Annotated in this window: 46 protein-coding genes and 2 tRNA genes (1 of these 48 running past the window's edge); 32 read left to right on the top strand and 16 right to left on the bottom strand. The window is 72.3% G+C overall.

Going from position 1 to position 57,671, the window contains the following annotated elements:
* A protein-coding gene (moeZ, locus tag ACFYOY_RS02695; RefSeq protein WP_093464510.1) for an adenylyltransferase/sulfurtransferase MoeZ crosses the window boundary here: on the top strand, positions 1-495 show its 3' portion. The gene continues 684 nt to the left of window position 1, outside the view; the window shows 495 of its 1,179 coding nt (coding positions 685-1,179); the start codon falls outside the window, past its left edge; its stop codon occupies positions 493-495.
* Positions 496-574: 79 nt separating this feature from the next.
* Here the strand turns inward: moeZ and ACFYOY_RS02690 are convergent, their stop codons facing one another.
* The 3 genes from ACFYOY_RS02690 to ACFYOY_RS02680 all read right to left on the bottom strand — a co-directional run bounded on the left by ACFYOY_RS02690 (position 575) and on the right by ACFYOY_RS02680 (position 6,683).
* Entirely contained in the window at positions 575-2,179 is a 1,605-nt protein-coding gene (locus ACFYOY_RS02690) for an alpha/beta hydrolase (RefSeq protein WP_351879817.1), read from the bottom strand.
* Between the two features lie 91 nt (positions 2,180-2,270).
* Positions 2,271-3,779, bottom strand: coding sequence for an alpha/beta hydrolase (locus ACFYOY_RS02685; protein WP_351879820.1), 1,509 nt, complete (start codon positions 3,777-3,779; stop codon positions 2,271-2,273).
* 141 nt (positions 3,780-3,920) lie between these two features.
* On the bottom strand, positions 3,921-6,683 hold the full coding sequence (locus tag ACFYOY_RS02680) for a lysylphosphatidylglycerol synthase transmembrane domain-containing protein (protein ID WP_351879823.1): 2,763 nt from the start codon (positions 6,681-6,683) through the stop codon (positions 3,921-3,923).
* Between the two features lie 200 nt (positions 6,684-6,883).
* Here ACFYOY_RS02680 and ACFYOY_RS02675 point away from each other — a divergent pair, with 200 nt between their 5' ends.
* The 5 genes from ACFYOY_RS02675 to nudC all read left to right on the top strand — a co-directional run bounded on the left by ACFYOY_RS02675 (position 6,884) and on the right by nudC (position 17,125).
* Entirely contained in the window at positions 6,884-7,273 is a 390-nt protein-coding gene (locus ACFYOY_RS02675) for an MGMT family protein (RefSeq protein ID WP_388584591.1), read from the top strand.
* A gap of 274 nt (positions 7,274-7,547) precedes the next feature.
* A complete protein-coding gene (locus tag ACFYOY_RS02670; RefSeq protein ID WP_351880969.1) occupies positions 7,548-10,766 on the top strand; it encodes an ATP-dependent DNA helicase in 3,219 nt (1,072 codons plus the stop codon).
* A 179-nt stretch (positions 10,767-10,945) separates the two neighbouring features.
* Positions 10,946-14,680 (top strand): ATP-dependent DNA helicase, encoded by a 3,735-nt coding sequence (locus tag ACFYOY_RS02665; protein WP_351879829.1) that lies wholly within the window; start codon positions 10,946-10,948, stop codon positions 14,678-14,680.
* 54 nt (positions 14,681-14,734) lie between these two features.
* Positions 14,735-16,138 (top strand): dipeptidase, encoded by a 1,404-nt coding sequence (locus tag ACFYOY_RS02660; protein WP_388584354.1) that lies wholly within the window; start codon positions 14,735-14,737, stop codon positions 16,136-16,138.
* A 51-nt stretch (positions 16,139-16,189) separates the two neighbouring features.
* Positions 16,190-17,125: an NAD(+) diphosphatase gene (gene nudC / locus ACFYOY_RS02655; protein ID WP_351879835.1), complete on the top strand. Its 936-nt coding sequence runs from the start codon at positions 16,190-16,192 to the stop codon at positions 17,123-17,125.
* A 1-nt stretch (position 17,126) separates the two neighbouring features.
* Here nudC and ACFYOY_RS02650 read toward each other — a convergent pair whose 3' ends face one another.
* The gene (locus ACFYOY_RS02650) at positions 17,127-17,369 is read right to left on the bottom strand and encodes a mycoredoxin (RefSeq protein WP_020868579.1); all 243 of its coding nucleotides are present in this window, start codon (positions 17,367-17,369) and stop codon (positions 17,127-17,129) included.
* A 147-nt stretch (positions 17,370-17,516) separates the two neighbouring features.
* On the opposite strand from ACFYOY_RS02650, the gene ACFYOY_RS02645 reads away from it, so the two are divergent.
* From ACFYOY_RS02645 to ACFYOY_RS02630, 4 genes are all read left to right on the top strand, one after another.
* Complete coding sequence (locus ACFYOY_RS02645) at positions 17,517-19,814, top strand: ATP-dependent DNA helicase UvrD2 (protein ID WP_388584350.1); 2,298 nt, start codon at positions 17,517-17,519, stop codon at positions 19,812-19,814.
* Between the two features lie 140 nt (positions 19,815-19,954).
* Positions 19,955-20,221 (top strand): hypothetical protein, encoded by a 267-nt coding sequence (locus ACFYOY_RS02640; RefSeq protein ID WP_351879841.1) that lies wholly within the window; start codon positions 19,955-19,957, stop codon positions 20,219-20,221.
* A 115-nt stretch (positions 20,222-20,336) separates the two neighbouring features.
* A complete protein-coding gene (locus tag ACFYOY_RS02635) occupies positions 20,337-20,699 on the top strand; it encodes a WhiB family transcriptional regulator (protein WP_020868576.1) in 363 nt (120 codons plus the stop codon).
* The gene (locus ACFYOY_RS02630) at positions 20,696-21,007 is read left to right on the top strand and encodes a hypothetical protein (RefSeq protein WP_351879845.1); all 312 of its coding nucleotides are present in this window, start codon (positions 20,696-20,698) and stop codon (positions 21,005-21,007) included. Before ACFYOY_RS02635 ends, ACFYOY_RS02630 begins: the two co-directional genes overlap by 4 nt.
* Before the next feature lie 183 nt (positions 21,008-21,190).
* On the opposite strand, the gene ACFYOY_RS02625 is transcribed toward ACFYOY_RS02630, so the two are convergent.
* Positions 21,191-22,699: an AarF/ABC1/UbiB kinase family protein gene (locus ACFYOY_RS02625; RefSeq protein ID WP_351879848.1), complete on the bottom strand. Its 1,509-nt coding sequence runs from the start codon at positions 22,697-22,699 to the stop codon at positions 21,191-21,193.
* Positions 22,700-22,774: 75 nt separating this feature from the next.
* Positions 22,775-23,914 (bottom strand): ThiF family adenylyltransferase, encoded by a 1,140-nt coding sequence (locus tag ACFYOY_RS02620; RefSeq protein ID WP_351879851.1) that lies wholly within the window; start codon positions 23,912-23,914, stop codon positions 22,775-22,777.
* A gap of 267 nt (positions 23,915-24,181) precedes the next feature.
* Between ACFYOY_RS02620 and ACFYOY_RS02615 the strand changes: the two genes are divergently transcribed.
* From ACFYOY_RS02615 to ACFYOY_RS02600, 4 genes are all read left to right on the top strand, one after another.
* Positions 24,182-24,808: a M48 family metallopeptidase gene (locus ACFYOY_RS02615; protein WP_351879854.1), complete on the top strand. Its 627-nt coding sequence runs from the start codon at positions 24,182-24,184 to the stop codon at positions 24,806-24,808.
* Positions 24,809-24,955: 147 nt separating this feature from the next.
* A complete protein-coding gene (locus tag ACFYOY_RS02610) occupies positions 24,956-26,689 on the top strand; it encodes a TerD family protein (RefSeq protein WP_388584344.1) in 1,734 nt (577 codons plus the stop codon).
* A gap of 11 nt (positions 26,690-26,700) precedes the next feature.
* Complete coding sequence (locus ACFYOY_RS02605; RefSeq protein WP_014054765.1) at positions 26,701-27,384, top strand: AIM24 family protein; 684 nt, start codon at positions 26,701-26,703, stop codon at positions 27,382-27,384.
* A gap of 16 nt (positions 27,385-27,400) precedes the next feature.
* Positions 27,401-28,159, top strand: a complete 759-nt coding sequence (locus ACFYOY_RS02600; protein ID WP_388584340.1) for an AIM24 family protein — start codon at positions 27,401-27,403, stop codon at positions 28,157-28,159.
* A 61-nt stretch (positions 28,160-28,220) separates the two neighbouring features.
* Here the strand turns inward: ACFYOY_RS02600 and ACFYOY_RS02595 are convergent, their stop codons facing one another.
* Both ACFYOY_RS02595 and ACFYOY_RS02590 read right to left on the bottom strand, forming a co-directional pair.
* Entirely contained in the window at positions 28,221-28,748 is a 528-nt protein-coding gene (locus tag ACFYOY_RS02595; RefSeq protein ID WP_388584337.1) for an NUDIX hydrolase, read from the bottom strand.
* Positions 28,745-30,205: a zinc-dependent metalloprotease gene (locus tag ACFYOY_RS02590; RefSeq protein WP_388584334.1), complete on the bottom strand. Its 1,461-nt coding sequence runs from the start codon at positions 30,203-30,205 to the stop codon at positions 28,745-28,747. Before ACFYOY_RS02590 ends, ACFYOY_RS02595 begins: the two co-directional genes overlap by 4 nt.
* Positions 30,206-30,397: 192 nt before the next feature.
* Here ACFYOY_RS02590 and ACFYOY_RS02585 point away from each other — a divergent pair, with 192 nt between their 5' ends.
* From ACFYOY_RS02585 to ACFYOY_RS02570, 4 genes are all read left to right on the top strand, one after another.
* Positions 30,398-31,507 (top strand): NAD-dependent epimerase/dehydratase family protein, encoded by a 1,110-nt coding sequence (locus tag ACFYOY_RS02585; RefSeq protein ID WP_351879869.1) that lies wholly within the window; start codon positions 30,398-30,400, stop codon positions 31,505-31,507.
* A 159-nt stretch (positions 31,508-31,666) separates the two neighbouring features.
* Positions 31,667-32,125, top strand: coding sequence for a molybdenum cofactor biosynthesis protein MoaE (locus ACFYOY_RS02580; RefSeq protein WP_388584330.1), 459 nt, complete (start codon positions 31,667-31,669; stop codon positions 32,123-32,125).
* 195 nt (positions 32,126-32,320) lie between these two features.
* Positions 32,321-32,503 carry a hypothetical protein gene (locus ACFYOY_RS02575; RefSeq protein WP_208518180.1) on the top strand — a complete coding sequence of 61 codons (183 nt, stop codon included), beginning with the start codon at positions 32,321-32,323 and terminating at the stop codon, positions 32,501-32,503.
* A 77-nt stretch (positions 32,504-32,580) separates the two neighbouring features.
* Entirely contained in the window at positions 32,581-33,675 is a 1,095-nt protein-coding gene (locus tag ACFYOY_RS02570) for a S16 family serine protease (protein WP_351879872.1), read from the top strand.
* Positions 33,676-33,695: 20 nt separating this feature from the next.
* Here the strand turns inward: ACFYOY_RS02570 and ACFYOY_RS02565 are convergent, their stop codons facing one another.
* The gene (locus tag ACFYOY_RS02565) at positions 33,696-34,259 is read right to left on the bottom strand and encodes a PPA1309 family protein (RefSeq protein WP_351879875.1); all 564 of its coding nucleotides are present in this window, start codon (positions 34,257-34,259) and stop codon (positions 33,696-33,698) included.
* Between the two features lie 133 nt (positions 34,260-34,392).
* On the opposite strand from ACFYOY_RS02565, the gene ACFYOY_RS02560 reads away from it, so the two are divergent.
* The 4 genes from ACFYOY_RS02560 (at position 34,393) to ACFYOY_RS02545 (ending at position 39,741) form a co-directional block, all read left to right on the top strand.
* Entirely contained in the window at positions 34,393-37,338 is a 2,946-nt protein-coding gene (locus tag ACFYOY_RS02560; protein WP_351880973.1) for a UPF0182 family protein, read from the top strand.
* 70 nt (positions 37,339-37,408) lie between these two features.
* Positions 37,409-37,482, top strand: a tRNA-Met gene (locus ACFYOY_RS02555).
* 181 nt (positions 37,483-37,663) lie between these two features.
* Complete coding sequence (locus tag ACFYOY_RS02550) at positions 37,664-39,511, top strand: tetratricopeptide repeat protein (protein ID WP_351879878.1); 1,848 nt, start codon at positions 37,664-37,666, stop codon at positions 39,509-39,511.
* A gap of 153 nt (positions 39,512-39,664) precedes the next feature.
* Positions 39,665-39,741 (top strand) — tRNA-Met (locus tag ACFYOY_RS02545).
* An 81-nt stretch (positions 39,742-39,822) separates the two neighbouring features.
* Here ACFYOY_RS02545 and ACFYOY_RS02540 read toward each other — a convergent pair.
* On the bottom strand, positions 39,823-40,236 hold the full coding sequence (locus ACFYOY_RS02540) for a Fur family transcriptional regulator (protein WP_351879881.1): 414 nt from the start codon (positions 40,234-40,236) through the stop codon (positions 39,823-39,825).
* Between the two features lie 162 nt (positions 40,237-40,398).
* Between ACFYOY_RS02540 and ACFYOY_RS02535 the strand changes: the two genes are divergently transcribed.
* Positions 40,399-41,865 (top strand): catalase, encoded by a 1,467-nt coding sequence (locus tag ACFYOY_RS02535; RefSeq protein ID WP_351879883.1) that lies wholly within the window; start codon positions 40,399-40,401, stop codon positions 41,863-41,865.
* Between the two features lie 161 nt (positions 41,866-42,026).
* On the opposite strand, the gene ACFYOY_RS02530 is transcribed toward ACFYOY_RS02535, so the two are convergent.
* Both ACFYOY_RS02530 and hisN read right to left on the bottom strand, forming a co-directional pair.
* Complete coding sequence (locus ACFYOY_RS02530) at positions 42,027-42,419, bottom strand: CBS domain-containing protein (protein WP_351880976.1); 393 nt, start codon at positions 42,417-42,419, stop codon at positions 42,027-42,029.
* Between the two features lie 231 nt (positions 42,420-42,650).
* Positions 42,651-43,445, bottom strand: a complete 795-nt coding sequence (hisN, locus tag ACFYOY_RS02525; protein WP_351879886.1) for a histidinol-phosphatase — start codon at positions 43,443-43,445, stop codon at positions 42,651-42,653.
* 170 nt (positions 43,446-43,615) lie between these two features.
* Between hisN and ACFYOY_RS02520 the strand changes: the two genes are divergently transcribed.
* Positions 43,616-44,176: a TetR/AcrR family transcriptional regulator gene (locus ACFYOY_RS02520; protein ID WP_388584324.1), complete on the top strand. Its 561-nt coding sequence runs from the start codon at positions 43,616-43,618 to the stop codon at positions 44,174-44,176.
* Positions 44,177-44,197: 21 nt separating this feature from the next.
* On the opposite strand, the gene ACFYOY_RS02515 is transcribed toward ACFYOY_RS02520, so the two are convergent.
* The 4 genes from ACFYOY_RS02515 to ACFYOY_RS02500 form a co-directional block, all read right to left on the bottom strand.
* Positions 44,198-44,521, bottom strand: coding sequence for a multidrug efflux SMR transporter (locus ACFYOY_RS02515; RefSeq protein ID WP_014054781.1), 324 nt, complete (start codon positions 44,519-44,521; stop codon positions 44,198-44,200).
* A gap of 170 nt (positions 44,522-44,691) precedes the next feature.
* Positions 44,692-45,699, bottom strand: coding sequence for a ribosome small subunit-dependent GTPase A (gene rsgA, locus ACFYOY_RS02510; protein ID WP_388584321.1), 1,008 nt, complete (start codon positions 45,697-45,699; stop codon positions 44,692-44,694).
* A gap of 12 nt (positions 45,700-45,711) precedes the next feature.
* Positions 45,712-47,088 (bottom strand): 3-phosphoshikimate 1-carboxyvinyltransferase, encoded by a 1,377-nt coding sequence (gene aroA / locus ACFYOY_RS02505; RefSeq protein WP_208518188.1) that lies wholly within the window; start codon positions 47,086-47,088, stop codon positions 45,712-45,714.
* Positions 47,089-47,226: 138 nt separating this feature from the next.
* On the bottom strand, positions 47,227-47,940 hold the full coding sequence (locus tag ACFYOY_RS02500) for a M50 family metallopeptidase (protein ID WP_351879895.1): 714 nt from the start codon (positions 47,938-47,940) through the stop codon (positions 47,227-47,229).
* Positions 47,941-47,988: 48 nt separating this feature from the next.
* Between ACFYOY_RS02500 and ACFYOY_RS02495 the strand changes: the two genes are divergently transcribed.
* The 8 genes from ACFYOY_RS02495 to def all read left to right on the top strand — a co-directional run bounded on the left by ACFYOY_RS02495 (position 47,989) and on the right by def (position 57,526).
* The gene (locus ACFYOY_RS02495; RefSeq protein WP_351879898.1) at positions 47,989-48,807 is read left to right on the top strand and encodes an SOS response-associated peptidase; all 819 of its coding nucleotides are present in this window, start codon (positions 47,989-47,991) and stop codon (positions 48,805-48,807) included.
* Complete coding sequence (locus ACFYOY_RS02490) at positions 48,807-49,475, top strand: alpha/beta family hydrolase (RefSeq protein ID WP_351879901.1); 669 nt, start codon at positions 48,807-48,809, stop codon at positions 49,473-49,475. The genes ACFYOY_RS02495 and ACFYOY_RS02490 overlap by 1 nt, the downstream gene beginning before the upstream one ends.
* Positions 49,476-49,778: 303 nt before the next feature.
* Positions 49,779-50,468: a sigma-70 family RNA polymerase sigma factor gene (locus ACFYOY_RS02485; protein WP_043235475.1), complete on the top strand. Its 690-nt coding sequence runs from the start codon at positions 49,779-49,781 to the stop codon at positions 50,466-50,468.
* Positions 50,465-50,782, top strand: a complete 318-nt coding sequence (rsrA, locus tag ACFYOY_RS02480; protein ID WP_351879904.1) for a mycothiol system anti-sigma-R factor — start codon at positions 50,465-50,467, stop codon at positions 50,780-50,782. The genes ACFYOY_RS02485 and rsrA overlap by 4 nt, the downstream gene beginning before the upstream one ends.
* Positions 50,783-51,086: 304 nt before the next feature.
* Entirely contained in the window at positions 51,087-52,547 is a 1,461-nt protein-coding gene (locus ACFYOY_RS02475) for an HD-GYP domain-containing protein (protein WP_388584316.1), read from the top strand.
* A 1,094-nt stretch (positions 52,548-53,641) separates the two neighbouring features.
* Positions 53,642-54,943, top strand: coding sequence for an HD-GYP domain-containing protein (locus ACFYOY_RS02470; RefSeq protein ID WP_388584585.1), 1,302 nt, complete (start codon positions 53,642-53,644; stop codon positions 54,941-54,943).
* A 233-nt stretch (positions 54,944-55,176) separates the two neighbouring features.
* A complete protein-coding gene (locus ACFYOY_RS02465; RefSeq protein ID WP_014054791.1) occupies positions 55,177-56,163 on the top strand; it encodes a hypothetical protein in 987 nt (328 codons plus the stop codon).
* A 733-nt stretch (positions 56,164-56,896) separates the two neighbouring features.
* Positions 56,897-57,526, top strand: a complete 630-nt coding sequence (def, locus tag ACFYOY_RS02460) for a peptide deformylase (RefSeq protein ID WP_059147799.1) — start codon at positions 56,897-56,899, stop codon at positions 57,524-57,526.
* The last annotated feature ends 145 nt before the right edge of the window (positions 57,527-57,671 follow it).

Genomic DNA, 57,671 nt, shown 5'->3' with positions numbered 1-57,671 from the left:
CTGGTCGGGCGTCTGATGATCTACGACGCCCTGGAGATGACCTACCGCCAGGTCAAGGTCCGCAAGGACCCGGACTGCGCGGTCTGCGGTCCGAACCCGACCGTCACCGAGCTGATCGACTACGAGGCGTTCTGCGGTGTGGTGTCGGAGGAGGCCCAGGAGGCGGCGGCCGGTTCGACGATCACTCCCAAGCAGCTCAAGGAGTGGATCGACGACGGCGAGAGCATCGACATCATCGATGTCCGCGAGCCGAACGAGTACGAGATCGTCTCGATCCCCGGCGCCCGGCTGATCCCGAAGAACGACTTCCTGATGGGCGGCGCCCTCCAGGACCTGCCGCAGGACAAGAAGATCGTCTTGCATTGCAAGACGGGTGTCCGGTCGGCGGAGGTCCTGGCCGTCCTGAAGTCCGCGGGCTTCTCCGACGCCGTCCATGTGGGCGGCGGCGTGATCGGCTGGGTCAACCAGATCGAGCCCGACAAGCCGGTCTACTGATCTCCTGACGCACCGGGCACCAGGGGGCCGGACCGCCGCGCCGACGGCGATCCGGCCCCCTGGCCGTTCCGTGAGCCCCTTACCGGCAGGTCGTGCCGCCCGCGGGCACCTTCCCGTCCAGCAGATAGGCATTCACGGTCTTCGTCATACAGGCGTTGCCGCTGTTGTACGCGCCATGGCCCTGCCCCCTGTACGTGACCTCGACGCCCACGCCCTCGCCCAGCTCCTCGACCATCTTCCGCGCCCCCTCGTACGGGGTGGCCGGGTCGCCGGTGTTGCCGACCACGAGGATCGGCGCCGAGCCCTTGGCGCTGACGTCCGGGGTGTCCGTGGTGCCCTCCACCGGCCAGTCGGTGCAGCCGAGCAGGCCCCAGGCCAGATACTCGCCGAAGACCGGTGACGCCTTACGGAAGCGCGGCAGCTGCGCCTTCACATCGGTCACCGTGTAACGCTGCCTGTCGTCCACGCAGTTGATGGCGGCATTGGCGGCGTTGACGTTGCTGTAGTGGCCGTCATCGTCGCGGCCGGACATCGAATCCGCCATGGCGAGCAGCAGATTGCCCTCGTCGAGCTGCATCGCCTCCTGCAGCCCGATCGTCAGGTACTTCCAGCTCTCCTTGTCGTAGAGCGCGGCGGCGATACCGCCCAGCGCCCCGTCCTGGGTGAGCTTGCGGCCGCTCTCGGTGGACAGCGGCTTCTTGTCGAGCCTCTTCAGGAAGTCGACGATCCGGTCCGTACCGGCCGCGGGGTCGCCGCCGGTCGGGCAGGCCGTGCCCTTCTTGGCGCAGTCCTTGAGGTAGTTGTCCAGTGCGAGCTGGAACCCCTTCGCCTGGCCGTAGGAGCCCTGCTCGGGATCCTCGGTGGGGTCGACCACGGCGTCCAGGACCGCGCGTCCCACCCGGCCGGGGAAGAGGTGGGCGTAGACGCCGCCGAGTTCGGTGCCGTAGGAGATGCCGAAGTACGACAGCTTGTCGTCGCCGAGCACCTGCCGCATGAGGTCCATGTCACGGGCGGCGCTCACGGTGTCCACATGGGCGAGCACCGTGCCGGAACGCTTCTGGCAGCCCTTGATGAACGCCCTGGCGTCCGCCATCGCCGTTTTGACCTCGGCGTCGTCGTCCGGAGTGCCGTCGACGGAGTCGGAGGCGTCGATCTGCTTGTCGCTCTGGCAGGTCACCCCGGCGCTCTCCCCGACCCCGCGCGGATCGAAGCTCACCAGGTCATAGCGTGAGCGCAAGGTGTCGTAGGCGGCGGCGAAACCGGGGAGCGAGGAGACACCGGAACCGCCGGGTCCGCCGAAATTGAACACCAGGGAGCCGATGCGCTTGCCCGGCCCGTTCGCCTTGGCACGGATCATGGCCAGACCGATCGTCTCGCCCTTGGGCTTCGCGTAGTCCAGCGGCGCCTTGAGCGTGGCGCATTCCCACTCGCCTCCCGGCTTCTCGCCGGTGCCCTGGATCGCGGTCGGGGCAGGGCAGGACGACCAGTTGAGCTTCTGACCGGTGAGCGAGCCCGGCAGCCCGGAGCCCGAGGGCGCGGCCGGGGCCGGCGTCGAGGGCTTGGCCGACGCCTTGCCCTGCTCGCTTCCCCCGTCTCCGTCGCAGCCCGCGACGGCGATGAGGGCGACCATGGCGGTCATGGAGACCAGCGCCCTGGTCCGTATGGTGCGTGGGGAACTCGGCATATCCGGAGATCCTATGAGGAGGCGGGGGCGGAATCGTCCGTACTTCTTCTCAATGCCGTCACGGTTCGCGCGGCGGGCCCGGGCGCGGACCCTAGCCGCAGACCTTGCCCTTCTCCGGCACCTTGCCCTGCAGCAGATAGGCGTTGACGGTCTTTCGGACGCAGGCGTTGCCGCCGTCGTACGCCCCATGGCCCTCGCCCTTATAGGTGAGCTCGACCCCGACCCCGGGCCCCAGCTCCTTCGCCATCCGCCCCGCACCCTCGTACGGGGTGGCCGGGTCACCGGTGTTGCCGACGACCAGGATCGGGGCGGCCCCCTTGGCGCTGACGTCGGGTGTGGTCCAGGCGCCGCGGACCGGCCAGTCGGTGCACTGCGTCAGGCCCCACGCCATCATGTCGCCGAAGACGGGGGAGACCTTACGGAAGGCGGGAAGCTTCCGCTCGATGTCCGGGACCGTGTAGCGCTGCTTGAAGTCGGCGCAGGTGACGGCGGTCAGCGCGGACTGCAGGGTGCTGTAGCGGCCGTCCGGGCCGCGTCCGTTCAAGGCGTCGCCCAGGGCCAGCAGGATTCTGCCGTCGCCCTGTTGGGCGCCCTCGATCCCCTGGGTGAGGTACTGCCAGTAGTCCCGGGAGTAGAGGGACTGCGCGATGCCGCCGTCGGCCAGGGACTCGGTCAGCTTCCGGCCGCCGTAGCCGCGCACCGGGCGACGGTCGAGCCGCTTCAGCAGCGTGCGGATCCGGGGCTGGGTGGGGCAGCTGTAGACGCTGCTCTTGGTGCATGCCTTCAGATAGTCGCTGAGGGCGCGCTGAAACCCCTTGGCCTGGGCGAGCGCGCCCTGCTCGGGTGTCTGCATGGGGTCCACGACTCCGTCGAAGAGGGCGCGCCCCACCTGCTTCGGATACAGATGGGCGTAGACGCCGCCGAGTTCGGTGCCGTAGGAGACGCCGAAGTAGTGCATCTTCTTGTCGCCGAGGACGCGCCGCATGAGGTCCATGTCACGGGCGGCGTTGGTGGTGCCGACGTAGGGCAGGATCGTGCCGGAGTTCTTCTCGCAGGCGGCGGCGTAGGTCTTGACCCGGCGGATCTGGCTCTTCACCTCGGCCTTGTTGTCCGGGGTCGAGTCGGCGGCGTAGTAGGCGTCGAGCTGTTTGTCCCCCAAGCAGCGCACCCCGCTGCTGCGGCCGACTCCGCGCGGATCGAAGCTGACCAGGTCGTAGCGGGTGCGCAGTTGCTTGTAGCTGTTGGCGAGGGCCGGGAGGGTGGCCACGCCCGAACCGCCGGGGCCGCCGAAGTTGAAGATGAGCGAGCCGATCCGGTGGCGCCGGTCGGTGGCCTTGGCGCGGATCATGGCGATGCCGATGGTCCGGCCGTGCGGCTTGCGGTAGTCCAGCGGTGCGTGGAGCGTCGCGCACTCCCACTGCCCGCCCGGGGCCTTGGTGGCGGCCGCGTCCTGGTTGGGGGAGGGGGCGGGGCAGCTGGACCAGTCCAGCTTCTGATGGGCCGAGGTGTCCGGCCGTCCGCCCCCGCCACCGCATCCGGCGGCCAGGACGGCCAGCAGCAGGGCGGTGGACAGCGCACCGAGGCGCAGGGGTCGGGACACGGCGGCTCTCCCGGGGGTGGCGGCGTATCGCCATCCTGCGGGCGGCGGGCGCCCCCCGCGCGCACAGCGGGGGCGTACGGGTGAGAAGGGTGCCGGGCGGCCGGTGCCCGCGGGAGGGCTCCGGCGGGGCGTCCAGGGCCCCTACAGCGCCTCTTTGCGGGTGAGGTGGGTGAAGGCCACCCAGCCGGGCAGCACCGGCAGCCAGAAGACCATCAGCCGGAAGAGCAGGACCGCGGGCGCGGCGGTCTCGTACGGCAGCCCGGCGAAGGTCAGACCCGCGATCAGGGCGGCCTCGACCGCGCCTACACCGCCGGGGGTGGGCGCCGCCGACCCCAGGGCGTTGCCCGCGAGGAAGACGACGGCGATGCTCGCATAGCTCAGCTCACCGCCGAACGCCCGGATCGCGGAGTCGAGGCACATCACGTTGGCGGCGGTCAGCAGCAGGGTGCCGCCGATGCCGGTGAGCAGCTTCTTGGGCCGCTGCAGCACGTCCAGCATGCGCGGGACGACGCCCGCGAACAGCGACCGCACCCGGGTGGACACGAACTTCCGCAGGACGGGAATCGCGGTCACCACAAGGACCAGCACGGCGGCCGTCAGCAGCCCGGCGATCACTGTCCGGGACGGCGAGAGCGCCGGGGTGCGCTCGGTGCCGGTGATGTAGCCGAAGGTCAGCAGCAGCACGATATGGCTGGCGAGCCCGAACAGCTGGGAGGCGCCCACACTGGCCACCGCGAGCCCCGGCCGCACCCCCGCGCGCTGCAGGAAGCGGGTGTTGAGGGCGACGCCGCCGACCGCCGCGGGCGCCACCAGCTTCACGAACGAGGCGGCGACCTGCGCCAGCACCGTCCGCGGCAGCGGCACCTTCTCCGGGACGAAGCCGAGCAGGCTCAGCGCCGCGGCCAGATAAGTGAGCGCGGAGAAGACGAGCGCGAAGAGGACCCAGATCCAGTTGGCCTCGCCGACCAGGGCGCCCAGCTTGAGATGGGTGAACTGGGACAGCAGGAAGTACGCGGCGAAGGCCCCCGCGCAGAAGCTGACCAGGGTGCGCGGCTTGATGCGCTCCAGCCGCTCGGGCTCTATCGGCGCCTGCGGCCTCACCAGCAGCACCTGCTGCCGGATCTGGGAGAGCAGATCCTCCTCGCGGGCGTCCTCCATCGCCTCTTCTATGGCGCGCTTCTCCGCCTGCTTCTCGGCCTTGCTGGTCCTGCGGTCGCTGATGGGCGCCTCCGGGGCCCCGGCCTCCTGGGCCGTCTCCTCGGCCTCCCGCGCCTCCTTGGCCTCCTTGGCGGCGTGTGACGCCTCCAGGACGGCATCCCGCTGGCGCTGGGCGCGCTCGCGCGCGAGCTGCCGAAGGGTCGCGCGCGAGCCCCGGCCGAGCGCCAGGGGCTGCAGCAGCGGCAGGCTGTCGGCGACCGCGTCCGGGCCGAGGACCGCCACCGCGGCGGCCACGGAGCGCTCGGCGCCCACGCGCAGGCCCAGGGTGGTCAGCAGCTGTGCGACGTCCATCCGCAGCACCACGTCACCGGCCGCGATCTCACCGCCGCGCAGATCGGTAAGGATGACCGTGCCGTTGCGGTCGACCAGCAGGGCGTCGCTGTCCAGCCGCCGGTGGGCGATGCGCCGTGACTGGAGCGCCTGGACCTGGTGCCACGCTCCGGCCAGCAGCTCGTCGGTGATCGCCTCGTCCGGCAGGGCGTGCAGCGGACGCCCGCCGACATGCTCGTAGACCAGCATCACGGCGTCCGGGCCCAGCTCGGAGGTGGCGATCAGCTTGGCCGCGTTGGCGCCGGCCGCGATGGCCGCGTAGGCGAGCAGCGCCTCCTGTTCCAGGGCCTGGCGCAGCGACTGGAGGCTGCGGGGCGGGGTGATCGTGCGCAGGGTCAGCCGCTGCCAGACGCCGTAGAAGAAGCCCTGGGCCTGCTGCTCCCGGTCGACCACGGTGACGTCCAGGGGCGGGCCGTCCTCCAGGGTGACCAGATAGCGGCGGCTCCGGTCGCCGTGGCCGCCGTGCTCGTCCTCGGGCTCCTCGGCGCGCATGGCGCTGACCGGGTTGAAGCCGACGCGGCGCAGACCGGCGAGCAGGTTCTGGCCCGTGGGGCGCACATTGGGGGAGCCGACCGCGTAGAGCGTGCCGTAGGCCACCGCCCAGCCGATGAGCACCGTAAGGATGATCGAGAACGGTGTGGTGTAGCCGCCCACGAGCACCGCGAAGGCGTCGAGCAGCAGGACGCACCACATGGCCACCCGCCAGCGCGGGCGCCGGGCCATGCCGACGGCCGTCATATAGGCGATGACAGGGGCGAGATAGCCGTGCACGGGGTCGCTGAACGCGCCGCCGGGGGCGGGCTGGGTGAGCGCTTCGCGGATCGAGCCGGGGGCGGCTCTGGCGACCCACAGGTCCGTGGCGAGGGACACCCCGTGGGCCAGCACCGCGGCCAGCACACCGTCGGCGATCCGCAGCCCGTCCCGTTTGATCAGCCGCTCGAAGGCGAAGGCCACCGGCAGGACGAGGACGGCCACCCCGGCCGTGAGCCCCGCGAAGTCGATCAGAAGCGGGGGCGCCTGGTTGGCGCCGTGCCCGATGTCCTTCTCCAGACCCGCGGTGGTGCCGTGGGCGAAGGCCGCGATGGCCAGTACGACGGCCATGCCGAGGACCCCGAGCAGCAGCCGCAGCAGATCGGCGGGGCGGTGGACACGGGCGGGCAGCAGCGGCTCGTCCCCGGAGACCCGGTCCACATGGCCCTCCGGTCCGTCCGGGCCGCAGTCATCCCCCGCCTCCGGGGGCTCCTGCCGGCCGCCGGACGGCGCCTTGGAGTGCGGCAATGACTCCGGGGTGCGGGCCTCCTCCTCCGGAGGCTGCGCACCCTGCTGCTTCGCCGTCTCTTCTTGATCTCGTATCACCAGTCACCGCCCGGAAGATGGTGGCATGCCCGGGCTGCGGAGGGGGGCATCAGGGTGCATTTCGGGGACGTGAACCCCGAATGGTACGCCCTGCTCAGGATTCCCGCACAATGCGTGATCGAACCGCAATCCGCCCCGGAGCGGGCCCCTCGCCACCGCTCGCGGGGCGCTCGGCGCGGCTGTCGCAGGGGTGCGGCAGGATGGGGCGGATGAGCCGAGAGAGTAGGGAGCCGGGAGACGGGGACGGCGCTGACGAGCTGCCCGAGTACGCCGAGCGGGTGCTGGACGTGGCCGAGTCGATTCCCTCCGGCCGGGTGATGACCTACGGGGACGTCGCGGAATGGCTGGAGGAGGGCGGGCCGCGCCAGGTGGGGCGGGTGATGGCGCTCTACGGGGGCGCCGTGCCGTGGTGGCGGGTGGTGCGCGCGGACGGTGTGCTGCTGCCCGGCCATGAGCTGCGCGCCCTTGACCACTACCGCGAGGAGGGCACCCCGCTGCGCGAGGCGGCGCGCTCGGCCGAGGGCCACGTGCCGCGGATCGACATGGCCAGGGCTCGGTGGGACGGGGGCGGGCAGGACCACGGCCGGTAGTGGGGCCGCATGCGGTGGCGTTCCGGGCCTGTGGCGGCCGTACCGGTGTGTCGTGCGCGCGATGCCGGATCGATGTGCGGCGGGCCCGCGGTCGTCGTACCGGCGGTATCCACAGCCATCCGGGTGAGGTCCCGCCGTGCATGAGAGGCTGTCCCGCACCCAGCCAACCCACCAGGACCGGCGATCCAACGTGAGCTCCTCCCCCTCGTCCCTTCCGCGGCAGCGGCAGGCGCGGCAGCCCTCCTCACGGCAGTCGGCCTCGGGCGTCTACCGCCTGCTCCGTCATCGGCCGGAGCCCGGAACCCTTCCTGCCCTGGACGCACGGCAGCGCGCTGTGGTTGAGCATCGGGGCGGTCCTTTGCTGGTGCTCGCCGGGCCCGGCACGGGCAAGACGACGACGCTCGTGGAGGCGGTGGCGCGCCGGGTGCGCGAGGGCGCGGACCCCGAGCGGCTCCTGGTGCTCACGTTCAGCCGTAAGGCCGCCGTCGAACTGCGCGACCGCATGGCCGCGCGCCTGGGCGGCGCGAGCGCCCCGCGGGCGACGACCTTCCACTCCTACTGCTACGCCCTGGTCCGCGCCCACCAGGACGTCGATCTCTTCGTCGATCCGCTGCGGCTGCTCTCCGGACCGGAGCAGGACGTCGTCGTCAGGGAGCTGCTCGCCGGGCAGGCCGAGCTGGCGCGCGAGGGCCGGGCCTTCGTCCGCTGGCCCGACGACCTGCGCGCCTGCCTGACCACGCGGGGCTTCGCCGACGAGGTGCGCGCGGTGCTCGCCCGCAGCCGCGAGCTGGGCCTGGGCCCACGGGCGCTGGGGGAGTTCGCCGAGCGCACCGGGCGCCCCGACTGGTCCGCCGCGGCCGGTTTCCTCGCCGAGTACCTCGACGTCCTGGACGCACAGGGGGTGCTGGACTACGCGGAGCTGGTACACCGCGCGGTGCTGCTCGCCGGGCGGCCGGAGGTCGCGGCCGAGCTGGCGGGGCGGTACGACGCCGTGTTCGTCGACGAGTACCAGGACACCGACGTGGCCCAGGGCCGGCTGCTGGGGGCGCTCGCGGGCGGCGGCAGGACCCTGCTCGCCTTCGGCGACCCCGATCAGTCGATCTACGCCTTCCGCGGCGCCGACGTGGGCGGCATCCTCCGCTTCCGCGAGGACTTCCCGCGGGCGGACGGCCGGCCCGCCGACATGGAGGTCCTCACCGTCTCCCGCCGTTCGGGGGCCGCCCTGCTCGCGGCCACCCGGCGGATCACCGGCCGGATGCCGCTCACCCGGCTGCCCGCGCGAGCCGTAAGGGCGCATCGGGAGCTCGCGGCCGCCCGTGACGGCGGCCGAGTCGAGGCGTACACGTACCCCACCGCGGGCGCCGAGCTCGACAACGTCGCCGACATCCTGCGCCGCGCCCATCTGGAGGACGGGGTGCCATGGCGCGAGATGGCCGTCCTGGTGCGCGCCGGGGGGCGCTCGATCCCCGGTATGCGCCGGGCGCTCACCTCGGCCGGAGTCCCCGTCGAGGTGGACGGCGATGACATCCCGCTGCGCCATGAGCCCGCCGTGGCTCCCCTGCTGACCGCGCTGCGCGCCGCCGCCACGGCCGCGCTGCCGGACAGCGGCGGGCTGTCCGCGGTCCTCGGCGTCGAGACCGCCCTGACCCTGCTCACCTCGCCCCTCGGCGGTATGGACGCCGCCGATCTGCGCCGCCTGGGCCGTGCGCTGCGCGAGGAGGAGCGGTCCGCCGGACGCGCGGTGCCGCGCCCCTCCGACGTCCTGCTCGCCGAGGCGCTCGCCGAGCCGGAGCGGCTGGCCGTCCACGACCCGGCGTACGCACGCGGCGCCCAGCGGCTCGGGCTGCTGCTGCGCACCGCCCGGGAGGCGCTGGCCCGGGGCGGCACCGCCGAACAGGCGCTGTGGCAGCTGTGGGACGGCACCTCCTGGCCCGGCCGTCTGGAGCGGGCCGCGCAGCGCGGCGGCACCGCCGGGCGGAACGCGGACCGCGACCTCGACGCGGTGTGCGCGCTGTTCGAGACCGCCGCCCGCGCCGAGGAACGCACCGGCGGCCGTGGCGCCCTCAACTTCCTGGAGGAGATCGACGCCCAGGACATCGCCGCCGACACCCTCTCCCGACGGATGGTCCGACCCGACGCCGTACGGCTGATGACCGCCCACCGCTCCAAGGGGCTCGAATGGGCCCTGGTGGTCGTCGCGGGCGTGCAGGAGGGGCTGTGGCCCGATCTGCGGCGGCGCGGCTCGCTCCTGGAGGCCGACCGGATCGGCCGGGACGGGCTGGCCGAGCCGCTGCCGCCGGGCGCGCTGCTGGCCGAGGAGCGGCGGCTGTTCTACGTGGCGGCGACCCGCGCGAAGGAGCGGCTCGTGGTCACCGCCGTCAAGGCCGCCTCCGAGGACGGGGACCAGCCCTCCCGTTTCCTCGCCGAACTGGGCGTCGCGCCCACCGACGTCACCCAGCGGCCGCGCCGCCCGCTGTCCGTCGCCGCGCTCGTCGCCGAGCTGCGCGCCACCACCGTCGACCCGGACGCCTCGGAGGCGCTGCGCGACGCCGCCGCGCGTCGGCTGGCGCGGCTCGCGGCGCTGCGCGACGAGGAAGGCAGGCCGCTGGTCCCGGCCGCTCACCCGCACCGCTGGTGGGGGCTGCACGAGCCGACGCACAGCGAGGTCCCGCTGCGCGACCGGGACCGGCCGGTGGCGCTGTCCGGCAGCGCGCTCGACCAGCTCGTCAACACCTGCTCGCTACAGTGGTTCCTGGGGCGCGAGGTGAAGGCCGACGCGCCCTCGACGGCCGCCCAGGGCTTCGGCAACGTCGTGCACGTCCTGGCCGACGAGGTCGCCTCCGGCCGCACCCCGGCCGATCTCTCGGTCCTCATGGAGCGCCTGGACTCCGTATGGGACGCGCTCGCCTTCGACGCCCCCTGGAAGTCACGACAGGAGAAGGAACAGGCACGAGCGGCCCTGGAGCGTTTTCTGCACTGGCATGTGATGGAGCGCGGTGGCCGCACCCCGGTCGCCACCGAGCACTCCTTCGACGTCACTCTCGAAGCCGACGTCTATAAGGTGCGCATCCGCGGCAGCATGGACCGCGTCGAGACGGATGGCGAGGGGCGCGCCTACGTCGTCGACTTCAAGACCGGCAAGCAGGCCGTGACCCGTGGCGATGTCGAGCACCACCCCCAGCTGGCGGCCTATCAGCTGGCGGTGCGCGAGGGCGCCGTCGACGACCTCTTCGAGGGCGGGCGCCCCGAGCCGGGCGGCGCGGAGCTCGTCCAGCTGCGGCAGGGCGCCGCCAAGAAGGACGGCGGTGACGACGTCCCCAAGGTCCAGGCCCAGGAGCCGCCGGACGGGGAGTGGGTGGGGCAGTTGCTCGCCACCGCGGCCGGGCGCGTCCTCGACGAGCGGTTCACCCCGACCACGGGCGACCACTGCGAGCGCTGCGCCTTCCGCGGCGCGTGCAGCGCGCGGGCGGAGGGGCGCCATGTGGTCGACTGACGGTTTCGCGTATCGCGCTGGGGCCGCGCGGTACGGGGCTGGGGCTGTGGGGCACCGGGCTGACGTCTTTGAGTACCTGGCCGAGGCCCCGTGGCGCCCGGCCTGGACCCCGGGGCGGCCGCCCACCGGGGCGGCGAGGGCGGCGGGGCATGTCGGTGGGCACCGATAGCCTCACTGGAGTGTCAGCCCGCATCACCGATCCCGAGGAGCTCAAGGAACTTCTCGGGATCCCGTTCACCCCTGAGCAGGTGGCGTGCATCATCGCACCGCCCGCCCCGCAGGTGATCGTCGCCGGGGCGGGCTCCGGCAAGACCACGGTGATGGCCGCCCGCGTCGTCTGGCTGGTCGGCACCGGACAGGTCGCGCCCGACCGGGTGCTCGGCCTCACCTTCACCAACAAGGCCGCCGGAGAGCTGGCCGAGCGGGTCCGTAAGGCCCTCGTCACGGCGGGCATCGTGGACCAGGACCCGGATCCGGGCGCCACCGAGGAGGCCGCGGGCGAGCCCGTCATCTCCACGTACCACGCCTTCGCCGGACAGCTGCTCAAGGACCACGGGCTGCGCGTCGGCCTGGAGCCGAGCGCCCGGCTGCTCGCCGACGCCACCCGTTTCCAGCTCGCCGCGCGGGTGTTGCGCTCGGCCCCCGGCCCGTATCCGGCACTCACCCGCCCCTTCTCCGACCTGGTCACCGATCTGCTCGCGCTCGACGCCGAGCTCGCCGAGCACCTCGTCCCCGCCGGGCGGCTGCGCGCGTACGACACCGAGCTGCTGCGGACCCTGGAGGGGACGCGGCTCACCAACGAGGCGCTGCGCAAGGTGCCCGAGGCCGCCCGCGCCCGCCAGGAGCTGCTGGGCCTGGTGGAGGCGTACCGCGAGGAGAAGCGGCGCCGCGATCTGCTCGACTTCGGCGACCAGATCGCCCATTCGGCCACCCTGGCCCTCGACCACCCGGAGGTCGGCCGGATCCTGCGCGAGCAGTTCGCGGTCGTCCTGCTCGACGAGTACCAGGACACCTCGGTCGCCCAGCGGCTGCTGCTGTCCGGTCTCTTCGGCGGCGGCACCGGACACCCCGTCACCGCCGTCGGCGACCCCTGTCAGGCCATCTACGGCTGGCGCGGTGCCTCCGTGGCCAACCTGGACGACTTCCCCGAGCACTTCCCACACGCCGATGGCAGCCCGGCGCGGCGCTTCGCGCTCAGCGAGAACCGGCGCAGCGGGGGCCGCCTCCTGGACCTCGCCAATGGGCTGGCCGCCCCGCTGCGCGCGATGCACGAGGGCGTCGAGGCGCTGCGCCCCGCGCCCGGCGCCGAGCGGGACGGAGCGGTGCGCTGTGCGCTGCTGCCCACCCACGCCGAGGAGCTGGCCTGGCTCGCCGACTCCATCGCCCACTTGGTGCGCACCGGCACCCCACCCGGTGAGATCGCGGTCCTGTGCCGTACGGCGGGTGACTTCGCGCAGATCCAGGGCGCCCTGGTGGAGCGAGACGTTCCGGTCGAGGTGGTGGGCCTGTCGGGGCTGCTGCATCTGCCGGAGGTCGCCGATCTGGTGGCCGTCTGCGAGGTCCTCCAGGACCCGGGGGCCAACGCGGCGCTGGTCCGTCTGCTCACCGGGCCGCGCTGGCGGATCGGCCCCCGCGACCTCGCGCTGCTCGGCCGTCGCGCTCGCGCGCTGGTCTCCCACGGCGGGCCGGACGGTGCACAGGACGATCCGGACCTACGGCTCGCCGAGGCCGTCGAGGGCACCGACCCCTCCGAGGTGATCTCCCTCGCCGACGCGCTCGACACCTTCCTGGAGGCGGGCGGCGGCCCGGACGACGGGTTGCCCTTCTCGGCCGAGGCACGGATCCGGTTCGCCCGGCTCGCCGCAGAACTCCGCGAACTGCGCCGCACGCTGGCCGATCCGCTGATGGACGTGCTCCACCGGGTCCTGGCCACCACCGGCCTCGAGGTCGAGCTCTCCGCCTCACCGCACGCCCTGGCCGCGCGCCGCCGGGAGACGCTCGGCAACTTCCTGGACGTCGCGGCCGCCTTCGCGGGCCGGGAGGGCGGCGCGGCCGTGGAGGGCGGGGCCACGCTGCAGGGCTTCCTTGGCTTTCTGCGCACCGCCGCGCAGTACGAGAAGGGGCTCGACAACGCGCTCCCGGGCGGCGAGGACACGGTCAAGGTGCTCACCGCCCACAAGTCCAAGGGGCTGGAGTGGGACGTGGTGGCGGTGCCGGGGCTGGTCGCCAAGCAGTTCCCGAGCGAACAGTCCCGCGAGTCCTGGACGGCGAACGCGAAGGTCCTGCCGCATGAGCTGCGCGGGGACGCGCGGACCCTCCCGGACGTCACCGCCTGGGACAGCAAGGGGATCGCGGCCTTCAAGGACGCCATGAAGGGGCATCAGCGGACCGAGGAGCTCCGGCTGGGCTATGTGACCTTCACCCGGCCGCGGTCGCTGCTGCTGGGCTCCGGCCACTGGTGGGGCCCCACCCAGAAGCGGCCGCGCGGCCCGTCGGCCTTCCTGGACGCGCTGCGCGAGCACTGCGAGGGCGGGTACGGCGAGGTCGAGGCATGGGCCGAGCCGCCGGAGGAGGGTGCGGAGAACCCGGCCCTGCGGGAGTCGGCGGCCGACCGGGCCTGGCCGCTTCCGCTGGACCCGGCCGCGCTGCGCCACCGGCGCCGCGCGGCCGATGTGGTGCTCGCCCATCTGGCGCGCATCGAGATGGCGGGGGAGCGGCCGACCGCGCATGACGAGGACGGGCACCCCTCGGCTGACGGGGACCCGTTCCCGGAGCCCCCGGACGACCTGCAGCCACCGGAGGAGCCTGAGCCCCTGGAGGACCCGGAGTGGCCCGAGCCTCCACCGGAGGAGTCTGAGCCCCTGGAGGACCCGGAGTGGCCCGAGCCTCCGGAGGACCCTTACGAGGACGCGGACACGCACGCGGACGAGGGCCCGTACGGCGAGGCGGCCGGCGAGCCGTACGCGCCATACGAGGACGAGCCGTACGGCGATGGGCCACACGCCGATCCTTACGGCGCACCGGAACCCGGTGTGCCGGATATCACGCGAGAACCGGCCGAGGACGGGCTGGCGCCCGAGGAGGCCCGGCTGGCCGGTTCCTGGGACCGCGATCTGGACGCGCTCGCCGGGGAGCTGCGCCGCGCCCGCGAGACCGTGCACGAGGTGCCCCTGCCGGGGACGCTCACCGCTTCCCAGCTGCTGCGCCTCGCCGCCGACCCGGACGGCTTCGCACGGGAGCTGGCCCGTCCGATGCCCCGGCCGCCGCGCCCCGCCGCGCGGCGCGGCACCCGCTTCCACGCCTGGGTCGAAGCGCGCTTCGAGGAGCTGTCGCTGCCCTTCCTCGGCCCCGACGAGCTGCCGGGCGGCGAGGAAGACGAGGCGGAGATCGCCGACGAGCGGGATCTGACCGCGCTCAAGGAGGCGTTCGCGCGCACGCCGTATGCCCGTCGCACCCCTTACGGCGTGGAGGTACCGGTCCAGCTGACCCTGGCGGGCCGCGTCATCCGCGGCCGGATCGACGCGGTGTACCGCGCGTCCGGAACGGGCCCCGACGGCGGCCCGCGCTACGAGATCGTCGACTGGAAGACCGGCCGCTCACAGGACGCCGACCCGCTCCAGCTGGCCATCTACCGCCTCGCCTGGGCCGAGCAGCACGGACTGCCCCTGTCGGCGGTCACGGCGGCGTTCGTGTACGTGCGCAGCGGTGCGGTCGTGCGCCCCGCCGGGCTGCCCGGCCGGGCCGGGCTCGAGCGCGTCCTGCTCGGGGAGCCGGGCGGCGGGACCGGCGGCGGGCCGCTCGGCGAGCCGGAGGAGGGGGACGTGAATGTGGCCGGGGACGGGGCCGCGGACGAGGGCGCGACCGGGAATGACCGTATTGACGCCGAAACCGTCACCGAGAGCGAGCGCTCATGAGCGCCCCGGAGGCCCCCGCCCGCGTCCCGCCGCGGGCCGGATAGGCTCACATCCATGAGCAACACCCCGGACACGGACAACGCCGTTCGCGCCTATGTGGACAGCCACCGCGCCGCCTTTCTCGCCGAACTCTCCGAGTGGCTGCGCATCCCGTCCGTATCCGCCGACCCGGCCCGCGCCGACGACGTCCGGCGCAGCGCCCAGTGGCTGAGGGACCACCTGGCCGCGACGGGCTTCCCGGTGGCTGAGATATGGGACACACCGGGCGCCCCGGCTGTATTCGCCGAGTGGCCGTCCGGCGATCCCGACGCCCTTACGGTGCTCGTCTACGGTCACCACGACGTCCAGCCCGCCGACCGCGAGGACGGCTGGCGCACCGACCCCTTCGAGCCCGTCATCGAGGACGGCAGGCTCTACGCCCGCGGCGCCGCCGACGACAAGGGGCAGGTCCTCTTCCACACCCTGGGGATACGGGCGCATCTCTCCGTGACCGGCCGCAGCGCGCCCGCGGTGAACCTCAAGCTGCTGATCGAGGGCGAGGAGGAGTCCGGCTCCCCGCACTTCCCCGAGCTGGTCCGCGCGCACGCCGACCGGCTGGCCTGCGACACCGTGATCGTCTCCGACACCGGAATGTGGTCCGAGGACACCCCGACCGTCTGCACCGGCATGCGGGGCCTCGTCGACTGCCAGATCGATCTCCATGGCCCCGGCCAGGACATCCACTCCGGCTCCTTCGGCGGCGCGGTCCCCAACCCGGCCACCGAGGCCGCCCGTCTGGCCGCCGCGCTGCACGACGCCGACCGTAAGGTGGCCATCCCCGGCTTCTACGACGGTGTCGTGGAGCTGACCGACCGCGAGCGTGAGCTCTTCGCCGAGCTGCCCTTCGACGAGGCGGGCTGGCTGCGGACCGCGCATTCGCGGGCCACGCTCGGCGAGGCGGGGTACTCCACCCTGGAGCGGATCTGGGCCCGTCCGACCGCCGAGGTCAACGGCATCGGCGGGGGCTACCAGGGGCCGGGCGGAAAGACCATCGTGCCCTCGGCCGCCCAGCTGAAGCTGTCCTTCCGGCTGGTGGCAGGCCAGGACGTGGAGAAGGTCCAGTCGGCCGTACGGGACTGGGTCGCCGCCCAGCTCCCGGCCGGTATCCGCCATGACATCACCTATTGGGGCGCCACCCGCCCCTGTCTGACCCCGCTGGACCACCCCGCGCTCCAGTCGGTCGTCCGGGCCATGGGGCGCGCCTTCGGCCAGAAGGTCCGCTTCACCCGAGAGGGCGGATCGGGCCCCGCCGCCGATCTCCAGGACCTCCTCGGCGCCCCGGTGCTCTTCCTGGGCATCTCGGTGCCGTCCGACGGCTGGCACGCGCCCAACGAGAAGGTCGAGCTCGGCCTGCTCATGAAGGGCGCCGAGACGGCGGCCCATCTTTGGGGCGATCTCGCCGAGAATGGACGGGATTAGCTCGCTTATGTACGTAAATCACCCATTTCGCTGGGGGAGTTGGAAGCAACCGTGACCACCTGGACCGACCACGCCACCGACCGGCCGATCACGCTCAGTGCCCCGAGCGGCATCGACCGCTCCGCGCATCACCGCCTGGACGAGGCGTGGCTGGCGGCGGCGTGGAGCCACCCGACGACGCGTGTCTTCGTGGTCTCCGGCGGCCAGGCCCTGGTCGACGACACCCCGGACGGCCGCACCGAGCTCGTCATGACCCCGTCCTTCGAGGCCCCGCCCACCGAGAACCACCGCTACTTCCTGGGCACCGACGAGGAGGGCGTGCGCTACTTCGCGCTGCAGAAGGATTCCCTGCCGGGGCGGATGGACCAGTCGGCACGCCCCGCCGGGCTGCGCGAGGCGGGCGCGCTGCTGTCCGAGCGCGACGCGGGGCTGCTGGTGCACGCGGTCGCGCTGGAGAACTGGCAGCGGCTGCACCGCTTCTGCTCACGCTGCGGTGAGCGCACGATGATCGCGGCGGCGGGCCATATCCGCCGCTGCCCCGCGTGCGGGGCCGAGCACTACCCGCGGACCGACCCCGCCGTGATCATGCTGGTGCGGGACGAGCAGGACCGTGCGCTGCTGGGGCGCCAGGTGCACTGGCCGGAGGGGCGCTTCTCGACGCTGGCGGGCTTCGTGGAGCCGGGCGAGTCGATCGAGCAGGCCGTGGTCCGCGAGGTGGCGGAGGAGGCGGGTGTCACGGTCGGCGAGGTCGCGTACGTTGCCAGCCAGCCGTGGCCGTTCCCGTCCAGCCTGATGCTCGGCTTCATGGCGCAGGCCACGTCCTCCCTGATCGAGGTGGACGGGGAGGAGATCCACGAGGCGCGCTGGTTCTCCCGGGACGACCTGCGGGCCGCGATCGAGTCCGGGGAGGTCCTGCCTCCGTCCGGCATCTCGATCGCGGCCCGGCTGATCGAGCTCTGGTACGGCGAGCCGCTGCCGCGGGGCTGACTCAGACGCCGACCTTGGCCTTGACCTGCGCCAGGGACGGGTTGGTCAGGGTCGACCCATCGGGGAAGAGAACGGTCGGCACCGTCTGGTTGCCACCGTTCGCCTTCTCGACGAAGGCCGCGGACTCCGGGTCCTGCTCGATGTTGATCTCGGTGTAGGCGATGCCCTCGCGGTCCATCTGCCCCTTCAGACGGCGGCAGTAGCCGCACCAGGTGGTGCTGTACATCGTCACAGTGCCGGACATCGGTCTTCGCTCTCCTCGGGGTCGTGGTGGGTGGGCAGAAGGTGAACGCTCACCTTCCGCCGGTCATTCCCGGTATTCATATGACCGGAAGGCGATGGCTGTGGACAACCGGCACGGGGGTCCCAGGGGACCTGGCAGCATGGCGGGGTGACTGCAGCAACGTCCTCCACTCTGTTCCCGCAGGGCTCCACACCGGGTGCCTACGCGGCCACGCCGCGTGATGCCGACGCGGTGCTCGACGGGCTCGACCCCGAGCAGCGCGAGGTGGCGACGTCCCTGCACGGCGCGGTGTGCGTGCTGGCCGGGGCCGGCACCGGTAAGACCCGTGCCATCACCCACCGGATCGCCTATGGGGTGCGCGCGGGCATGCTCCAGCCCGCCAGCGTGCTGGCCGTCACCTTCACCAACCGGGCGGCGGGGGAGATGCGCGGCCGGCTGCGGCAGCTCGGCGCGGGCGGGGTGCAGGCGCGCACCTTCCACTCGGCGGCCCTGCGCCAGCTGCAGTACTTCTGGCCCAAGGCGGTCGGCGGTGAGGTGCCGCGACTGGTCGAGCGCAAGGTGCAGCTCGTGGCCGAGGCCGCCGCGCGGTGCCGGGTCCGGCTGGACCGCAATGAGCTGCGGGACGTGACCGGCGAGATCGAATGGTCGAAGGTCACCCAGACCGTGCCCGAGGACTATCCGGCCGTGGCCGCCAAATCCGGCCGGGAGGCTCCCCGCGACGCCGCCGAGATCGGCCGGATCTACGCCACCTATGAGCAGTTGAAGCGCGACCGCGGCGTCATCGACTTCGAGGATGTGCTGCTCCTCACGGTCGGTGTGCTCCAGGAGCGGCACGACATCGCCGATCAGGTGCGCCGTCAGTACCAGCACTTCGTGGTCGACGAGTACCAGGACGTCAGCCCGCTGCAGCAGCGGCTGCTGGAGCTGTGGCTGGGCGACCGGGACAGCCTGTGCGTGGTCGGCGACGCCAGCCAGACCATCTACTCCTTCACCGGCGCCACCCCCGATCATCTGCTGAACTTCCGCACCCGCCACCCCGGGGCCACCGTGGTCAAGCTGATCCGGGACTACCGCTCCACCCCCCAGGTGGTCCACCTGGCCAACGGGCTGCTCTCCCAAGCCCGCGGCCGGGCCGCCGAGCACCGGCTGGAGCTGGTCTCCCAGCGGGAGGCGGGCCCCGACCCGGTCTACGCCGCCTATGCGGACGAGCCGGCCGAGGCCGAGGGCACCGCCCGCCGGATCCGTGAGCTGATCACCCCGGTCGAGCAGGGGGGCGGGGGCGTCCCGCCGAGCCAGATCGCGGTCCTCTACCGGGTCAACGCCCAGTCGGAGCTCTATGAGCAGGCGCTGGCCGATGCCCAGGTGCCCTATCAGCTGCGCGGCGCCGAGCGGTTCTTCGAGCGGCCCGAGGTGCGCGAGGCGGGGCTGCTGCTGCGCGGCGCGGCCCGCGGAAGAAGTGCCGACCCGGCTCTGGCGGACGCCGACATCCCATCCCAGGTGCGGGCCGTGCTGGGCACCCGTGGCTGGACGCCCGAGCCCCCGGCGGGGTCGGGCGCGGTGCGCGACCGCTGGGAGTCCCTGGCCGCTTTGGTGCGGCTCGCCGAGGACTTCGCGGGCAGCCGCCCCGGGGCCACGCTCTCCGATCTGGTGGCGGAGCTCGACGAGCGGGCGGCGGCGCAGCACGCCCCGACCGTCGAGGGTGTGACCCTCGCCTCACTCCATGCCGCCAAGGGCCTCGAATGGGACGCCGTCTTCCTGGTCGGTCTCACCGAGGGGATGGTGCCGATCACCTACGCCAAGACGGACCAGCAGATCGAGGAGGAGCGCCGGCTGCTCTATGTGGGGGTCACCCGTGCCCGTCACCATCTGGCGCTGTCCTGGGCGCTCTCGCGGGCTCCGGGCGGCCGGGCCTCCCGCCGCCCCACCCGCTTTCTCAACGGGCTGCGGCCCGGCTCCCAGGCCGTGGGCGCCCGCACCCTCGGCGGGGCCGGCGGGATCGAGCGCGGGGCGGGGGCCCCGGGCGGCGGGGGCGGAGCGGTGCGCAGGCGGCGTGGTCCGGTCCACTGCCGGGTGTGCGGCCGGGCGCTGACCGACGCGGGCGAGATGAAGCTGATGCGCTGCGAGGGCTGCCCGTCCGAGCTGGACGAGGCGCTCTATGAGCGGTTGCGCGACTGGCGGGCGGAGCAGGCGGGCTTGCTGGGGCAGCCGGCCTATTGCGTGTTCACCGACAAGACACTGCTCGCGATCGCCGAGGCCGTTCCGGAAACCGAATCGGAGCTCGCCCGCATCGCCGGTGTCGGACGACGCAAGCTCGACCGGTTCGGAGTCGACGTTCTCGCGCTGTGCGCGGGGCGGGAACTGCCCTCGGCAGTCGGCGGCGAGGGCGACGACGGTGCCGGGGGAAGCCATTCGGGTGACCCTTGGCAAAACTCGACGGAAAAATAGTTTGCGCGCGCCGAGGCCATACCCATAGCCTTCCGAGCACGGAGACAACGGCCCTTCCAGGAGCCAAGGATTCCGTGTTGTACTGAACACCCGGACTGGTTTCGATCGGTCCCTGAGACGCCGAGAGGAGGCGAAGACCAGTGATCAGCTTCATCAACACCATCAAAAAGGCCGATCGATCGGTCGTCGCCACCTGCCTGCTCGGCTCCGCGCTTCCTGGCACCGGTATGCCCGGCGTCAATGAGGCGCGCCTCAGTGAGCGACCGATCCCGGCACCTGCGGTAGCGGCAGTGGCACAGGCAATGGCCTATGCCTTTGCGGCCAATGGTGCCGAATCCCGGACGACGCAGCAGCACCAGAAGACGTGGGCCTTCCGCAGGCTCGAACCCTGGAGTTATCCAGCCTGATCCAGGATCAGGTCGGCACCTTCCAGGGCCGCGGAACCCACACCGGGATCCGCGGCCCTTTTGATTTGCCAGAGCCCGGCCACCAGCCGGACCGAAGAGACGAGGACCACACACCGTGCAACTCAACGCACACGCCCCGTCCGCATCGACCGACCTGAACCGACCGCCTGACTCCTCGGAGGACTCCTTGACCCCGCTCACCGCCCTCACCGAACTCGATGAGGCCATCGAGAACCTGGGTGTAGCTGTTCCGTGCCGTTCGTACGACCCGGAGGTCTTCTTCGCCGAGTCCCCGGCCGACGTCGAGTACGCGAAGTCGCTGTGCCAGACCTGCCCGCTGCGTGAGGCCTGCCTCGCCGGTGCCAAGGACCGCCGTGAGCCCTGGGGCGTCTGGGGCGGCGAGCTCTTCGTCCAGGGCGTGGTGGTGGCCCGCAAGCGGCCGCGTGGCCGCCCGCGCAAGAACCCGGTTGCGGCATGAGCACCACCGGCACCATCGATCGCCCAGCGACGCACGACCCCATGAAGCAGGTCCCGACGATGACCCCACCGGTCTCCGACACCCCAGCACCCGAAACCTCCAGCGCGCCCGAGTCGCGCCAGAACAGGAACCGAGAGATGCAACTCATCCAAGAAGCCCTGGCGCGTGCGCATATGCACGACCGGCTGCAGGAGGCCGAGTCCGAACGGCCCGCCGCTCGGCTCGCCGCCGCCCGCCGGATGCAGCGCCGCGCGGAGCGTGCCTCGCTCCGCGCCCGCCGCGCCCTGGCCATCGCGGTCATGCAGTGACCAGCAGGTGCGCCACCGGCCAGAGCCGGGGCTGACATCACCACACGCTGACGGGTCATACCTCGACCCGTCGCGTGGCCAAAGGGCCGGTCCGATCGGACCGGCCCTTTGGCCACCCCGAAGCGCCCGCGCTTCGGGGCGACGCCACCCGGCGGCAGAAGCGCGACCGGGCGGCGCGCGTGCTCAGGCCGAGGTCTCCGCGGCCTCGGACTTCTCCTGGGCGCCTTGTGCGGCGCCTTCTTCCGCTTTGGCGGCTTCTCCGGTTCCGGCGCGTTCTTCGGCCTCGGCGGCTTCTCCGGTTCCGGCGGCTTCTTCGGCTTCGGCGCCTTCATCGGCGCCGTCCTCGGATTCCGGGTCCTCGGCGAAGCCGGGGACCCATGCTTCGAGTTCATCCCGCAGCCGCACCGTGGCGCCCAGCTGGCACAGCACCCCGACGGTGCTCAGGGTCACCCGGTGGATCAGCAGATAGGCGGGCGGCAGATTCAGCTGATTGCCCAGCTCATAGACGGGGGAGTGACGATCGGCCACCCGCGCCGCCTGGCTGCGCAGCCACTGCCGGTCGAAAACGAACGCGTCGACCTGGGCCGGTTCGAGCATCGGCAGCAGAAAGTCCAGCAGGTCGTCCGGGTCCATCTCGATCGTCGGCTTGACGAAGCCCTCCCCGCGCATCAGCTCGTAGACCCCCATGGCATCGCCCTGGAGCGCCATGCGCAGTGCGATGCCGATGGGCTCCGGAAGCCCTTCCGGGAGCCGGTTCACCGAACCGAAGTCCAGCACCCCCAGCTTCCACCGCTCCGGCGGTCCGTCCGGGGCGTCCCCGGTCAGCAGCCGGAAGTTTCCCGGATGCGGATCGGCGTGCAGCAGCCCGGTGCGGGACGCCCCCGAGAACAGAAAGCGGGCCAGCAGCTGCCCGGCGCGGTCCCGCTCCTCCTGGGTGCCATCCGCTATCACCTCGGAGAGCGGTATCCCCTCCAGCCATTCGGTGATCAGTATCTGATCGCTCTGGTGCACCACCTCGGGCACCACGATCTCCGCGTCCTGTGCGTACTCCTCCGCGTGGGCCCGCTGGGACGCCGCCTCCAGTTCGTAGTCCAGCTCCTCGGCGACCCGCTCGCGCAACTCCGTGATCAGGGGCTTGATGTCCAGCCCCGGCACCAGCGGCCCCAGCACCCGGGCGAACCGGCTCAGTTGATTGAGGTCGGAGAGCAGCGCCTCGCCCGCGCCCGGGTACTGCACCTTGACCGCCACCACGCGCCCGTCGTGCCAGACCGCCCGATGCACCTGCCCGATCGAGGCGGCCGCCGCCGGCTTGTCCTCGAACTCCTGGAACAGCTCCGGCCAGTCCGGGCCCAGCCGCTCCTCCAGCGCCGCGTGGACCGTGCGGCTGGGCATGGGAGGGGCCGCTTCCTGGAGCTTGGTCAGGGCCGCTCGGTAGGGCCTGGCTATCTCCTCGGGCAGTGCCGACTCGAAGACCGACATGGCCTGCCCGAGCTTCATGGCCCCGCCCTTGAGCTCACCGAGGACCTTGAACATCTGCTCGGCGGTGCGCTGCTGTACCTCGCGCGCGACCATCTCCGCCGGCCGTCCCCCTATCCGCTTCCCGAGCCCCCACGTGGCGCGCCCCGCGAATCCCAAGGGCAGCGCCGCCAGTTTGGCGGTACGGGTGATCGCCTTGCGCGGCAGATCGGTCATGCGCCCCTCCAACTACAGCCGTGCCATCCCGGAGGGTGGCCCCCGGGCCCCCGTCGCCCACTCCACGGACGTGGGTCACCCGGACATTGTCGCGTGCGGTGCCTCTGCGGCCGAGGCATATACGGCATCCTCCTCCCCGGCCGCTCCGCAGCCGCATCCGGGATGTGCTACGACCGGACGCGCCTCCCAGACGAGGGAGGGAAGCGCCAACTCCCACCGGACACCCGCGCCCCCGGAAGGCCGGCCGTCGAGGAAGGCCAGCGCCTGCACCGCGGTGAGCCCCGCCACCACCATCGCCAGCGCCGCGTCACAGGCGGGGGCGGTCCGCCGCCGGCCGGACCGCCACTGCGCGAGCATCCGCGGCCAGACGGGCTCCCGCTCCGCACGGCCCGCCGCGGCACAGCCCGCGCAGGGCGTCATGCCCGGCACCACCAGCGGTCCCACCACCCCCGTGGCCTCGATGACTCCCGCGTAGAGATGGGGTGTCCCGGAGGCGAGCAGCGGCTGGGCCGGCTCGGGAGCCGGTGCGTACGCGGCGAGGCCGTCACGCGGGGCGATCACCACAAGCGCCAGACCGGGCTCCCCCGAGGGGGTCCGCTCTTCCGAGGAGGTCCGCTGCCGCGCCGGGCGGCGCGGCAGCGGACCGGGCGCGGTCTGGCGCACCACGCGGCGCGCGGCCACATCCCGGCGCTCCCCGATCTGATCGGCGGACAGCCCGCCGGGAGCCACGTCCCAGGGCTCGACGCACCCCCCGTCCACCACATCGACCCGGCCGATCCCCGAGCCGGACAGCGCGGCCGCGACCGCCGCCCCGACCCGGCCGGCGCCCCGCACCTGAACCCGCATCGCCCGCCGCGCGGCGAGCAGCCGCGCCGCCGCCCCGGGCTCGGGATGCAGCACCGACAGCGCCCCCGCGTCGGGCCGCAGCCGGTCCAGGGCCGCGGCGGGCTCACCACCGTCCCTCGGCTCGTCGAGCAGACCGGCCGCCGCCAGCCGGTCCACCAATGCGTCGGCCCGCCCCTCCGGCAGCCCGATGGCCCGGGCCTCCTGCCGCAGCAGCGGCAAACCGCGTGTGCCGTCCAGCAGCTCCAGAAAGCTGCCCGTGGCCGTGTCCACCGGTCCCATCACCACCGCATGCGCACGGGCCACCCCGAACTGGACCGTGTCCCGGCTCCGCCAGCCCCGCCGCAGCGCGGGCTTGAGCATCGGATGCATCGCCGTCCCCCCCGTTTGATGTTCTGTGACTCTTCGTGACTGTGCTTACCTATTCATCACTTTTCATGTCGAACTGCGTTGGTTCGCTTCCGTTGCACCGCCCTCAGCATGCGGGTAGGCGCCCAGAGCCCGCAGAGCGTTATCCACAGGCGGTGGAATAAGTCGTACGAACACCGGTGGTACAAGCCGTGCACACCGTGGAGTGGTTCGGTCCGCAACAAGGTGCGGGGCGGGACTTCCCCGGCGGCCACCGGGTAACGTCGGGGCGTGCCCGCCGATCCGTCCTCTCGCACCGCGGGGGAGAGCCCCCGCAGCGCCGCGAGCGCACCGCGCACCGTCCCGAGCCCGCAGAGCCGAGGCTCGGGCGCGAGCGCGGTCGAGGTCCGCAGGAGCACCCGGCGGCGCAGGACGGTCTCCGCCTATCGCGAGGGCGACCGCACCGTCGTCCTCATCCCCGCCCGGATGTCCGAGGCGGAGGAGCAGCGCTGGGTGAGCGTCATGCTGGACAAGCTGGCCGCGCAGGAGAGCAAGCGGATGCTGGGCGACACGGAGCTGGCCGCCCGCGCCGAGCTGCTCTCCGGCCAGTACCTGGGCGGGCGGGCCCGGCCCGTCACCGTCCGCTGGGTCACCAACCAGAACACCCGCTGGGGGTCGTGCACCCCCGCCGAGGGCAGCATCCGGCTCTCGCACCGGCTCCAGGGAATGCCGGAGTACGTCGTGGACTATGTACTCCTCCACGAGCTGGCCCATCTGCTGGTGCCGGGCCACGGCCGCCGCTTCTGGCAGCTCCTGGAGGCGTATCCGCGGACCGAGCGGGCGCGGGGCTATCTCGAAGGGGTGGTCGCCGCCGGGCGGTTGCCGCATCTCTCCGGGCCCGGGGACGACCAGCCGTAGGGGGCCACGCGGGTGCCGTAACGGAACCACCCCCGTGCCGTAACGGAACCACACCCGTGCTCCTTGGCGTCGCTCATAGTCGGCGGCAGCGGCTAGCCTGGCGCGCAATGCACTCACCGGTACGGCGATGGGGGACGGTCCTAACGTATGGCCAGGGAATTCCAGCGCGGCCACAAGGCCAGGATCAGTGATCTGACGGCCGGGAGGGATCTGTACGTCGGGGTGCAGATCGCCGGGCCCGGCCTGACGTTCGACATCAGTTGCTTCGGGCTCGACGCGGACGAGCGACTGTCGGACGACCGCTACTTCATCTTCTTCAACCAGCCGAAGTCCCCTGAAGAAGCGATACAGCAACTCGGGGCGCAGGCCGGTGACACGGATTCGTTCCGCGTCACGCTCGACAGCATCCCCTCCACCATCCACAAGCTCTCCTTCACCGCGACCCTCGACGGCGCCGGGCAGATGTCGCAGATCGGCCCCGGCTATATCCGGATCGTCGCGGGCGGCGAGGAGGTGGCCCGGTACTCTTTCACCGGTTCGGAGTTCAGCACCGAACGCGCGGTGATGCTGGGCGACTTCTACCTCAAGGACGTCTGGCGGTTCGCCGCCGTCGGACAGGGCTTCGACGGGGGACTGGACGCGCTGCTCAAGAACTTCGGCGGTGAGGTGGCCGAGGAGGAGCCCGCCCCCGCGCCCGCCCAGGGCGCCACGCCCGGTTTCGCGCCGCCCGGCCAGGCGGCCCCCGCCCCGGGCTTCGCGCCCCCGGCCGCGACGGCTGCCCCGGCGCCGCAGCCCGCCCCCGCCTTCGGCGCTCCCCAGGGCACGCCGCCCCAGGGCACGCCGCCCCAGGGCACGCAGCCTCAGGGGATGCCCGCCCCGGGTACGCCCCCGCAGGGAACGCCCCAGGGAACGCCCCCTCAGGGCGTTCAGCCGCCCGCCCCCGGTACCCCGCAGATGCACGGCGCCCCGACCATCGCCGCACCCATCGCGCCGCCCGGCCAGGTGCCGCCCCCCGGCCAGGTGCCGCCGCCCGCACCTCCGGGCCAGTTCCCGGGCCAGCAGGCCCCCTTCGGGCAGCCGCCGGGCCAGACCCCGCCCGCCCCCGCGGCGTACGGCCAGCCGCCCGCCCAGCCGTACCCCGGCCAGGCCGGTCAGCCGGGCCAGCCCGCTCCTTACGGTCAGCCGCAGGCCATGGGCGTCCCCCAGGGCGGCGGTGGCGCGCCCGGGCTCCAGGCCGCGCTGGCCCAGTACCGCGAGGCGCCCACCGGCCAGCGCTGGACGCCGCAGAACCCCCGGCTGATGCGGGTCGACCTCGGCGTCGGCGGGCAGCCCGTGCTCGCCCGCCAGGGCACGATGGTGCTCTACCAGGGCAAGGTCGACTTCAGCTACAAGGGCGCCGGCTTCCGCGGCCGGATCGTCGGCAATGCGACCGGCCAGGAGATGCAGCTGATGCGCTGCACCGGCCAGGGGCAGGTCTTCCTCGCCGAGAACGCCGCCGAACTCCACCCGATCGAGCTCCAGGGCGACGCCATCTGTGTCGCCGCCGAGAACGTGCTCGCCTTCGACGAGTCGCTGCACCATGAGGTGCGCCGGATCGAGGGCCACGGCATCCCCGGCGGCGCGCTGTTCACCATGCAGTTCCAGGGCACCGGCACCGTCGTGGTGAAGACCGAGGGCACACCGGTCGTCCTCCCCGTCACCCCGACCACCTTCGCCGACAGCAACGCCATCGTGGCGTGGTCCGCGGGATCCCAGGTGATCATCTCCAGCCAGGTGCGGCTGCGCCGCAGCGCCTACCCCGGCCACAGCGGGGAGACCGTGAACCTCCAGTTCCGTGGCGCGCCCGGCAACTTCATCGTCGTCCAGCCCTACGAGGTCTGAAGGAGCCCGTCATGGACCAGCAAATGATCTCGGGCTTCGCACCCGCCCCGGTCGCCGCCCGTATGGAGAACCACGGCGCCAGCATGCTCAAGGTCGCCATGCAGAGCGGCCAGGACCTCTTCGCCCGCACCGGCTCGATGGTGGCCTACGAGGGCTTCGTCCAGTACGAGCCCAACCCGCCCGCGGTACGTCAGATGGCCTCCCAGTGGCTGACCGGCGAGGGCGCCCCGCTGATGCGGTGCAGCGGTGACGGGCTGCTCTACCTCGCCGACTACGGGGCCAACGTCGTCTGCATCAACCTCAACGGGGACGCGCTGTCGGTCAACGGCACCAACCTCCTCGCCTTCGACGCGCATCTCCAGTGGGGCGTCGAACGGGTCAAGGGCATCGCCAAGTTCGCCGGGCAGGGCCTGTTCAACGTGGGCGTCTCCGGCACCGGCTGGGTCGCCCTGACCTCCCGCGGCACCCCCATCGTGGTCGACTGCGGCCGCGGTGAGGACGAGACCTATGTGGACCCGGACGCACTCGTGGCCTGGTCCTCGGGGCTCAAGGTGAAGGGCAAGCGCAGCTTCAAGGCGTCGTCCCTGATCGGCCGGGGCAGCGGCGAGGCATATCAGCTCGGCTTCTCCGGGCAGGGCTTCGTCGTCGTACAGCCCAGTGAGGACAGCACCGACCGGCTCCGGGCCCGGGGCTGAGGGGGAGGGACACCAGATGCAGAGCCCGCTTTTCGCCTTCACCGAGGCCCAGACGCAGGACCGCTACGCGCTGCAGAACCCGCAGCTGCTCCGGGTCGCCCTGAGCGGCCATGAGGACGTGCTCGCCCGTAAGGGCAGCATGGTCGCCTATCAGGGGCTCATCGAGTTCGACGGCGAGTACCAGACGCCGGGGCAGCGCATGACCCGCAGCCGCGCCGGTGAGGGCCTGGACCTGATGCGCTGCTCCGGGCAGGGCACGGTCTACCTCGCCAACCTCGCCCAGCACATCCACGTGATGGACGTGGACCACGACGGGCTGACCGTCGACAGCTCCTATGTGCTCGCGCTCGACTCCACGCTGCACTGGGAGACGATCGCGGTGGACAGCCAGTACGGGATCTCCGGCTCCGGCAAGTACAACCTCAACATCTCCGGCCGCGGCAAGGTCGCGCTGATGACCTCGGGGCAGCCGCTGCTGCTCCAGGTCACCCCCGACAAGTACGTCAACGTCGACGCGGACGCCATCGTCGCCTGGTCCAGCTCGCTGCGGGTCCAGATGCAGGCGCAGACGCACTCCTCGGGCGTCTGGCGGCGGCGCGGCAACACCGGCGAGGGCTGGGAGCTCAGCTTCCTCGGCCAGGGCTACGCCCTGGTGCAGCCCAGTGAGCTGCTCCCGCCGCAGAACGCGGTGGTGGGGGGCGGCGTGGCCGCGCAGTTCGGCATGGGCCAGCAAGGCGCCCGCGGTCAGAACCAGGGCAACATCTTCAGCAACTGACCGAGGTCACGTCGATGGAGAACGGCGGCCGCGGACTCCCGGTTCGCGGCCGACGCGCTCCTCAGAGCAGCGCGCGGGTGCGCGTCACCAGGTGCCGCACCGATCCATCGGCCACGTCCGCCACCTCCTCGTAGCCGAACCAGCGCAGATCCAGTGACTCGTCGCTGATCGCCGCCACCGCGTCCCGAGGCGCGACCGCCGCGTACTGGACGTCCAGATGCCAGGCGCAGGGGGTGTGGTGCCGGTCGAGCCGCACCGGGCCGCCCGGCAGCAGCGTCAGCCCCTCGATCCCGGACTCCTCGGTGGCCTCGCGCAGCGCCGCGCCCGCGAGCGTGGTGTCGTCCGGCTCGCAGTGGCCGCCCATCTGCAGCCACATCCGCAGCTTCCGGTGCAGGGTGAGCAGCACGCGCTCCCGGTCCGGGTCGACCACCAGCGCGCTCGCCGTGATGTGGCCGTCCCCGCACGCCTTCCACATGCCGTCCGGATACGCGGCCAGATGGTCGCCGTAATGCCGCCGCAGCCGCTCCTGGGCGGCATCGGGCGCGGGCCACTCGGTGAGCACCCGCGCCGCGTCCTGGTGCAGACTCACTTCTCGCCGTCGCCCCGGTCGTCCTCGCTGCCCTCGCTGCCCCCGCTGTCCTTACGGAGGTCGGGGCGCTCGGGGCCGTCCTTACGGTCCTCACCGCCCGCCGCCTCGCCGAGCATCTTGTCCAGCTCGGAGAAGTCCAGCTGCTCGCCGTGGACGAAGCCGTCCGGGTCGTCGAGGTCCTGCGCCGTCGGCAGCATGTCCGGATGCGCCCACAGCCCGTCACGCCCCTCCAGGCCCCGGGCGTCGGTCAGCGAGGCCCACAGCCGGGAGGCGTCCCGCAGCCGGCGCGGCCGCAGCTCCAGGCCGATCAGCGTGGCGAAGGTCTGCTCGGCGGGACCGCCGCTCGCCCGGCGCCGCCGCAGCGTCTCGCGCAGGGCGTCGGCGGACGGCAGATGCGGCTTGGCGGCGGCGTGCACCACCGCGTCCACCCAGCCCTCGACCAGCGCCAGAGCGGTCTCCAGACGCGCCAGCGCGGCCTTCTGCTCGGGGGTGTCCTCGGGCTGGAACATGCCCTGCTGCAGTGCCTCCTGCAGCTGCTCGGGGTGGGTCGGGTCGAGCTGGCCGACCGCGTCCTCCAGCTTGGCGGTGTCGACCTTGATGCCGCGGGCGTACCCCTCGACCGCGCCGAAGAGGTGCGAACGCAGCCACGGCACATGGGCGAAGAGCCGCTGGTGGGCCGCCTCGCGCAGGGCCAGATACAGCCGGACCTCTTCCTTGGGCACGCCGAGGCCGGAGCCGAGCGCCGCGATGTTGACCGGCAGCAGGGCCGCCTTGCCCGCCGGGCCCAGCGGCAGTCCGATATCGGTCGAGCCGACCACCTCACCGGCCAGCACGCCCAGCGCCTGCCCGATCTGGGTGCCGAACATGGCGCCGCCCATCGAGCGCATCATCCCGAGCAGCGGGCCGGCCATGGCCTGCATCTCCTCGGGCAGCACATCGCCCATGGCGGCGCCGACCCGCTCGGCGACCGGGTCCACCAGGTCCTTCCACACCGGCAGGGTCGCCTCGACCCATTCGGCGCGGCTCCAGGCGACGGCGCTCCCGGAGCCCGAGGGCAGCGAGGTGACGCCGTCCAGCCACAGGTCGGCCAGGCGCACGGCCTCCTGGACCGCGGCACGGTCGGCGGGGCCGACGCTCTCGTCCTTACTGCCGTCGGCGGTGCCGCGCGCCACGGTCTGGCGCGCGATGTCCTTGGCCATGTCCCAGTTCACCGGGCCGCCCTCGTAGGAGAGCATCTGCCCGAGCTGCTGGAAGGCGGCGCCCAGGTCGCCCGGATTCAGCGAACCGAACATCGCGGCGAACGGATTGTCCGCGCCGCCCGCTCCGCCGGGTCCGCCGCCGAACCCGAAGGGATTCGCGGGGCCCTGCTCGCCGCCCTGGCCGCCCTTCTTCCTGCCGTCGTCGCCGTCCTCCGGCTCCTCCGGCGGAAGGCCGAATCCGAATGGGTTGTCACTCACGGGTTTCCTCGGCTCGTTGGGCCACCGGCTCCCGGGCCGGTGGCGGATGCCCGACATCACCACCCAGCCTAGACACCTCGCCGGTTTCCGGGCTCGGTGCTTCGCTGATCGCCGCCCTGCGGCAGGATGGACGTCACCTGGTACGTATGCGTGCATGCGCTCCGTACTGAAGACAACCGCTGGAGACGCCCGGTGAGTTCCCCAGACCGAGAAGTTCGCGCTGCGCGAAACGATACGGCTCGCACCGCACGACGACCCGTCGTGGCGGTGACCGGTGCCGCCTCGGGCCCAGGTGCCCTGCTCACGCAGCGGCTCGCGGAGTCCGAAGAGGTCAAGCAGGTCCTGGCCATCGATGAACGCCGCGGTGAGGTGACCGAGGCGCAGTGGCATGTGCTGGACGTCCGCGATCCGGCCATCGCCGAGAAGCTGCGCGGCGCGGACGTGGTGGTCCACCTCGCCGTCGACCTGGACCTGGGCACCGACTCCGCCGCCCGTACCGCCTACAACGTGCGCGGCACCCAGACCGTCCTTACGGCTGCCGCGGCGGCCGGGGTGCGCCGGGTGGTGCTGTGCACCTCCGCGATGGTCTACGGGGCGCTCCCGGACAACGCCGTGCCACTCGCCGAGGACGCGGAGCTGCGGGCGACCGCCGAGGCCACCGGCGTCGGCGATCTCCTGGAGATCGAGCGGCTCGGGGAGCGCGCGCCCCGAGCGCATCCGGGGCTGAATGTGACCGTGGTGCGCCCGGCGATCCTGGTCGGCGGCACGGACACCGCGCTCACCCGCTACTTCGAGTCACCGCGCCTGCTGGTCGTCGCCGGATCCCGTCCCACCTGGCAGTTCTGCCATGTGGAGGACCTGGTCGGCGCGCTGGAGTACGCCGCCCTGGAGAAGGTCGAGGGTGAGCTTGCGGTCGGTTGCGAGGGCTGGCTGGAGCAGGAGGAGGTCGAGGAGCTGTCCGGGATCCGGCGTATGGAGCTGCCCTCGGCGGTCGCCCTGGGCGCCGCCTCGCGGCTGCACCGGCTCGGTCTGACGCCGTCCCCGGCCGGCGATCTCGCGTACACGATGCACCCGTGGGCGATCAGCGGCAGCAGGCTGCACGCGGCGGGCTGGCGGCCGCGCTGGACCAACGAGGAGGTCCTGGCGGAGCTGCTGGAGGAGGTCTCCGGCCGTCATACGGTCGCCGGCCGGCGCCTGGGCCGTAAGGACGCCACGACGCTCGGCGCCGCGGGCGCGACCGTGGCCCTGGTGGGCACCGCGGCGATCGTGCGTCGCGCTCGTAAGGCGCGCCGCCGGGCCTGAGTCGGGCCTGAGACGGGCCTGAGCCACGGCTTGGGACGGGCCCTGCCCCGGGCTTGAGACGCGCCCGGCGCGGGCCTGACCCGGACGGGCCTGTACCGGAAGACGCTTTCCGGGATCCGGTATTACGTGAAGACGGGACGGTGCGGCACGATGGACGGCATGGCACATTCGTACGATCACCCGGGCGAACTCGCGGCCGCCAATCCCATCCGGCTGCTCGCCGTCCGTGACACGCCCCTCTCCGTGGACGAGGTGTTCGGGGCGGTGGGCGATGCCGCGGCGGGCGGTACGGCGCTGTTCGTGGGCACCGTGCGCAACCACGACGGAGGCGCGGAGGTCGGCGCCCTCGGCTACTCCGCGCATCCGACCGCCGAGGCCGAGCTGCGCCGGGTGGCCGAGAAGGTCGTGGCCGACTTCCCGGTCCGCGCGCTGGCCGCCGTGCACCGGGTGGGCGATCTGGCGATCGGCGATCTGGCCGTGGTGGTGGCCGTCTCCTGCCCGCACCGCGCGGAGGCGTTCGCCGCCTGCCGCCGTCTGATCGACGACCTCAAGCGCGAGGTGCCGATCTGGAAGCACCAGTCGTTCGCGGACGGCACCGAAGAGTGGGTGGGCGCGTAGCGCCTCGTTGGGGGTGGTGGTCGGGCGACGGGAGGGCGGGTTGGGGCGTAGCGGGAATGCGGTTGGGCGCGGAAGGGTGTACTCCACTTGCGTAACCCCCACCCTGCCGTGAGCGTTGACCTGGCAGAGGATTAATCTGCTCATCTGTCAGTCGCGGTCGTGGACCGCGATTTTTCCAGGGGTCGGGAGGCTGCTGTGGGTGCGCTTCTCTGGTTGCTCATTCCGCTGTTCGCGGCGATAGCCGCGGCGATATACGCGGGCATAGCCGCCCGAGCCGTAAAACGGAAGTCCGGGGGGGACGTAGCTGAGTTGGCCGGATATGCCCGCTTCCGCGAGGCGATGGAGCGCCGGCCCTCCGATTCGGACGCCGCGGCCTGACCGCGCCCCGTCCGCGCCGCTCCTCGTACGGACGGCCCCGACGGTGGACTGACGGACGGGTCCCGTACTGTCGTTCCATGCCACGCCGCACTGCGACGATGCTCGCCTCCCTTCTGATGCTGATCGCGCTGCTCTGCGCCGGAGTGCTGATCCCGGTGCCGTACGCGGAGATGTCTCCGGGGCCGACGTACAACACCCTGGGGGAGCACAACGGGGAGTGCGTGCTGCAGATCTCGGGCCGCAAGAACTGTGAGACCACGGGTGGCCATCTGAACATGACCACGGTCCGCGTCACCGGCTCCGAGTACCGGATGAATCTCGTGGAGGCCGTCTACGGCTGGCTGGCGCACGATGACGTGGTCGTACCGCACAGCACCCTCTACCCGGACGACAAGACCCCGGACCAGGTCGACCAGCAGAACGCCGAGGAGTTCACCCAGTCCCAGGAGTCCGCCAAGGTCGCCGCGCTACGGGCGCTGAAGAAGCCGGTCACCGCGCATGTCATCGTGGGCGCCGTCCAGAAGGGCGCCCCGGCCCAGGGCAAGCTGCACGCGGGCGATGTGATCAAGTCGGTGGACGGCACGGCGGTGCGCGAGCCCGATGACGTCGCCAAGCTGGTCACCAAGCACAAGCCGGGCCAGAAAGTGGTCTTCTCGGTCGTCCCGGCCAAGGACGTGGCCGCAGCGGAGAAGCGCGGCAAGCAGCCCACCGGCGAGGAGCGCGTCGCCATCACCACCGCGAAGGCGGACCAGGGCCCCTCCCGCGCCATCGTGGGCATCCAGGCCGGGGTCGACTACACCTTCCCGTTCCGGATCGACATCAAGCTGGCGGACGTGGGCGGGCCCAGCGCGGGTCTGATGTTCGCGCTCGGGATCGTGGACCGGCTGTCGTCCGAGGATCTCACCGGCGGGAAGTACATCGCGGGCACCGGCACCATCGACGACAAGGGCACGGTCGGTCCGATCGGCGGGATCGAGATGAAGACGATCGGCGCGCGCGACGCGGGTGCCCGCTACTTCCTCACGCCCAAGGAGAACTGCGCGGCCGCCGCCAAGGACGTGCCGGGCGGGCTGCGGCTGGTCAAGGTGCACACGATCGACGACGCCCTCAAGGCGCTCGAGAAGATCCGTAAGGGGGACACCGCCGGTCTGCCGAAGTGCACGACGGGCTGAGCGGCGCCCCCTCTCTGCGGTCAGTCGGTGGCGAAGGTGGCGGTGAGCGCGTCCGCCAGGCCCGGCACCAGGCCGGCGCCGGTGAGCACCTCGGTCGGGGAGTCCTTCTCCCGCAGCCGCAGGGCCGACTCGCGCGCGCCGTCCCGCAGCACGGCGACGGTCATCCGGACCTCCTGGCGGTCCGGATGTTCGGCGACCCACTTGGCCAGCTCGGCGTCGGCCAGGCCCTTGGGCACGGAGCTCTCGGCGGACGGCGGCAGCATCTGCCGCTCGACGGTCAGGGCGCAGCCGGCCACGGCGTCGGGCCAGGCGATGGTGGCGAGGAACTCGTCCAGCGGGTCGCCGGAGGGCAGCTCGTCCTGCTCGATGGGGGTCAGGGAGGCGATCTCCTCGCCGCCCTCGTCAAGGCCGAGCTGGGAGGCGAGGCCGGGCTCCTCGGCGCGCAGCCGGGCGGTGTCGACGAGGGCGAAGAGCCGGGCGGGCTGGTCCCAGCCGAGCCCTGAGGCGTACTCGTCAATTTCGAGGACGGCTCGGGTCAGAGGATTCGAGGCCAGCGGGTCGGTGCCGGGGGTTGCGTTGGACATGGTTCATATCGTGCCCTGTTCGGACCCGGAAACGGGAACTGAGTAAAGCCTGAGTAAGTTGCATCAGGTGGGCCCTGGAGTTCAGGGTCCTCAATCGACAGCGAACTTCGAGGTGCGCACCTTGGCTTTCCAGATGCCGGACCGCGGCGGAGGCCCAACGGGGCCGCGGATGAGAGTCGGCCGACCGTCCCGGCGTGCCAGAACCCTGCTCATGACCTTGGGCGTGCTGGCCGTATTGGCCATGCTCTTTGTCATGTTTGCCGGGTTTTGGACGGATTGGCTCTGGTATCGCTCGCTTCATTACTCGTCCGTCTTCAGTACGACCCTGAAGACGAAGATCGGGTTGTTCTTCGTCTTCGGCGTGCTGATGGCCACGGCGGTGGGGATCAACATCTGGCTGGCGCACCGGCTGCGGCCGCCGCTCAGCGCGATGTCCATGGAGCAGCAGAGTCTGGACCGCTACCGGATGGGCATCGCCCCGTTCAAGAAGTGGGTGCTGCTCGCGGTCACCGCCCTGGTCGGGCTGATCGCGGGCGCCTCGGCGGCCGGCCAGTGGCGGATCTGGCTGCTGTGGGTCAATGGAGTGCCGTTCGGCCAGAAGGACCCGCAGTTCCACAAGGACGTGGCCTTCTACGCCTTCGATCTGCCCTGGTACCGCTTCCTGCTGAGCTTCGGCTTCGCGGCCACGGTGCTCTCGCTCATCGCCGCCGCCCTGGTGCACTACCTCTACGGGGGTCTGCGGGTCACCAGCCCCGGCGCCCGCGCGACCGCCGCGGCCACCGGCCATCTGTCGGTGCTGCTGGGTGTCTTCGTCGCGCTCAAGGCGGTGGCGTACTGGCTGGATCGCTACGGCCTCGCGGTGAAGTCCAGCGACTTCAAGGCGACGGGCAACTGGACGGGTCTGCGCTATGTGGACGCCAACGCCTATCTGCCCGCCAAGACGATCCTGTTCTGCATCGCGGCCATCTGCGCGGTGCTCTTCTTCGCGACGCTGTGGCGCCGCACCTGGCAGCTGCCGGTCATCGGCTTCGGGCTGATGGTGCTGTCGGCGATCCTCATCGGCGGGCTCTACCCGGCGATCGTGCAGAAGTTCCAGGTCCAGCCGAACGAGCAGGCCAAGGAGGCGCCGTACATCCAGAAGAACATCGAGGCCACGCGCCAGGCGTACGGCATCGATGACTCCAAGGTGGCGGACTACTCCGGCAAGAACGACAGCGAGGGCAGCGAGAAGCTCCGTAAGGACGCCAATACGACGGCCAGTTACCGGCTGATCGACCCCAGCGTCATCTCGCCGACCTTCCAGCAGCTCCAGCAGGAGCGGAAGTACTACCAGTTCCCCTCGACCCTCGACGTCGACCGCTACAAGGGCGCCGACGGCAAGGACCAGGACACCGTCGTCGGTGTGCGCGAGCTGAACCTCAACGGCATCCCCAAGCGGAACTGGATCAACGACCACTTCACCTACACCCACGGCTACGGCATGGTGGCGGCGAAGGGCACCACGACCGATCCCAACGCGGACCCGGCCGGCTCGCCGGACTTCACCGAGTCCGGGCTGCCCACCAAGAGCTCCAGCGGCGGCGGGGTCGGCACCTACAAGCAGCAGGTCTACTACGGCGAGAAGACCGATCAGTACTCGATAGTCGGTGGCCCCCAGAAGGAGCTCGACTACGAGAAGAACGGTGAGAAGACCACCAGCTACAAGGGCAAGAGCGGGGTCAGCCTTTCCAACCCGGTCAACCGCGCCGCCTACGCGGTGGCGTTCGGCGAGCCCCAGATCCTCTACTCGGGCGCGATCGGCGACGGTTCGCGGATCCTGTACAACCGCACCCCAAAGGAGCGCGTCGAGAAGGTCGCCCCCTGGCTGACCATCGACGGTGACGCCTATCCGGCGGTGGTGGGCGGCCGGATCAAGTGGGTCGTCGACGCCTACACCACGACCAACGGCTATCCGTACGCCTCGCGGACGACCCTGGGCGACAGCACGGCCGACTCGCTGAGCGACGGAGACCGGTCGGTGGTCGCGCAGCAGAACAAGGTCAACTACATCCGCAACTCGGTCAAGGCGACCGTGGACGCCTACGACGGCACGGTCAAGCTCTACGAGTGGGACACCAAGGACCCGGTCCTGAAGACCTGGGAGAAGGCGTTCCCGGGCACGGTCGAGCCCAAGGAGAAGATCAGCAAGGATCTGATGGAGCATCTGCGGTATCCGCAGGACCTCTTCAAGGTCCAGCGCGAGCTGCTGACCCGCTACCACGTCACCGACCCGACGCAGTTCTACAGCGGCAGTGACGCCTGGCAGGTCCCCGAGGACCCGACCCACAAGGACGGGAACGCGGTACCGCCGTACTACCTGAGCATGAAGATGCCCGACCAGAAGGGGCAGACGTTCTCGCTGACGACGACCTTCACCCCCAACGGGCGTCCCAACCTGGGCGCGTTCATGTCGATCGACGCGGATGCCAACAGCAAGGACTACGGCACGATAAGACTGCTGAAGGTCACCTCCAACGTGCCAGGGCCACAGCAGGTGCAGAGCGAGCTCAACGGTGATCCGGAGGTCGCCGAGTTCGTCCGGAATCTCAGAGGCACCGACTCCGACATCGAGTACGGCAATCTGCTCACCGTGCCACTGGACGACGGATTCCTGTATATCGAGCCGGTCTACGCCCGCGGTGGCAGCGCCAACTACCCGCTGCTGAAGAAGGTGGGCGTCTCCTACGGCAAGGAGACCGTCTTCAAGGACACCCTGGGTGAGGCCCTGGACGCCGTCTTCGGCGAGTCGTCCGAGGAGCAGCAGCCACCGGGCGACGGTGGGCAGGAACCGCCGTCGAGCGCCAACCCCACGGTGAAGGAAGCCCTCAAGGACGCCCAGGAGGCGTATCAGGACGGCCAGGACGCGCTCCAGAAGCAGCCGCAGGACTGGGAGGCGTACGGCAGGGCCCAGGACGATCTGAGGGACGCTCTGAACCGCGCGGCCAAGGCGGAGGAGAAGGCGGGCGACAAGCCCGGGCAGAAGCAGAACCAGCCACAGAGCCAGAGCGCCGGTGACGGTTCCGGCAAGAAGGGCGGCTGACCCTCTGACGACCTGCGAGAACGGCCGGGAAGCCGACCCCGCGCACCGTGATACGGTGGTGACACCACAGCGCGGGGTGGAGCAGCTCGGTAGCTCGCTGGGCTCATAACCCAGAGGTCGCAGGTTCAAATCCTGTCCCCGCTACTGACAGACACGGCCCGGATCCGCAAGGATCCGGGCCTTGTTGTGTGTTCTGCGAGCGTCCACTCGGGGAATGCGAATACAAGCGTTTGGGTTGTCTCTCTGTGGGCATGTCGACAAAACGCTGAAGTGACCTCCTCGGCTGCGGTATACCAGGTGTACGCCGGATGCGGGTGATGCCACGATGGGATTTATGGGGGACAGGGTCAGTCTGTTGGAGACAGGGCGTTTTGCGCACACGCACGACGATGCCGAGGAGGAGACCCGGCACCGTCGTGCCGCCGAGGCCGGTGACACCGCCGCGATGAGCGCACTGGGCGCGCTGCTGCTGCGCCGTGGTGACGTCGACGGCGCAGAACCGCATCTGCGGGGAGCCACCGCGGCGGGCGATCGCGCCGCCGCCAACAACCTCGGCGTCCTGCTGCACCAGCGCGGCTACGCCGACGAGGCGGCCGGCTGGTGGCGCATAGCCGCCGTCGCCGGATCCGCCGCCGCGGCCCACGCTCTGGGCCGGCACCACCGTGAGCGGGGCGATGAGCCCGCCGCCGAGTACTGGCTGCGCCAGTCCGCCGAATCCGGCCACACCCTGGGCGCGTACGCGCTGGGCGATCTGCTGGAGCACCGCAGCGACATCGGCGCCGAGCGCTGGTTCCGCACGGCCGCCGAGCGCGGCCACCGCGAGGCCGCGTACCGGCTCGCCCGCATCCTGGACGACCGCGGCGACGAGGGCGACGAGCCGGTGGCCGAGCGCCGCCGCGGCGCCGACGGGACCGGGCGGGAGGAGGCCGAGCAGTGGTACCGGCAGGCCGCCGCACGCGGCCACCGGCGCGCCGCCCTCCACCTCGGCACGCTGCTGGAGAAGCGCGGTGAGACCAAGGAGGCCGGCCGCTGGTACCTGATGTCCGCCAAGGACGGCGAGTCCCGCGCCGCGTGCGCGCTGGGCTTCCTGCTGCGCGACGCGGGCGACACGGACAGCGCGGCGGTCTGGTGGCACCGGGCGGCCCAGGACGGCGACGGCAACGCCGCCAACGCGCTCGGCGCGCTGCACGCCGACCGGGGCGAGACCCAGACCGCCGAGCGCTGGTACCGCGCCGCGCTCGACGCCGGGGACATCAACGGCGCCTACAACCTCGGGCTGCTCTGCGCCGAGCAGGGCCGCACCGCACAGGCCGAGCAGTGGTACCGCCGTGCCGCCTACGCGGGCCACCGCGAGGCCGCCAACGCGGTCGCCGTGATGCTGCTGCAGCGCGGCGACGCGGCGGGCGCCGAGCCGTGGTTCTCCAAGGCGGCCGAGGCGGGCAGCGTCGACGCCGCGTTCAACCTGGGGATCCTGTACGCGGGCCGGGGCGAGGGCCGGGCGGCCCGGCAGTGGTACGAGCGGGCCGCCGCCGCCGGGCACACCGAGGCGGCGCTGCAGGTCGGCCTCGCCCTGCAGCGGGACGGCGACCTCCAGGGCGCCGAGCGCCATCTGCGCTGTGCCGCGGGCGGCGGCAGCGCCGAGGGCGCCTTCCGGCTGGCCGCGCTGCTGGACCGCTCGTCGGTCGGCGGCGATCCGGCGACCGGCACCGGCTTCGGCAGCTCGTCGGGGACGCGCTTCCCGACCCCGCCGCCCGACGACGGCTCCGGGCCGCACGTCCCCGAGTACGAGGAGTGGTACGAGCGCGCCGCGCACCAGGGCCACCGGCGGGCCCAGGTGCGGGTGGGCATGTTCGCGGCCGCGCGCGGCGACGTGGTCGAGGCCGCTCGCTGGTACCGGGCGGCGGCCGAGGCGGGCAGCAGTAACGGCGCGTTCAACCTGGGGCTGCTGCTGGCCCGGGAGGGCAGCGAGCCGGAGGCCGCCCTGTGGTGGACGCGCGCCGCCGAGGCGGGGCACGGCCGGGCCGCGCTGCGGCTCGCGCTGCTCGCGGCCCGCCGCGGGGCTCTCACCGAGGGGCAGCGGTGGTGTGCGCGGGCGGTCGAGTTGGGGCCCGCGGAGGTCGCCGAGCGCGCGGCCCGGCTGCGGGACGCGCTGCAGCAGGAGCTCACGGCGTAGCGGCGCTCGCGTGGAGCAGGAGCCCGCGGTGTAGCAGGCAGCTCACGGCGTAGTCTCCGGGCCGGAACCCCGGCCTGGAGCCACCGGCGGACGTCCCGCCGGTAACCGGTTTGCTCCTGCCGTCCACCCCGGGTTAAGGTTGCAACACAACGACGCGGGGTGGAGCAGCTCGGTAGCTCGCTGGGCTCATAACCCAGAGGTCGCAGGTTCAAATCCTGTCCCCGCTACCAAAACGAAGGGCCCGGATCCTCCAGGATCCGGGCCCTTCGTCTGTCGTGACCGTCTGTCGTGGCCGTCTGTCGCGGTCGCTCTCAGGCCGCGCAGTCTGGGCAGAGACCCCGGTAGGTCACCTCGACCGCGGAGATCGCGAAGCCGTAGCGCTCCTGCGTGGGCAGGTCGGCGAGCAGATCGCCGGAGGGGTGGACATCGCGGATCGTGCCGCACTTCGCGCAGACCAGGTGCTGATGCGCGTGGTGTGCGTTCGGGTCGTAGCGCTTGGCCCTGCCGTCCGTGGTGACCTCGATCACCTCACCGAGCGAGACGAGCTCGCCGAGGGTGTTGTAGACGGTCGCGCGGGAGATCTCGGGCAGTCGCTCGGCCGCCGCCGCGTGGACTTCGTCGGCGGTGTAGTGCACATGGTCTCCGTTGAGGACCTCGGCGACGACACGTCGCTGCGCCGTCAGCCTCCAGCCGCGTCCCCTGAGCCGTTCCAGCAGGTCACTCATGCCATTCACCTATCAGTCAGATAAGGACAAGGGTAGCAGCGAGCGAGTCCTTGACCAGATCGGGTACGACTTTCCAACGCTTCTTGACTTAGACATTGTCCAATGTAGGATCGGGAACAGCCCCAGACCAAGGGACAGAATGCGAGTACGCAGGAGGCGCACGTGACGGTCCAGGACAACATCACTGGTCCGCTGACCACGGAGTCCGGGGCTCCGGTGGCGGACAACCAGAACAGCGAGACGGCGGGCGTCGGCGGTCCGGTCCTCATCCAGGACCAGCACCTGATCGAGAAGCTCGCCCACTTCAACCGCGAGCGGATCCCGGAGCGGATCGTGCACGCCCGCGGAGCCGGTGCGTACGGCACCTTCACCGTGACCGCGGACGTGACCAAGTACACCCGCGCGTCGTTCCTCTCCGAGGTCGGCAAGCAGACCGAGACGTTCCTGCGCTTCTCGACGGTCGCCGGCAACCTCGGCTCGGCGGACGCGGTGCGCGATCCGCGCGGCTTCGCGCTGAAGTTCTACACCGAGGACGGCAATTACGACCTGGTCGGGAACAACACCCCGGTGTTCTTCATCAAGGACGCCATCAAGTTCCCCGACTTCATCCACACCCAGAAGCGCGACCCGTACACCGGCTCGCAGGAGGCGGACAACGTCTGGGACTTCTGGGGGCTCTCGCCCGAGTCCACCCACCAGGTGACCTGGCTGTTCGGCGACCGCGGCATCCCCGCCTCGTACCGGCACATGAACGGCTACGGTTCGCACACCTACCAGTGGAACAACGCCGCGGGCGAGGTCTTCTGGGTGAAGTACCACTTCAAGACCGACCAGGGGATCAAGAGCCTCACCACCGCCGAGGCGGCCGAGACCAGCGGTCTGGACCCGGACAGCCACCAGCGCGATCTGCGCGAGGCCATCGAGCGCGGTGACTTCCCGACCTGGACGGTGCAGGTGCAGATCATGCCGGCGGCCGACGCGGCGAATTACCGCTTCAACCCGTTCGATCTGACCAAGGTCTGGCCGCACGAGGACTACCCGCCGATCGAGATCGGCAAGCTGGAGCTGAACCGCAACCCGCGGAACATCTTCGCCGAGGTCGAGCAGTCGATCTTCTCGCCGGCCCACTTCGTGCCGGGCATCGGCCCGTCCCCGGACAAGATGCTCCAGGGCCGCCTCTTCGCGTACGGCGACGCCCACCGCTACCGCGTCGGCATCAACGCCGACCACCTGCCGGTGAACCGTCCGCACGCGGCCGAGGCGCGCACCTACGGCCGGGACGGCTTCCTGTACGACGGCCGTCACGCGGGCGCGAAGAACTACGAGCCCAACAGCTTCGGCGGCCCGGCCGAGACCGGCCAGGCGCTGTGGCAGCCGTCCCCGGTCTCCGGCCGGACCGGCGACCACGAGGCCCCCTCACACGCCGAGGACGACGACTTCGTCCAGGCGGGCAACCTCTACCGGCTGATGTCGGACGACGAGAAGGAGCGCCTGATCGAGAATCTGGCGCAGTTCATCGCCAAGGTCTCCCGCGATGACATCGCACAGCGGGCGATCGAGAACTTCCGCAAGGCGGACGCCGACTACGGCAAGCGGCTGGAGGCCGCGGTTCAGGCCCTGCGCGGCTGACGGACGCTTGCCGTATCAACCGAAGAGGCCGGACGCCATGGGGCTCCGGCCTCTTCGTGTGCCGGGCGCGGTGTGCCGTAGGCGGGTGTGCCGGATGCGGCGCACCCGATGCGGTGGGCCGGGCGCGAAGTCCGGTTCCGGTTCCGGTGCGCCGGGGCGCCTCAGGCCGGTACGGGCTGGGGGATCGGGGTCCAGCAGCGGATGATGTCGCGCACCGACACCACCCCGACGGGGCCGCCCGCGTCGAGGACGACCAGATGGCGGAAGCCGCCCTGGGTCATCGTGCGGGCCGCCTCGTCCAGCGTCCACCCGGGGGCGGCGAAGACGACATCGGCGGTGGTGTGGTCGTGCGCGGTCTCCTGGTCGGGGTCCTGGCCCGCCCCAACTGAGTTGAGGATGTCGCGCTCGGTGAGAATCCCCAGGCCGCAGGTGTCGGGATCGAGCACGATGGCCGATCCGACCCGGCGTGCGGACATCAACCGGGCGGCCTGACGGAGCGTGTGTGCGGGGCCGATGGTGAGGACCACCGAGCTCATGGCGTCACGGACGTGCATGGGCATGGATGGAGCCACCTCCTTGGTGAACCCATTCGAGAATAGATTCACAAGTTCACAAGGTCCTGGATTCTCATGTTCACATGGCTTGGTGGATCCAACAAGGGCGCGCGGAAGCCGACCTGCCGCTGAGCGCGCCCCGCGCTCCGGTTCACACTCCGGTTCCTCCGGCGCTCATGCCAGTGGGCCCTCAGGGCTCCCCGCAGCCTTGAGGGCCCACCTTGAATTCCCTCAGGACCGCAGATAGTCCAGCATCGCCCCGTGCAGCAGCCCATTGGACGCCGCCGCGTCGCCGCTGTTCGGGCCCGGCACGCCGTCGAGCCCGGTGAAGCGGCCGCCCGCCTCCTGGACGATCACCGCGTTGGCCGCCATGTCCCACAGCGACAATTCCGGTTCGGCGCAGATGTCCACCGAGCCCTCGGCGACCATCATGTACGGCCAGAAGTCGCCGTAGCCACGGGTGCGCCAGCAGGCGCGCGTCAGATCGAGGAAGCCGTCCAGCTTGCCGCGCTCCTCCCAGCCGCTGAGCGAGGAGTACGCGAACGAGGCGTCGGAGAGGTTGTTCACCTTCGAGACCGCCAGCCGTGACGCGGAGGACAGGCTGCGCCCGGTGTACGCACCCAGCCCCTCGGCGGCCCACCAGCGGCGTCCCAGCGCCGGCGCGGAGACCACCCCGACCACCGGGCGGTCGCCGCCCTCACCGCGCTCCATGAGGGCGATCAGGGTGGCCCAGACCGGGACCCCGCGCACGTAGTTCTTGGTGCCGTCGATCGGGTCGATCACCCAGCGCCGCGGGCCGCTGCCCTCGCTGCCGAACTCCTCGCCGAGCACCGCGTCGCGTGGCCGGGCGCGCTGGAGGGAGCTGCGGATCAGCTCCTCGGCCGCCTTGTCGGCCTCGCTCACCGGCGTCATATCGGGTTTTGTCTCGACCTTAAGGTCGAGCGCCTTGAACCGCTCCATGGTGGTCGAGTCGGCGGCGTCGGCGAGGACATGGCCGAGACGCAGGTCATCGTGGTAGTCGGGCATGGCCGAACAGTATCGAGCGGAAAAGACCCGGAGCCACGCGACTCCACATGACCGGGGACGCGGGCCGTACGGGTCGGCCCGTGCGGGGCTCTTGACTTCATCTGGCGGCCCGTCAATTCTGTCGGGCACATGCCGCTGGGAGGCGGCGATGCCCGCTCTGGGAGGCGACGATGCCCGCAGCGCGTGAATCCTTACTCGACGCGGCCTTCGCCGCGCTCGAGGGCCGTCCGTGGCCGAGGGTCAAGATGGCCGAGGTCGCGGCGGCGGCCGGGGTCTCCCGGCAGACCCTCTACAACGAGTTCGGCAGCAAGGAGGGCCTCGCCCGCGCTCTGGTGCGGCGCGAGGCCGACGCGTATCTGAGCGGGGTCGAGCGGGCGCTCTCCGGGGCGTCCGGCGCGGCGGGCCCCAGGGAGCGGCTGGCCGCCGCGGCGGTGTGGACGGTCCGCTCGGCGACCGAGAATCCACTGGTGCGGGCGGTGCTCACGGGCTGCTGGAACGAGCGGCTGCCGACGCCCGTGAGGACGGCGCCGCCCGGCCCGCTGCCCGCGCCGGGCGAGCTGCTCGGCCAGGCACGGGACCGCGCGGTGCGGCTGCTGGCGGGCGACTGGCCGCCCGGTGCGGTCGAGCTGCCCCTGGCCTGCGAGGCGGTCGCCAGGCTGGCCCTGTCGTACGTGGTGACGCCCGCCCCCGCGGCGGATGTGGCCCGTATGGTGCGCACGGTGCTGGCCTGAGCCGACTCGGGCGGCCGGGCTTCAGTGGGCCGAGCCGGAGAGCTGGAGCCCTATCACGCCGATGATCACCAGGCTGATGGAGACGATCTTGAGCATGGAGACGAGATCGTCGAGGAAGATCATGCCGTAGATCGCGGTCCCGGCGGCCCCGATCCCCGTCCACACCGCGTAAGCGGGTCCCACGTCGAGCTTCTTCAGCGACAGCGTCAGGAGCCCGAAACTGCCGAGCGCGAACGCGCAGAACGCGACCGTCGGCCAGAGGCGGGTGAAGCCGTGCGAGAGCTTGAGACAGACGGCGAAGCCCGTTTCGAGAAGCCCGGCGACCACGACCAGCAGCCACGCCATAGACATGCCCTCCCGTGTCGCCGTCGGCTGCCGTCGCCCGGGACGCGCCCGGTCGCCTGACTCCTTGATGCGATTATCCATTTACCGTCCCGGGTGGACGGCAAACACGCTCCCCAAGAGGTGTCCCGCGGATCCTGAGCGCCTATGGTGGGCCGCGCCCCGGACAGGCCCTAGTCGCCCTCCCGCCGCTCCCGGGTCGCCAGCAGCCGTCGCAGGGAGTACAGCCGGGCCGGTTCGGCGTGGCCGTCGGCCACCCACTGGTCCAGCGCGCAGTCCGGCTCGTCGTGGCTGCAGGCGCGCGGGCAGCCCTCGGTGCCCGGCTCCAGGTCCGGGAAGGCGTGGATGACCCGCGCCGGGTCCACATGGTGCAGCCCGAAGGACCGTACGCCCGGGGTGTCGATGACCCACCCCTTGGTGTCCGGCAGGGGCAGCGCGAGCGCGGAGGTGGTGGTGTGGCGGCCGCGGCCGGTGACCGCGTTCACCCGGCCGGTGGCCCGCTGGTGCTCCGGGACCAGCGCGTTCACCAGCGTCGTCTTGCCCACGCCCGAATGGCCGACGAAGACCGTGATCCGGTCCGTCAGCCGTTCCCGTACCCGGTCGGCGGCGTCGCCGTCGGCCAGCTCGTCACGGCTGGTGACGACGAAGGGGATGCCGAGCGGCCCATAGGTCTTCAGCATCTCCTCGGCGGGCGCCAGATCGGACTTGGTGAGCACGAGCAGCGGCTCGAGCCCCGCGTCGAAGGCGGCCACCAGACACCGGTCGATCAGGCGCGGGCGCGGTTCCGGATCGGCCAGGGCGGTCACGATCGCGAGCTGGTCGGCGTTGGCGACCACGACCCGCTCGTACGGATCGTCGTCGTCGGCGGTCCGGCGCAGGACGGAGGTGCGCTGCTCGACCCGTACGATCCGGGCGAGCGTGTCCTTGTCGCCGGAGAGATCCCCGACGACCGCGACCCGGTCGCCGACGACGACGCCCTTACGGCCGAGCTCGCGGGCCTTCATGGCGGTGATGGTGCGGTCCTCGACCAGGACCGTGAGCCGGCCGCGGTCGATCGTCAGTACGAACCCCTCGGCGGCGTCCTCGTGCTTGGGGCGGATGTTGGTGCGCGGCCGGTTGCCCTTGCGGTTGGGGCGGACCCGAACGTCATCCTCGTCGGTGTGCTTGCCGTAGCGGCGCATGAGTCCAGGCTCTCAGGATCTCCGCGCCGAGGTCGTCGTCGCGTCGAGCATCCCGGACCACAGGCCGGGGAAGTCGGGAAGGGTCTTGGCGGTGGTGGCCACGTTCTCGACCAGTACACCGTCGACGGCGAGGCCGAGTACCGCGGCGGCGGTGGCCAGCCGGTGGTCCTCGTAGGTGTGGAAGATCCCGCCGTGCAACGGCCGCGGGCGGATCCGCAGTCCGTCCTCGGTCTCGGCGACGTCCCCGCCGAGCTCGTTGATCTCCTTGGCGAGGGCGGCGAGCCGGTCGGTCTCATGGAGCCGCAGATGCGCGATGCCGCGCAGCACCGACTCGGAGTCGGCCAGCGCCGCGACCGCCGCGATCACCGGGGTGAGTTCGCCGACCTCGTGCAGATCGGCGTCGATCCCGGTGATCCGGCCGGTCCCGGTGAAGGTCAGCCCGGCGTCGGTGAGCTCGTAGGAACCGCCCATCTCGGTGAAGATCCGGCGCAGTTCGTCCCCGGGCTGGGTGGTGCGCTCCGGCCAGTCCGGGATGGTCACCCGGCCGCCGGTGACCAGGGCGGCGGCCAGGAACGGCGCCGCGTTGGACAGATCGGGCTCGACGACCAGGTCGCGGCCGAGCAGCGCGCTCGGCGCCACCCGCCAGACGCCCCGCTCGCCGCCCGCCTCCGCGGTGTCCACCCGCGCGCCCGCCGCGCGCAGCATGTCGACGGTCATCCGGATGTGTGGCAGGGAGGGCAGCGCGGCGCCGATGTGGCGCACCTCGACGCCCTGGTTGAAGCGCGGCGCGGACAGCAGCAGGGCGCTCACGAACTGGGAGGACGACGAGGCGTCGATGCGGACCGGGCCGCCGTCCAGCGCCCCGCCGCCGTGCACGGTCATCGGCAGCGCGCCGCGGCCGTCGTCGTCGATGCGGGCGCCGAGGGCGCGCAGCGCGTCGATCACGCCGTGCAGCGGGCGCTCATGGGAGCGGGGGTCGCCGTCGAAGTGGACGGGGCCGTCGGCCAGGGCCGCGACCGGCGGCAGGAAGCGCATCACGGTGCCGGCGTTGCCGACGTCGATGGTGGCCGGGCCGTGCAGCCCCGCCGGGATGACCCGCCATGCCTCTCCGCCGCCGGAGGGGCCGCCCGAGCCGAGGGCGCCGTCGGACACCGTCTCCTCGATCCCGACGCCCATGGCGCGCAGCGCGGCGGCCATCAGGAGGGTGTCGCGGGAGCGGAGCGGGCGGCGCAGCCAGCCGGGTTCGGCGGCGAGCGCGGCCAGGATCAGACCGCGGTTGGTAACCGACTTGGATCCGGGCACGGTGACGGTCGCGTCCACCGCTCCATCGGCGGTCGGAGCGGGCCAGAGGGCGGTGTGGTCGCCCGGGGAGGTCTCAATGCCGGTCATGGGTCTCACTTTAGTGGTTCGCCCGGAGTGCCAATCTTGATCGAAAGTGGCGAAACCCAGTCGAAACACGGCGCTGCTACCGGGCGCGGAGGGCGACGCAGTATGCGCCGGGCGCGGCGCGCCGGACGCGCGTACGGGTCACAGCCCCAGCAGCCAGCGCCCGCCGGCGAGCAGCGAACACAGCGAGACCACGTGGAAGAGCAGCAGCCAGGCACCGGCCGGAATGCCCGTCAGCCGGGCCAGTTGGTCGGGGTCGGAGTCGTACGCGCCCCCGTGCCGGCGCTTGCGCTGGAGCTCGAAGGGCGGACGCACACCGCCCAGGAGGAGGAACCAGACCACGGCATACGCGAACCCCGCCTGGACGTCCGGCCCGGTCAGCCAGGAGACGAGGAAGAAGGCGGCCCCGCTGATGACGACCGTAAGGACGCCATACGCGTTGCGGATCATCACCAGCATCGCGACCAGCAGCGCCGTCGTCCCCCACAGCAGCAAGGTGATGTGGTTCGCCGCCAGCAGCCAGGCACCGCCGAGGCCCAGCAGGGAGGGGGCGGTGTAGCCGGACGCCGCCGTGAGGATCATGCCCAGGCCCGTGGGCTTGCCGCGGGAGACGGTCAGCCCCGAGGTGTCCGAGTGCAGCCGTATGCCGTCCAGCCGCCGCCCGCTGAGCAGGGCCACCAGGGCGTGGCCGCCCTCGTGGGCGATCGTGACGGCGTTACGGGCTATTCGCCAGGCGGTACGGAAGACGACGACCGCGAGCGCGACCACACCGGTGGAGACGACCAGCCAGGTGGTGGGGTCGGCCTGGGCGCCGGTCACTCGGTCCCACAGATCGGCGGCGTTCGTTGCGTCCATGTGCGGGCGGCTCCTCGCGTCGGTAGGGGTCGTGGCAGTGTGGCACCTATGTGCGGTCGATACGCAGCGAGCCGGAGGCCGGAGGATCTCGTCGGGCTCTTCGGAGTGGAGAAGTGGGAACCGGAGGAGACTCTGGCGCCGGACTGGAACGTCGCGCCCACCAAGGACGTGTACGCGGTGCTCGAACGCCCTCTCAAAGACGCCGACGAGCCGCGCCCGGTTCGCCAGCTCAGGACGCTGAAGTGGGGGCTCGTGCCCTCCTGGGCGAAGTCGCCCGAGGGCGGCGCGAAGATGATCAACGCACGGGCCGAGACCGTGCACGAGAAGCCCTCCTACCGGCGCCCGTTCGCCTCCCGGCGCTGCATCCTGCCCGCCGACGGCTACTACGAGTGGGTCACCGCGGCGCAGGAGCGGCAGCTCGAGGAGAAGGGCAAGCGCAAGCGGCCCCGCAAGCAGCCGTACTTCGTGACCCCGGTGGACGGCTCGGTGATGGCCATGGCCGGGCTGTACGAGTTCTGGCGGGACCGGACGCTGCCGGACGATCATCCGCGGTCGTGGTGGGTGACCTGCACGGTGATCACGACCGAGGCGGACAAGGAGCCCTTCGGTGGCGTGGGCCATGACGAGGGGCCGCGGTCGCTCGCCGAGATCCATCCGCGGATGCCGCTGGTGCTCACCCAGGACCGCTGGGCCTCCTGGCTGGATCCCGCCCGCACCGACCCCGACGACCTGCTGCCGCTGCTGGCGCCACCGCCCTCCGGGCTGCTGCGGGCCTACCCGGTGGCGACCGGGGTGAGTGATGTCCGTAACAACGGTCCCGAGCTGCTGAAGGAGCTCGAGGCCCCGGAGGAGGGCACGCTGTTCTGATGGCCGCCGAGAAGACGGAAACGCCCGAGGTGACGACCGAGACGGTGCCGACCCCGGCCGGGGACGCCCGGATCACCTGGCACCACGCGCCCGGCGCCCGTGCCCTGCTCGCCGCGAGCCACGGCGCCGGCGGGGGCATCGAGGCGCGCGACCTGCGCGCGCTGGCCGGGGCGCTCCCCGGGCGCGGGGTGAGCGTCGCGCTGGTCGAGCAGCCGTGGCGGGTGGCGGGCAAGAAGATCGCGCCCGCGCCCTCGACCCTGGACACCGGATGGCGCGCCCTGTGGCCCGCGCTGGAGAAGGCAGGGCTGCCGATCGTGGCGGGCGGCCGCAGCGCCGGGGCGCGGGTGGCCTGCCGGACCGGCCGGGAGCTGGGCGCGAAGGCCGTGCTGGCGCTGTCGTTCCCGCTGCACTCACCGGGCAAGCCGGAGCGCTCCCGGGCCGATGAGCTGCTGGCCACGGGGGTGCCGACGCTGATCGTCCAGGGCGGCCGGGACCCCTTCGGGCGGCCGGAGGAGTTCCCGGAGCTGCCCGCGGAGATGGAGCTCGTGACGGTGCCGTACGGCGATCACGTCTTCGGCCTGCCGAAATCGGCGGACCTCGACGAGCCGGCGGCGCTCGCCCTGATCACCGGCGCCGTCGCCGACTGGCTGCCGCGCGCCCTGGCCTGACCTGTGCGGGCCGCGGGAGCCGGGGCCGGGCGCCGGGCGCGGGAATGCGACGGACGGGTCCCGTGTTGTTAAGGGTCGTTGGTACTCACCGTGTAAGAGGCACTGATACGCGGAATACGAGGAAAGGGAGTTCCCCGCATGGGTTCGCTTGCTTGCCCGGCCCGTCCGCACGGCGCTGACCTCGACTGGTCGCAGCTGCAGGCGGCACAGGCTGTGAAGATCGGAGCGGCGGGCGCACCGGATCGTCGTCTATTCTCCGATTCGAGCGGGTCCACATCCGGACCCGACGCGAAGCTGGAGGAGGTGGGTCAGGTCACTGGGACCGACGCAGGGACCGACGGCGTTACCGAGGGAGAGCCGGTCGAGCGGTCGCAGGAGACGTCCTCGGAGCGCAACGCGCGCTTTGAGCGGGACGCCCTTGCCTTCCTGGACCAGATGTACTCGGCCGCGCTGCGGATGACGCGGAACCCGGCCGACGCCGAGGACCTGGTGCAGGAGATGTACGCCAAGGCGTACGGGTCCTTCCACCAGTTCCGCGAGGGCACCAACCTCAAGGCGTGGCTGTACCGCATCCTGACCAACACCTTCATCAACTCGTACCGCAAGAAGCAGCGGGAGCCCCAGCGCAGCGCGGCCGAGGAGATCGAGGACTGGCAGCTCGCGCGCGCCGAGTCGCATATGTCGACCGGTCTTCGTTCTGCCGAGTCGCAGGCCCTCGACCACCTGCCCGACTCCGATGTCAAGGCGGCCCTTCAGGCCATCCCCGAGGAGTTCCGCATCGCGGTCTATCTCGCGGACGTCGAGGGCTTTGCCTACAAGGAGATCGCGGACATCATGGGTACACCCATCGGTACGGTGATGTCCCGACTGCACCGTGGGCGCCGCCAGCTGCGCGATCTGCTGGAGGACTACGCCCGTGGGCGCGGGCTGGTCCCCGCGGGCGCGGCCGCCGGGGCGGACGAGTCGCACGATCGGAAAGGCGCGGACTCATGAGCTGCGGAGAGCCGCATGAGACGGACTGCTCCGAGGTTCTCGATCACCTCTACGAGTTCCTCGATCACGAGATGCCGGACGGCGACTGCGCCAAGTTCGAGGTGCATTTCGACGAGTGCTCTCCGTGCCTGGAGAAGTACGGCCTCGAGAAGGCCGTGAAGAAGCTCGTGGCGCGGTGCTGCGGCCAGGACGACGTGCCCAGCGACCTCCGCTCGAAGGTCATGGGGCGGATCGAGCTGATCCGCTCCGGGCAGATGGTGCCCGAGCGTGAGGTCACCGCGGAGACGAACGCTCCTACCACCGCCCAGGAGTGACCCCCGGCCTCGTGCGCCGGTGGATCGTCGCTCGATGACCGTTCGTCGATCGGGTGCGTTGAACGACTGCCCGTCGACCGTCCTTCGATTGACCGTCCGCTGATCTTCTATCGGCCGGGTGATCCTCAACGAGCCGGGCGGGTTCCCGGCCCCACCTTCGGTGATCAGATCATCACTCGAAGGGGTGTAATCGGACAGTCCCTCCGATCTCATCCGCCCCAGTCCGGCCTAAGCTCCCCAACCACCTGACCCGCCTCGTCCATGAGGGGCGGCGCCAACGGACGTGGATGGGGAGGAGGACACCGTGCGGGCACTTCCCCACGGGGCGCGCGCCTATGTCCTGTGCGCCGTGCTCGCCGGGGGGCTCTGCGCCGCCCCGGCCGTACGGCCCGGAGCGGCCGTCCCCTGGGCCACGGCCGCCCTGCTCGCCGTGGTGCACGCGGTGGGCTCCAGGGTCCGCGCCCGCTGGCCCGAATGGTGCAGCCCCGTCCTTCTGGCCGGGGCTTTTCTGCTGCCGCCCGCCGCCGCGGCGCTGGTCGCCGTGCCCGGTGCGCTGCTCGCCCGCGTCGAGCGGCCCCCGGCCGGGGCGCGGCGGGCCTGGCGCGCCGCACGGCTCTCGCTGGCCGTCTGGGCCGCCTCGTGCGCCTTCGCGGCTCTGGGCGGCCCTCGGGCCCTCGGCGCCCTGTGGGCGCTCGGCGGCGGCGCTCAGGACCCCGCTGCACAGGTCCCCGCCGCCCAGGCACCCGGTACGCCCGGCTTCGCGTACGCCCTGGCGGCCGCCGTGGCCGCCGCGCTCGTCCTGGGGCTGACCGCCACCGCCCTGGAGGGCGGGGTGCTGGTGACCGCCGAGCGCCACTCCCTGCGCGCCGCCTGGTGCGGCCGGCTGCCCGGCGCGCTCGCCCCGTATCTGGTGCACGGGCCCGCCGCGCTCGCCATGGCGGTGCTCTGGCGCAGCCCTTACGGACCGGCGGCCGCCCTCCTGGTGCTGCTGCCGATGTACGTCTGCGCCTGCGGGTTCGTGCTCTACCGCCGCGAGAGCGCCGCCCATCAGGCCACCATCCGGGCCCTGGTCCAGGCGGTCGACATCAAGGACCGCTACACCCGGGGCCACAGCGAGCGCGTCGGCCGGGCCTCCGCGATGATCGCCCGCGAGCTGGGCATGAGCGGCGACCGGCTGGAGGCGGTGCGGATCGCGGGCATCCTCCACGACGTGGGCAAGCTCGGCGTGCCCACCCGGCTGCTGCGGAAGAACGGTCCGCTCACCCCCGATGAGCGCCGGGTGATCGAACTCCACCCCGAGTACGGCGACGAGATGGTGCGCGGCATCGGCTTCCTGGGCGAGGCGCGGGCCGCGATCCTCCACCACCATGAGCGGCTGGACGGCAGCGGCTATCCGTACGGGCTCGCCGGGGCGCAGATCCCCGAGTTCGCCCGGGTGGTCGCGGTGGCGGACGCCTTCGACGCGATGACCTCGACGCGTACGTACCGCAGGGCCCGGCCGGTGGACACGGCCGTGGAGGAGCTGAAGCGGTGTGCGGGATCGCAGTTCGACCCCCGGATGGTGCGGGCCCTCAGCACCGCCCTGGACCGCCACGGCTGGCATGCGGCGGTCACCGCGGACGCCCCCGAGAAGCGCGGAAACGTCCCGCCAGACCCCCTGAGCCCGCCGCTGGAGCTGCCGCCGCTGGTACGCGCGGCGGCCTCCGGCCCGGCGGACGCCTCCGAGCCCCGCCCCGGCCGCGGCGGCCCTGGCGGTGCGCCATGAGCCCCACCCAGGACCCGCCCACCGAGCCCGGCCCGGACGGCCCGGACCGGGACCCCCGGCCCGCCCGGCGCCCGCGCCGCACCGCTCCGGACGGCCCCGCCTCCGGGGCGGCCCCGGCACGGGCCGGGGGAGCGCTCGTGCCGCCGGCTACGCCGGACGCGGCGGATGCCCCGGGTGCGCTGGATGCCCCGGGTGTGCCGGGTGTGCCGGATGCGCCGGGTGCCCAGGGTGCGCTGGACGCGGCGGGTGCCCCGGGTGCCCCGGGCGCGTTGGACGCCTCGGGTGTCCCGGACGTCCCGGGACCGGGACCCTCGGACGGAGGCGAGGCCCGCGGCACGACCCGCCCCGGGCCGCGCGACCGGGACGAGAGCGCGGCCCAGTGGCCGTCCAGGGCGGCCTGCCCCGCCCCGGCACCGGCCGCACCCCGCCTCCCGAACGCCCTCCGCGGCAGCCTCGACCGGCTCGCGGAACGACACGACCGAGCCCTCCACCGCGCCCGCCGACAGCAAGGCGAGACCGCCCCCGCCCGTGAGGAGGCCCGGCCCACGGCCGCCGACGACGGCGGTGGTCCGGCCGCGGACCGCGAGGAGGGCCGCGGTACGGGCGTCCCCAAGGAGGGCCGCGGTACGGGCGTTCCCAAGGGGGGCCGGGACGAGAACGTCCACAAGGAGGGCCGGGGCGAGAAGGTCCGCCGGCAGGGCCAGGGTGCGGGCGTCCCCGAGGGAGACCAGGGCGCAGGCGCCCGCCGGGCGAGCCGTGACGCAGGCGTTCGCGGGGAGGGCCGCGGCGTAGGCGTCCCCGAGGGAGGCGGGGGCGCGGGCGGTCCCGAGGAAGGCCGTGGCGCGGCCGTCCGTAAGGGAGACCAGGGCGCAGGCGTCCGCGAAGAGGGCCGGAGCGCGGGTGTCCGTAGGGGCGGCGTGGGCGTCGTCCGTAAGGGCGGTGCGGGCGTCCGCCGGGTGGGCCGCGGCGTGGGTGTCCGTAAGGGCGGCGTGGGCGTCCGCCGGGTGGGCCGCGGCGCGGGTGTCCGTAAGCGAAGCCGGGGTGCGGGCTCCCGCGAACGGGGCGTGGGCGCCCGGGGCCGAGGGCGGCAGCGCATATCGGGGGGCCGTCACGCCGGCCTTACCGTCGTCGCCGTCTACGGCGCGGCCGGGGCGCTTGCCGTGGTTGCGCTGGTGTGGACCGAGTGGCACGGGGTGCGGCAGCCGGAGGCGGCGCTCGCCTTCGGGGCGCTCATCGCCGTAGGGGAGGCGATCCGGTGCGTGGAGGCACCGCCCGCGCTTCCGGGGGGCAGCGGGGTGCCCGATCCGCGTGGTGAGCCCGCGCCCGTCGCCGCCGCGGGCGCGCTCGCCTACGCCCTGCTCGGGCGGCTCGGCGGGGAGCCCACCACACACGGTGTCCTCCAGGTGGTCACCGTCGTCGTGGCCGGCTCCCTGGCCGGGCTGGTGGCGCCGCTGGCGCTCGGCTGCCCGGTGGACCCCGGCCACACCGCCCGCCGGGTGCTGACCGTCGCGTTCGCCGCCGTCTGCTTCCAACCGCTGCACCGGACCGGCCTCTTGGCCTCCTGGTTCGGCCACAGCCCGTATCTCGTCGGCTATTTGCTCGCCCTGCTGGCCCTGACCGCCCTGTGCGACGCCGTCCTGGCCGCCGCACTCGCCCGCGCCCGTACCGGCTGGCCTTACGGACCGCTGCTCCGCGACGAGCTGCGGTCGCTGCCCGGCGTGGCGGCGGCGGTCTGCGCGACCGCGGTGGTGATGCCGCTCACCGTGGCCGTCGCCGGGCTGTGGCCGGTGCCGGTGCTGGCGGTGCCGCTGCTGCTGATCCAGTACTCCTACCGCCGCTACGCGGGGATACGGGCCACCTACCGCCAGACCATCGCCTCCCTGGCCCGGTCGACCGAGATAGCCGGATACACCCCGACGGGCCACGCCCGTGAGGTAGCCGCGCTCAGCCGGGCGGTCGGCCGTGAGCTGGGGCTCTCCGAGCCCCGGCTGACCGTGCTGGAATACGCGGCACTGATGCACGACATCGGCCAGCTGTCGCTGCTGGACCCGGTGCCCGCCGGGGCCACCGAGCCGCTGCCCGCCGCCGAGCAGCGCAAAATCGCGCTGCTCGGCGGCGCTGTGGTCCGCCAGACCGGGGTACCCGCCGAGGTGGCACAGGTCGTGGAGCGCCAGGCGGACCCGTACCGCGAGCAGCCGCTCGCCGCGCGTATCGTGCGCGCGGTGAACGCGTATACCGAGCTGGTCAGCGGGCCCGGGGCCGAAGGGGCGGCCGGGGCGGCCGCCCTGCGCGCCCTGGAGCGGCTGCGGCTGGCCACGGCGCGCGACTTCGATCCCGTAGTGGTCGAGACGCTCGCCGCGGTGCTGTCGCGCCAGGTGTACGGCCGGCCCCGGTGAGAACTCGCCGGTAATAAGCGGGGCTCCCGAGGGGCATGGTTGGATGCGAGGAGAGGGGTGCCAGGCCGAATGGCCGGTGGCAAGGAGGTGTGGAGGGCTTCGCATCCCGGCCGGAGGGTGAGGGGCCGGGCTGAGATGTCCGCGAATGTGTGGCAGGTTGTCTTCGAGGGAGGGCGACGCCGTCCGCGAAGGCATCTGGTACGGGACGACTTCGATACCGGCAGGCGGGAATCGTGAAGATCTTCGGCAAGGTACGGCACCGGCCGTCCGCCTCATGGCGGCAGGCCACGGACCGTGCGTTCACGCTCATCGGCGACGGCCGGTACGAGGACGCGGGAGCGCTGCTGACCCGCGCCGCCGACCTGGAGCCGTGGCTGTCGGAGTCCTGGTTCAACCTGGCGCTGCTGCACAAGTTCCGGCACGACTGGGAGCAGGCGCGGGCCGCGGGGCTGCGGGCGGTCGCGCTGCTGGACCGTGAGACGGGCGCTCCGGACTGGTGGAACGTGGGAATCGCGGCCACCGCGCTGCAGGACTGGCCGCTGGCCCGCCGCGCCTGGCAGGCGTACGGGCTGAAGGTGCCCGGAGAGGCGTCCGCGTCCGGGGAGCCGCTCGGCATGGAGCTGGGCAGCGCGGCGGTGCGGCTGTCCCCGGAGGGCGAGGCCGAGGTCGTCTGGGGCCGCCGGCTGGACCCGGCCCGGATCGAGGTGCTGTCCATCCCGCTGCCGTCCTCCGGGCGGCGCTGGGGCGAGGTGGTGCTCCACGACGGCGTACCGCACGGTGAGCGCGTGACCTCCGCGGGCCCTTCGTACCCGGTCTTCGACGAGATCGAGCTGTGGGCGCCGTCCCCGGTGCCGACCTGGGTGGTGCTGCTGGAGGCGGCCACCGAGGCCGACCGGGACGCCCTGGAGCGGCTCGCGGCCGACGCGGGCTTCGCGGCCGAGGACTGGTCGTCGTCGGTGCGGCTGCTGTGCCGCTCCTGCTCGGAGAGCCGGATGCCCAGCGACGAGGGCGAGGGCGAGCATCTGGACCCGCACGACCACAGCGAACCGGGCCACCCCGGGCCGCTGGGCCACCGTATGGCGGGCTCGGGCTCGCTGTGGGTCCCCGAGCGCGAATGCGGGATCGCGGCGCCCGGCGGGCTGGTGCGGGGGCTGCTGGACGGCTGGGTCGCCGACAGTCCGGACACCCGCGAGTGGCGGGACTTGGAAGAGGTCTGCTGACCGCCTGGCGGATCGTGCCGCCTGCGGCGGACTGTTCCCCTCCCCGCCCCTTCCCGCAACTGGGGCTCCGCCCCAGGCCCCGGGGCGGGCGGGCCGGTGTCCGGTCGTCCACCGTGCTGGCGTGCCGACCGCGATCAGTCTGCTGGTGCGGGCAGTCGCGGTGACGACGGCCGGTTCCCTGCCTCCCGGGAGCCGGGGGCGAAGTGAAACCGGTGCTGCGCTCCAGACCCCGGAAGGGGCTGTTCCCCTCCCGCCCCTTCCCGCAACTGGGGCTCCGCCCCAGGCCCCGGGCCGGGTGGGCCGGTGTCCGGTCGTCCACCGTGCTGGCGTGCCGACCGCGATCAGTCTGCTGGTGCGGGCAGTCGCGGCGACGACGGCCGGTTCCCCGCCCCCGGGAGCCGGGGGCGAAGTGAAACCGGTGCTCCGCCCCAGACCCCGGTCGGACGACCCGGACGTGCGCGGGTGGTGCCGACCGCGATCAGCCCGCCGGTGCGGGTGTTCACGGCGGCGACGGTCGGCTCATCGCCCCCCAGGGGGCCAGGGGCGAAGCCCTTGGCAGCGGGAAGGGGCGGGAAGGGGGGAGACCCCACCGGACGCCCCCTGGCCGGCCTGTACGCCCCACCAGGGCCCGTGGAAGCCCGCTCACAGCGGGTAACCACACCGCGCCCCGCCGCGTCGTGCCCGTACCCTGTAGGGCGACGCATCACGGTTGAGGGAAGGCACACGGCGGACGATGTCGCAGCAAGGGACGAAACAGCAGGTGGTCGACGATTTCATCGTGGACACGGAGGACTGCGAGGAGCGTGAGCGGGCCTTCCGCGAGCGCGGCACCGCCCGCCCGATCACCGTTTACGGCAACCCGGTCCTGCACAAGGAGTGCCGGGACGTGACCGTGTTCGACGAGGAGCTGGCGCGGCTCGTCGACGACATGTTCGCCAGCCAGCGGGCGGCGGAAGGCGTGGGCCTGGCCGCCAACCAGATCGGTGTCGACCTCAAGGTCTTCGTCTACGACTGCATGGACGACGAGGGCGTTCGCCATGTGGGCGTGGTGTGCAACCCGGTGCTGGAGGAGCTGCCCGCCGACCGCCGGGTGCTGGACGACTCCAATGAGGGCTGTCTGTCGGTCCCCACGGCCTACATGGAGCTGGCCCGCCCCGACTACGCGGTGGTGCGCGGCCAGGATCTCGACGGCGAGCCGATCGCGGTGCGCGGCACCGGCTACTTCGCGCGCTGTCTGCAGCACGAGACCGACCACCTGTACGGCTACCTGTACATCGACCGGCTCTCCAAGCGCGACCGTAAGGATGTGCTGAAGCAGATGGCCGAGGGCACCGCCCGCTATGAGACGGTGCCCAACGACTGAGTGTGCCGTACCTCACCGGGCGGGGGGGGGCCCCCCCGGGGGGGGCCCCCCCCCGGGGGGGGGGGCCCCCGGGGGGGGGGGGGCGCGGCGCCCCCCCCCCCCGGGGGGGGGGGGGGGGGGGGGGCGGAGTCTGGTGTTGGGAGGA

The organism is Streptomyces sp. NPDC007875 (assembly GCF_042868035.1).
Taxonomy (GTDB): domain Bacteria; phylum Actinomycetota; class Actinomycetes; order Streptomycetales; family Streptomycetaceae; genus Streptomyces; species Streptomyces antimycoticus.
This window is presented reverse-complemented; position numbering and strand designations above follow the sequence as displayed.

What these genes read in the sequence shown, in the direction of transcription:
- ACFYOY_RS02565 (WP_351879875.1), bottom strand. Translation starts at nt 34,259, where the DNA reads ATGTCCAACGCAACCCCCGGCACCGACCCGCTGGCCTCGAATCCTCTG.
- ACFYOY_RS02690 (WP_351879817.1), bottom strand. Translation starts at nt 2,179, where the DNA reads ATGCCGAGTTCCCCACGCACCATACGGACCAGGGCGCTGGTCTCCATG.
- ACFYOY_RS02660 (WP_388584354.1), top strand. Translation starts at nt 14,735, where the DNA reads ATGAGCAACACCCCGGACACGGACAACGCCGTTCGCGCCTATGTGGAC.
- def (WP_059147799.1), top strand. Translation starts at nt 56,897, where the DNA reads ATGTCGCAGCAAGGGACGAAACAGCAGGTGGTCGACGATTTCATCGTG.
- ACFYOY_RS02550 (WP_351879878.1), top strand. Translation starts at nt 37,664, where the DNA reads ATGGGATTTATGGGGGACAGGGTCAGTCTGTTGGAGACAGGGCGTTTT.
- ACFYOY_RS02560 (WP_351880973.1), top strand. Translation starts at nt 34,393, where the DNA reads ATGCCGGACCGCGGCGGAGGCCCAACGGGGCCGCGGATGAGAGTCGGC.
- aroA (WP_208518188.1), bottom strand. Translation starts at nt 47,088, where the DNA reads ATGACCGGCATTGAGACCTCCCCGGGCGACCACACCGCCCTCTGGCCC.
- ACFYOY_RS02605 (WP_014054765.1), top strand. Translation starts at nt 26,701, where the DNA reads ATGGACCAGCAAATGATCTCGGGCTTCGCACCCGCCCCGGTCGCCGCC.
- ACFYOY_RS02675 (WP_388584591.1), top strand. Translation starts at nt 6,884, where the DNA reads ATGGGGCGGATGAGCCGAGAGAGTAGGGAGCCGGGAGACGGGGACGGC.
- hisN (WP_351879886.1), bottom strand. Translation starts at nt 43,445, where the DNA reads ATGCCCGACTACCACGATGACCTGCGTCTCGGCCATGTCCTCGCCGAC.
- ACFYOY_RS02500 (WP_351879895.1), bottom strand. Translation starts at nt 47,940, where the DNA reads ATGGACGCAACGAACGCCGCCGATCTGTGGGACCGAGTGACCGGCGCC.
- ACFYOY_RS02530 (WP_351880976.1), bottom strand. Translation starts at nt 42,419, where the DNA reads ATGCACGTCCGTGACGCCATGAGCTCGGTGGTCCTCACCATCGGCCCC.
- ACFYOY_RS02540 (WP_351879881.1), bottom strand. Translation starts at nt 40,236, where the DNA reads ATGAGTGACCTGCTGGAACGGCTCAGGGGACGCGGCTGGAGGCTGACG.
- ACFYOY_RS02630 (WP_351879845.1), top strand. Translation starts at nt 20,696, where the DNA reads ATGAGCACCACCGGCACCATCGATCGCCCAGCGACGCACGACCCCATG.
- ACFYOY_RS02515 (WP_014054781.1), bottom strand. Translation starts at nt 44,521, where the DNA reads ATGGCGTGGCTGCTGGTCGTGGTCGCCGGGCTTCTCGAAACGGGCTTC.
- ACFYOY_RS02600 (WP_388584340.1), top strand. Translation starts at nt 27,401, where the DNA reads ATGCAGAGCCCGCTTTTCGCCTTCACCGAGGCCCAGACGCAGGACCGC.
- ACFYOY_RS02620 (WP_351879851.1), bottom strand. Translation starts at nt 23,914, where the DNA reads ATGCATCCGATGCTCAAGCCCGCGCTGCGGCGGGGCTGGCGGAGCCGG.
- rsrA (WP_351879904.1), top strand. Translation starts at nt 50,465, where the DNA reads ATGAGCTGCGGAGAGCCGCATGAGACGGACTGCTCCGAGGTTCTCGAT.
- ACFYOY_RS02580 (WP_388584330.1), top strand. Translation starts at nt 31,667, where the DNA reads ATGGCACATTCGTACGATCACCCGGGCGAACTCGCGGCCGCCAATCCC.
- ACFYOY_RS02570 (WP_351879872.1), top strand. Translation starts at nt 32,581, where the DNA reads ATGCCACGCCGCACTGCGACGATGCTCGCCTCCCTTCTGATGCTGATC.
- rsgA (WP_388584321.1), bottom strand. Translation starts at nt 45,699, where the DNA reads ATGCGCCGCTACGGCAAGCACACCGACGAGGATGACGTTCGGGTCCGC.
- ACFYOY_RS02650 (WP_020868579.1), bottom strand. Translation starts at nt 17,369, where the DNA reads ATGTCCGGCACTGTGACGATGTACAGCACCACCTGGTGCGGCTACTGC.
- ACFYOY_RS02495 (WP_351879898.1), top strand. Translation starts at nt 47,989, where the DNA reads ATGTGCGGTCGATACGCAGCGAGCCGGAGGCCGGAGGATCTCGTCGGG.
- ACFYOY_RS02610 (WP_388584344.1), top strand. Translation starts at nt 24,956, where the DNA reads ATGGCCAGGGAATTCCAGCGCGGCCACAAGGCCAGGATCAGTGATCTG.
- ACFYOY_RS02625 (WP_351879848.1), bottom strand. Translation starts at nt 22,699, where the DNA reads ATGACCGATCTGCCGCGCAAGGCGATCACCCGTACCGCCAAACTGGCG.
- ACFYOY_RS02490 (WP_351879901.1), top strand. Translation starts at nt 48,807, where the DNA reads ATGGCCGCCGAGAAGACGGAAACGCCCGAGGTGACGACCGAGACGGTG.
- ACFYOY_RS02520 (WP_388584324.1), top strand. Translation starts at nt 43,616, where the DNA reads ATGCCCGCAGCGCGTGAATCCTTACTCGACGCGGCCTTCGCCGCGCTC.